Below are 57671 nucleotides of genomic sequence, written 5' to 3' on the forward strand. Positions count from 1 at the left end.
GTCATCGGCTCCTGAAAGATCATCGCGATGTCCGAGCCGCGCAGGCCGCGCATCTCGCGCTCGCTTTTGGCAAGCAGATCCTCGCCGTCGAAACGGATCGCGCCGCTCACCTGCGCGTCGCTCAACAGACGCAGGATCGACAGCGCCGTCACGCTCTTGCCCGAACCCGATTCGCCGACCAGCGCGATGCGCTCACCGCGGCGAATGGTCAGCGTCACGTCGTCGACGGCGACCGTTTCGCCGAAGCTCACATGAAGGTGATCCAGTTCCAGTAGCGGCGCATGGCTCCCCGCTTCGCCGCCGTCGTGCTGCTGCCCGTTTGTTTGCCGTTGCATGCTCACTGGTTTCCTCCGGCGCGCATCGCATCGGAGATGCGGGTGTCGAGCGCGTTGCGCAGCGCGTCGCCCATGAAGGTCAGCAGCAACAGCATCGCGACCAGCACTCCGAAGGTCGACAACGAAATCCACCACGCGTCGAGATTCGCCTTGCCCTGCGCGAGCAGCTCGCCAAGGCTCGGCGTCGGCGAAGGCACGCCAAGGCCAAGAAAGTCGAGACTGGTCAGCGCGAGAATCGAACCGCTCATGCGAAACGGCAGGAACGTAATCACCGGCGTCAGACTGTTGGGCAGCACGTGACGCCACATGATCTGCCAGTTGGATAGCCCCATCGCTTTCGCCGCACGCACGTAGTCCTGCTGACGGTTGCGCAAAAACTCCGCGCGCACATAGTCGGACAGACCGATCCAGCCGAACAACGAAAGCAGCACGATCAGCAGAATGAATCCCGGCTCGAAGATCGACGAGAAAATGATCAGCAGATAAAGCTCCGGCATCGCGCTCCATATTTCGATCAGGCGCTGACCGACGATATCAGTACGTCCTCCGAAATAACCTTGCACGGCGCCCGCCGCGATGCCGAGTATCGTGCCGATGAAAGTCAGCACGAGGCCGAATTCCACCGAGACGCGAAAGCCGTACAGCAGACGGGCGAACAGATCGCGGCCGCGGTCGTCGGTACCGAGCCAGTTTTCACGCGAAGGCGGCGCCGGGTTGGGCGCTTTCGAAAAATAGTTCAGCGTGTCGTAGTAGTAATGGTTCGGCGGATACACGGCGAAATTACCCGGCGCGTCAAAACGCTGCTTGATATAAGGATCGAGATAATCCGCGGGCGCGGGGAAATCGCCGCCGAAGGTCGTTTCCGCGTAGGTGTTGAAAAGCGGGAAATACAGATGGCCGTCGTAGCGCACCACGAGCGGTTTGTCGTTCGACCAAAGCGGCCCCGCGAGACTCGCCGCGAAGGCCACAACGAACACGATCAGGCTCCAGTAACCAAGACGCTGTTGGCGAAAGCGCTGCCATATGCGGCGCGCGGGCGAAGGCGAGACGAACGCGCGCGCGGGTTCGACGCGCGCTGCTGCATCGGCTGAGAGGCGGGCTCGATTCATCAGCGTTCCAGTTGTTCGAATTGGATGCGGGGATCGACCCACACATAGCAAAGATCGGAAATGAGCTTCGTCGCGAGACCGATCAGCGTGAAGAGATAGAGCGTGCCGAGCACGACCGGATAGTCGCGCCGCACGACCGACTCGTACGACAGCAAGCCGAGACCATCGAGCGAAAAGAGCGTCTCGATCAGCAAACTGCCCGTGAAAAAGGCGCCGATAAACGCTGCGGGAAAACCGACGATCAGCGGCAGCATCGCGTTGCGAAACACGTGCTTCCACAGCACGCGTTTCTCCGAGAGACCTTTGGCGCGCGCGGTCAGCACGTATTGCTTGCGAATCTCGTCGAGAAAGGCATTCTTCGTGAGCATCGTGACGACCGCAAAACTGCCCACCACCGAAGCCGTGATCGGCAACGCGATATGCCACAGGTAATCGAGCACCTTGCCTACGACGCTCAATTGCGCCCAGTTATCCGACGTGAGATTGCGCAACGGGAAAAGCTGCAGGAACGTGCCGCCGCCGAACAGCACGAGCAGCAGCACGCCGAGCACGAAGCCCGGGATCGCATAACCGATCAGCACGACGAGACTCGTCGCGATGTCGAAGCGCGAGCCGTTGCGCACCGCTTTCGAAATGCCGAGCGGCACCGAAATCAGATACGTGAGAAAAAACGTCCATAAACCGATGCTGATCGACACCGGCAACTTGGACACGATCAGCGACCACACGCTCTGATGGCGGAAATAGCTCTGTCCGAGGTCGAACGTGGAGAAGCGCTTGAGCATCAGCACATAGCGCTCGAGCGGCGGTTTGTCGAAACCGTAGAGCGCCTTGAGTTGCGCGATCTGCTGCGCGTCCACGCCGCTGTGCGCGCGCAGGCCGAACGGCGCCGCGCCCTCGGCGCCCTTGCGCAGTTCATGCTGCATCTGTTCGACAGGACCGCCCGGCACGAACTGGATCACGACGAAGGTCAGCGTCAGCACGCCGAGCAAAGTCGGGATCATCAGCAGCAGGCGTTTGAGAATGTAGCTCCACATGGCGGGCGTTCCGTTGCGAGGGCGGTGTGTGAATGACGATAGCGTGCACGTTCAATGCGGTCGATTACTGCGGCTTCGCCTGACTCGCCGCTTGCGGCTCTGCGAACCACCACGTCGACGTGATCCAGCCTTCCGCGCCATAGTACAGGGGCAGCGTCGACGGCCAGGCCAGCCCGCGCTTGAACGCCACGCGATGCGTCGCGCTGTACCAGTGCGGCACCACATAATAGCCATGCATCAGCACGCGATCGAGCGCATGCGTCGCATCCAGCAGTTGCTCGCGCGTTTGCGCCTGCACGAGCGCGCGCAGGATTGCATCGACGGCCGGCGACTTCAAGCCGATTACGTTGTCCGAGCCGTGGGTATCCGCTGCCTTGCTGCCGAAGCGCTCGATCTGCTCGGAACCTGGCACCTGCACGTCGGGCATGCGAATCGTCGTGGTGTCGAAGTCGAACGCGTCGAGGCGCTTCTGATACACCGCAAAATCCGCCACGCGAAACGTTGCCGTAATGCCGAGCTTTTTCAGGTTCCGAATGAAGGTCGCGACGATCGGCTCCATTTGCCCAGCCGATCCGGAGTCGTCGAGTATCTCGAACTCGAACGGCTCGCCTTTCGCGTTGCGCAGCGCGCCGTCGCGATAGGTCCATCCGGCCTCTTGCAACAACGCGCGGGCTTGCAGCAGATTCGCGCGCAAAGAGCCCGGCGGATCGGTGTCGGGCTGCTTCGGCGGCGGCCCGAAAACCGCAGGGTCGAGCTTCGCGCGCCACGGCTCGAGCAGCGCCAGTTCACCGGGCGAAGGCAGTCCCTTTGCCTGCAGATCGGTGTTGGCGAAGAAACTGTCGATACGGCTGTACTGATTGAAGAACAACTGCCGGTTCAGCCACTGGAAATCGAGCGCGAGATCGAGTGCCTTGCGCACGCGCACGTCCTGGAACAACGGCCGTCGCGTGTTCAGCATGAAGCCCTGCATGCCGGTGCCGTTGTGCTGCGGGAACACCTTCTTGATCAGTTCGCCGCTATCGAACCGCTTCCCAACATCGCGCCGCACCCAGTTACGCGCGACATACTCGACGAGTGCATCGTATTCGCCCGCCTTGAAGGCTTCGAGCCGCGCGACGCTATCGGAATACAGCTTGTAGACGATGCGATCGAAGTTGTACATGCCCACGCGCACCGGCAGCGCCGCGCCCCAGTAATCGGGGTTGCGTCGATAGGCGATGGTGCGCCCGTTGTCGTAGCGTTCGATCAGATACGGACCACTGCCAATGGGTTTTTCGAACGCGAGCTGATCGAACGGAATATGGCTGCCGTCGGCTTTCATCCCCCACTTGCGCGAGAACACGGGCATGCCGCCCGCGAGCAGCGGCAACTCGCGATTGCGCTGGTGAAATTCGAAGCGCACCGTCTGCGGATCGACGACGACCGCGCGCACGATCTGACCGAAGATCGACATGAACTGCGGCGCGGCTTGCGGACTCTTGAGCGTGTCGAGCGAATACTTGACGTCGTCCGCGGTAACGGGATCGCCGTTCGAAAAGCGCGCGCGCGGGTTGATATGGAAGGTGGCCGACAGACCGTCCGGTGCAACCTTGATGTCGTCGGCGAGCAAGCCGTAGGCGGACGCCACTTCGTCGCTGCTACCGGTCGTCAGGCTTTCGAACAGCAGGTCGACGCCGGGCGCGGTATTGCCGCGCAGCGTGAACGGATTGAATTTATCGAAGCTGGTCAGGCGGCTCGGATTGGCCAGCACGAGCGTGCCGCCCTTCGGCGCATCCGGGTTGACGTAGCCAAAATGCTTGAAGCCGGCCGGATACTTGGGCTCGCCGTACTGCGCGATTGCATACACCGCGTGAGCCTGCGGCGCCGCGAAGAGACCTACCGCAGCGACCACGCCACACCCTATCGCGACGCAGGCTTTGCGCGATGACCGCGATGCAACGGTCGGACCGACACGCGAGCGCCTCGAAGTAACGCGTCGAATAACGTATTGGATAACACATTGAAGCGCACGAGGCGATGGAACCCGTCGCGAGCCAGTTGTCATAAGCGCCTTTGGTCAGTGGGCAATTGCGTGGTGAGGGAATTCTACCGAATAAACTCACGCCAACTGTAGGTTCGCTGGCCACATCGCCGACGCGCGAAGGCATAAAAAAAACCGCCCGTTGGGGCGGTTCGGTTTGTCTCGTCGCTGAAGCTAAAGGCGCTAACGACGCTAAAGATTCGCGGCTGCCGTTCAATGCCAGCCGCGGCCGTGATCGTAGTGATCGCGGCGATAGTCATAGCGGCCCGGCGGATGATGGCGATACCAGTCGTCGCGCGCCCAGTAGCGGCGGCCGTCCCAGTAGCGGTCGCCATGCCAGCCGATCACGACGGCCGGCGCGCCGTAATACACCGGCGCCGGCTGATACACGACGGGCGGCGGGGGCGGCGGAGGCGGCGCATAAACGGGAGCCGGCGCCACGTAGACCGGCGCGGGAATGCCGATATTGACACCGATATTGACGCCGCCGGCCATGGCTGCACCCGACGCGCCCAACGCGATAACCCCGAGAAGAAGCGGAACAAAACGAGCGGACTTCATCGATCACCCTTTGGAAGAATGTGTTGTTGGCGGAAATATAGCGCAACCCCGCAAGCCGCGTATTTCAACTTTGTAATAACTGATGCATAAGATCGCAGCATCGGTCTGACGTTACTTCCGGTTACATCCTAGGCGGTTCCGAGTAGGTGAACGCAGCGAGTGGAAAGCCAGGGCAAAGGCGCGCATGCCTGCTTTTGCGGTCTCTGCAGTCGTCGAAATACATAGGATGGCGAATTATTATGCCGTTTAAGCCGCCTGCGGCCCGGCGGCGGTCCCCTGCCCGCTTGCTGACGCACGCGGGCATGAGCGGGCGCTGCACGGCGGCGACCACGCCGATCGTCAATGAACATTACATGTTCGAAAGAACATTTTAATCGCCCTTTGATAAGAAAGCAGTCGTCGGACTTCATTACGGCCGCACGACCGCGTCACCCATATACTCACGTTAAATCCGGCCATACAGCGCTACAAACAATGGTTTTCCCTAGTATGAAACAGCTTTCTCAGTGATACGATGACTGACACTAAACGCCGATAAATGTTCGAATTCGCGCATTGCCGCGTCAGCGGCCGGCCACCGGACATGCGGGCACGGAGACAGACTTTGAAGACAATCATTGGTTTGCGCTGGTGGATCATCGCTCTCGTATGTCTTGGGACGATCGTCAATTACCTGTCGCGCAACGCGCTCGGCGTGATGGCCCCCGAGTTGATGAAGCTCATGCACATGAGCACGCAGCAGTACTCGTATGTGGTCGGCGCGTTCCAGGTGGGCTACACGGTCATGCAGCCGGTGTGCGGTCTCATCATCGATCTGATCGGTCTGCGCCTGGGCTTCGCCCTCTTTGCGTGCCTCTGGTCGCTCACGGGCGTGCTGCACGGCTTCGCGAGCGGCTGGTTCTCGCTTGCCGCGCTGCGCGGTCTGATGGGCCTCACTGAAGCCGTCGCGATTCCGGCCGGCATGAAAGTGGTCGCCGAATGGTTTCCGAATCGCGAGAAGTCGGTTGCGGTCGGTTACTTCAATGCAGGCACGTCGCTCGGCTCTTTGCTTGCGCCTCCGCTCGTCGTGTTCCTCTCGCTTCGTTACGGATGGCAAAGCGCGTTCGCCGTGACGGGCGCGCTCGGCTTCATCTGGGCCGCGGCGTGGTACACGTTGTACCGTTCGCCGGCCGAGCATGCGCACATCGGCGAGGCCGAACGCCAAACCATCATCAGCGGACAGACGCCGCCGGCCGCGCGGCGCAGCAGCATTCGCGAAGTGCTGCGCACGCGCCGCTTCTGGGCAATCGCGCAAGCGCGCTTTTTCGCCGAGCCCGCATGGCAGACCTTCAGCTTCTGGATTCCGCTTTACCTCGCCACGCAGCGCCATATGGATCTGAAACAGATCGCGCTGTTCGCGTGGCTGCCGTTCCTCGCGGCTGACCTGGGCGGTCTGTTCGGCGGCTATCTGTCACCGTTCCTGATGAAGCATCTGCGCGTGCCGCTGATCTGGTCGCGCATTGCAGGCGTCGCGCTCGGCGCATTGATGATGCTCGGGCCCGCCTGCATCGGTCTCGTTGCTTCGCCATACGAAGCAATCGCACTTTTCTGCGTCGGCGGCTTTGCGCATCAGATGATCTCCGCGCTCGTCAATACGCTCGCCGCCGATGTCTTCGATCCGGGCGAAGTCGGCACCGTCGCGGGTTTCGCGGGCATGTCCGCGTGGATCGGCGGCCTCGGCTTCTCGCTGCTGGTGGGCGCGCTCGCGGACACCATCGGCTATACGCCGCTCTTTGGCGCGCTCGGCGCTTTCGACATCATCGGCGCGACGCTGCTGATCATCCTGATGCGCGGTGTTTCGCGCGATGCACGTCCGCGCGAAGCCGATGCGGCCTCGAATGCAGCGGCGTGATTTCATCGAGAACTCATCATGCGCTCAATCACGAATCTGAAGCATCCGCCGCGCTTCGCGCTGGCGTCTCACGAAGGCAATCGCATCGTTCTCGCTTCCCCCGCGAATTGCCGGATCGAACTCTTCGTTCTTGCCGAAGACATCATCCGCGTGCTGGTGTTGCCGGACGGCGAACTGCATGGCCCGCGCACCTGGGCGATCGCGCCCGGCGCGGAAGACGTTGCGCTCGAAGGCCGCGAGCGCCGCGATATGAGCGGCTTCACGCCGCCGCCCTTTCACGTATCGAACGACGGCGCGCAACTCGTCGTGCAAACGGCGTGCATCCGTCTGCGCGTGGCGCTTAACGGCGGCTTCTGTGCGTGGGACATTCTGCGCGGCGCCAAATGGCATTGCGTGATGAACGACCGCAAGACGCAGGCGTACAACTTCGGCTGGTGGGACGAGCGCGTTTATCACTACGTCGAGCGGCGCAAGGACGAGATTTACGTCGGCCTCGGCGAGCGAGCCGGCTCGCTCGATCGCGCGGAGCAGTCGTACGAGATGCGCAATATCGACGCGATGGGCTACAACGCGCGCACGACCGATCCGCTCTACAAGCACATTCCGTTTTACGTGACGTGGCAGCCGCAAACGTCGACGGGCTTCGGGCTCTTTTACGACACGCTCGCCGATTGCCGCTTCGACATGGGCCGCGAACTCGACAACTATCACGGCCACTATCGCCATTTCGTCGCCGAGCATGGCGACCTCGACTATTACTTCATCGCGTCGGCTGATACGCCGTTGCACGCGGTGCGCCGCTTTACGTGGCTCACCGGACGTCCCGCGTGGATGCCGAAATGGGGACTCGGCTATTCGGGCTCGACGATGAGCTACACCGACGCGCCGGACGCACAGCAACGCATGGGCGAATTCATCGACCGATGCAGCGAACACGACGTGTTGTGCGATTCGTTCCACCTGTCGTCGGGCTATACGTCGATCGGCGCGAAGCGCTACGTCTTCAACTGGAATCACGAGAAGTTTCCGGACATCGACGGCTTCGTCAACGGTTACCTGGAACACGGCGTGCGTCTGTGCGCGAACATCAAGCCGTGCCTGCTGCAAGACCACCCTGCATTCGAAGAAGCCGCGAAGGCCGGCCTGCTGATCGAGTCGCGCGACGGCGAACCCGCGTGGGTGCAGTTCTGGGACGAAGTCGGCGCGTACCTCGACTTCACCAATCCCGACACGATCGACTGGTGGAAGTCGCGGGTGAAAGAAAGCCTGCTGAAACACGGCATCGCTGCAACCTGGAACGACAACAACGAGTTCGAAATCTGGACACGCGACGCCATCGCGCGCGGCTTCGGCAACGCGTATCCGGCGCACCACGCGAAGGTGCTGCAAACGCAGTTGATGATGCGAGCCTCGCGCGACGCGCAACGCGAATTCGCCCCTGAACGCAGGCCTTTTCTCGTTTCGCGTTCGGGCGGCGTGGGCATGCATCGGTATGTTCAGACGTGGTCGGGCGATAACTACACGTCGTGGGAAACGCTGCGTTTCAATCTGAAGATGGGTCTTGGTCTCGCGATGTCCGGCGTGTCGAATAGCGGCCATGACATCGGCGGATTCTCGGGCCCCGCTCCCGGTCCCGAACTGTTCGCGCGCTGGGTCGCGTTCGGCATCTTCCTGCCGCGCTTTAGCATCCATTCGTGGAATGACGACGGCACCGTCAACGAGCCGTGGATGTACCCGGAAGTCACTCCGCAGATCGCCGCGCTCATCAAGCTGCGCTATCGGCTGATTCCGTATCTGTACGAGTTGCTCTGGCAATCGCACAGTGCCTACGAGCCGGTTTTGCGGCCCATGTTCGCCGAGTTTCCGCATGACCCGCGTTGTCTCGTCGATGGCGACGACATGATGCTCGGCTCGTCGATGCTGGTCGCGCCCGTGGTGGATGCCGGTCAAGCGACGCGCGACGTCTATCTGCCCACGGGAACGCGCTGGGTGTCGTACTGGAGCGGCGAATCGTTCGACGGCGGCCAGAGCGTGACACTGCCCGCACCGTTCGAGCAACCGGTCATGTTGTTGCGCGAAGGCAGTGTGATCGCATTGAACATTGCCGAGCAGCACTTCGGTCACTCCGCCGACGAACGCGCGTTCATCGCCGTGCCTTACCTGGGCGCAGGCACAGCAAATGGCGGCGCGATCGAAGACGACGGCGAAAGCGAAGCCTGGCGCTCGGGCGCGCAAGGCCGCTGGAACGTGACGATTGCGAGCGACGCCGCGACGCTGCGCGTTGCCATAGAACGCGAAGGCGCGATGCCGCACACGCAGAACGAAGTCCGTCTGTTCGTGCCTGCACACGAAACGCGACCGGTCACGTGCACACGCGGCACGCTGCTTAACGACGAATCCGCCGACGGCTGGCGATGCCTGACCATTTCCCTCGCGCCCTGAAACGCGCGCTATTCCGTTGCATCACACAACACCGAAAACACCGAAAGACTGGACCGGAGACTTCTCACCATGAATTCATCGAAGCGCGCACGGACCCGCGCGGTCATGTCGTGCCTGCCGCTCGCGGGCGCATTGCTGTCGAGCGGCGCATCGGCACAAAGCAGCGTCACGCTATACGGCGTGGTGGACAACGCGTTCACCTATGTCAGCAATCAGCGCGGCCATGCGAACTTCTATATGAGCCAGGGCAATCTGCAAGCAAGCAAATTCGGCCTGCTCGGCGCGGAAGATCTCGGCGGCGGCACCAAGGCGATTTTCCGGCTTGAAAGCGGCTTCAACTCGCTGACGGGCGCGCAGAGCAGTTCGGGTTTCATCTTCAACCGGCAGGCGTATGTGGGGCTCAGCAATGACCGCTATGGCACCGTGACGCTCGGCCGCCAGTACACGTCCTACTTCCAGATGGTCGGCGCACTAGGACCGACCGGCGTGCTGACCGGCGCAACAGGCGCGCATCCCGGCGACATCGACGCACTCGACACCACGCTACGCCTGAATAATTCGGTAACCTATCTATCGCCGACATTCGCAGGTCTGCAATTCAGCGCGCAATACGGGCTCGGCGGCGTGCCGGGCAGTGTCGCGAACGGTAGCCACTTCAGCGCGGCGTTCCGCTACGACTACAAACCGTTCGCCATCGCGGCGGGCTACGTCAAGCTCAAGGACATTGCGACGAGCGCCGCGCTCGGCACTTACGCGATCAATTCGCCGGTGAATAGCGGCTACGCGACGGCGCGCAGTGCGCAGTTGTTCGCGGCCGCGGCACGCTACACCGCGCAGGATCTGATGGTCGGCATCAACTATTCGAATGTGCAATACGCGCCGGGCCACGGCTCGCTGTTCGCAAGCGAAGGCGTGTTCAATACCTACGGCGTGATTTCGACCTACCGGATCACGCCGGCCGTGATTGTCGGCGCCGGCTACAGCTACACGCGGGCGAGCAAGGCGAACGGCGTCAGCGATCCCGCGCGCTATCACCAGATTTCGCTCGAACAGACGTACAGCCTTTCCCCTCGCACCACGCTCTACGCGCTCGAGGCGTATCAGCTCGCGCGAGGGAAGACGCTCGCCGCGGCGGGCAGCAGCGCGACGAGCATCATCGACGCGGTGGCCGTGGTCGGTGACTCGCAGAACACGACGCCGTCGTCGGGACCTTCGCAGTTCGTCGGCATGGTCGGCTTGAGGCACGCGTTCTAACTTTGCATCCGGGCACGATGCGCTGCCGGCGTTGCAGCGCATCTTCCGCGCTTTCATTCTTCTAACTCCGCGGCGAGAAATACAAAGCAGAAAAACTTGGTTTGATCGCAGACGACGTCTTACTAGACTCACATCGTCTTGTCATAACAAGTTTGAGCGATGTCGAAAACGACTCTCGTACCGCTGGGCGCCGACACTGCTCGCGCCTCCGTCTCCCCGCTTCCGCTGTACGCGCAGATCAAGGACGCGCTGCGCGAGCGCATTCTCGACGGCACGTATGCGCCGCATTCGCAGATGCCGTCCGAACACGAACTGTGCCGCAGATTCGCTGTGAGCCGCATCACCGTGCGCCAGGCGCTCGGCGATTTGCAGAAGGAAGGTCTGCTGTTCAAACTGCATGGCAAGGGCACCTTCGTCTCGAAGCCCAAGGCATTTCAGAACGTCACGTCGTTGCAAGGCTTTGCCGAAGCGATGTCGTCGATGGGCTATGAAATCGTCAACCAGTTGCGCAGTTTCAGAACGGTCGAAGCCAGCCGCCACATTGCGGCGCGCCTGAACATTGCGGAAGGCACACCTGTCACGGAGATTCATCGCGTGCGGCTGCTCAATCGCGAGCCCGTCTCGCTCGAACTGACGTGGGTGCCCGAAGCGCTGGGCAAGCGCCTCGCAAACGCGGACCTCGCGACGCGCGACATCTTCCTGATTGTCGAGAACGACTGCGGCGTGCCGCTCGGTCACGCCGATGTATCCATCGACGCGATTCTTGCCGACGCCGACATCGTCGATGCGTTGCGCGTCGAAGAAGGCAGCCCGGTATTGCGTATCGAGCGTCTCACGCACGACGCGTCGGGACAGCCTGTCGACTTCGAATATCTGTACTTTCGCGGCGACGCCTTCCAATACCGGCTGCGCGTGGACCGCGAGAAAGAACAGCAAAAACAACAGCAAAAACCCCTGCAAAAAAGCCCCAAAAACGCAACGGAGGCACGATGAATACCCATGTACTCGACTACGACGTCGTCGTGGTCGGCGGCGGCACGGCCGGCCCAATGGCCGCCGTCAAGGCGAAAGAACGCGATCCGTCTCTGAAGGTATTGCTGCTGGAAAAGGCCAACGTGAAGCGCAGCGGCGCGATCTCGATGGGCATGGACGGCCTGAACAACGCGGTGATTCCCGGCCACGCGACGCCCGAGCAGTACACACGCGAGATCACGATCGCGAACGACGGCATCGTGGATCAGGAGGCCGTGTACGCGTATGCACGCCATAGCTTCACGACGATCGAGGAACTCGACCGCTGGGGCGTAAAGTTCGAAAAGGACGGCAACGGCGACTACGCGGTCAAGAAAGTGCATCACATGGGTTCGTATGTGCTGCCGATGCCCGAAGGCCACGACATCAAGAAAGTGCTGTACAGGCAGCTCAAACGCGCGCGCGTCGCGATCACGAACCGCATCGTGGCGACGCGCCTGTTGACCGATTCGCAAGGCCGCGTGTGCGGCGTGCTCGGCTTCGATTGCCGCACCGCCGACTTTTACGTGGTGCGCGCGAAGGCCGTCGTGCTGAGTTGCGGCGCGGCCGGAAGACTCGGGTTGCCGGCGTCCGGCTATCTGATGGGCACCTACGAGAACCCGACGAATGCCGGCGACGGCTACGCGATGGCCTATCACGCCGGCGCCGCGCTCGCGAATCTGGAGTGCTTCCAGATCAATCCGCTCATCAAGGACTACAACGGCCCCGCGTGCGCGTATGTCACCGGTCCGCTCGGCGGCTTTACCGCGAATGGCAAGGGCGAGCGCTTTATCGAATGCGATTACTGGAGCGGCCAGATGATGTGGGAGTTTTATCAGGAACTGCAAAGCGGCAACGGCCCTGTGTTCCTGAAGCTCGACCATCTCGCGGAAGAAACCATTCAGACGATCGAACAGATTCTGCATACGAACGAGCGCCCGAGCCGCGGCCGCTTTCATGAGGGACGCGGCACCGATTACCGCAGCCAGATGATCGAGATGCACATTTCGGAGATCGGGTTTTGCAGCGGACACAGCGCGTCGGGCGTGTATGTGAACGCGCGCGCGGAAACCACCGTGCCGGGACTGTATGCTGCCGGCGACATGGCGGCCGTGCCGCACAACTACATGCTCGGCGCGTTCACGTATGGATGGTTCGCGGGGCACAACGCGGCGGACTACGTGGCGGGCCGCGAACATGCGGCCGTCGACGAAGAGCAGATCGACGCCGAGCGCGCGCGCATTTATGCACCGCTAGAGCGCAGCAACGGTCTCGCGCCCGCGCAGGTCGAATACAAGCTGCGCCGGATGGTGAACGACTACCTGCAGCCGCCGAAGGTCACACGCAAAATGGAAATCGGTCTACAGCGCTTTGCTGAAATCAGTTCGGATATCGAATCGATGTCGGCCACCAATCCGCACGAGTTGATGCGCGCTGCCGAAGTGCGCGCGATACGCGATTGCGCGGAAATGGCCGCACGTGCATCGCTTTTTCGCACCGAGAGCCGCTGGGGGCTTTACCACCATCGCGTGGATTACCCGCAGCGCGACGACGTGCAATGGTTCTGCCATACGCATTTGCGCAAGGACGCGAATGGCCGCATGACGAGCGAAAAGCGTGCGGTCGAGCCGTACATCGTCGCGCTCAACGAGAACGAACGCGACGCCTATCGCAACCTGCGGATCGGCGAGCCCGCGCTCGACGCCGCCACAGCCTGACGGAGCATGACGATGTCCTCGACGCCGCTTACATCACCGCCTACCGCCTTTACGCCACACGATATTTTCCAGCGCAGTTCAGCGCCCGTCACGATCGACGAAAGCAAGTGCATCGCCGAAAAAGGCTGCACGGTATGCGTCGACGTGTGCCCGCTGGATCTGCTCGCAATCGACATGACGAAGGGCAAGGCGTATATGCAATTCGACGAATGCTGGTACTGCATGCCTTGCGAGCAGGATTGCCCGACGGGCGCCGTCAAGGTGTCCATTCCGTATCTTCTGCGTTAAGCGATGCGCGGAATGTCTACTCTTCCATCACGTCCATTCATGACCGATTCGACCGATCCGAATGCTTCGCTCGATGCCGTTCCCGCGGAAGCCATCGCGCTGCTGTCTCGTCTCGCGTCCGAAGACGCCGTCGTGCGCCGGGTCGCGTTAATCGATCTCGCCGATCTCGAGGATGCCTGCGTGATCGAACCCATTGTCGATGCGCTACGGCGCGACGCGTCGCCTGAAGTGCGTAGCGAGGCGGCGCTCGTGCTGGCTTCGTGGGAGCGCGACGATGTGGTCGAGGCGCTGTGCGGCGCGTTACTCGACGGCGACGCGTCGGTGCGTGCGAATGCGGCGCAGAGCCTCTCCGAACTGAAGCACGCGTCCTCGGGCGCGATCCTGCTCGAGTGGCTCAAGCGTCCCGATTCGTTCATGCGCGCCGCGCTGTTGCGCGCGTTGCGCGAACTTCGCGTGGCCGATGCGTTCGCGCCTGCATTGCAGGCGCTCGCCGATGCGGACGCGAACGTGCGCGAGCAAGCCGTCGGCGTGTTGGGATGGTTGAAGAATCCGCTCGCGCTTGAACCGTTGGCGTCGCTCGCAACCAGCGACGCCGATGCTTCGATCCGGCGTGCCGCAGCAGCGGCGCTTGGCTTTGCGCCGCCCGCACATCGCGAGACGACCGCGGCGTTGCTCAGTGCGTTGCGCGACGACGCCTGGCAGGTACGCGAAGAGGCCGCGACGACGCTCGGCAAACTGCGCGCCGCCGAATCGCGCGAGGCTTTGGAGAAAGCACTCGACGACGCCTACTGGCAAGTGCGCTTGCGTGCGCTGCGCGCGCTCGGACAGATTGGCGACAGCGCGAGCGCGGCACGCGTCGCTCCCCTGCTGTCGCATTCGATCAGCAACGTGCGCAAGGAAGCCGCGCTCGCGCTAGGCGAGATCGGCAGCAGCGACGATGCGCCCACATTGTCCGCGCTCGAAGCAGCCGAGGCCGACGGCGATCCCGAAGTGCGCAAGGCGGCGCGAATCGCGCTGCGTCAAATCGCCGGGCGTCGGCCGTGAACATTCCAGACCATGTGGCGATCGACGCAAGCAGCGCGAGCCTGTCGATACGCTGGCCCGACGGCTCGGCCGCGCAGTTGCCGTTCGCCGCATTGCGCGCGGCGTGTATGTGCGCGCAGTGCCGCAAGCGCAAGTACGACGGGGAAGCTCCGTTGTCACGACCCGATGTGAAGCTGCTCGATGCGCGGCCGTCGGGCTATGGATTGCAACTCGTGTTCGACGATGGGCACGAGCGCGGGATTTTTCCGTGGGTCTATCTCGAGCGGCTCGCGAAAGGTGAGCGGAACGATGAGGTGTAAGTTGGGCACCACGAGACATATCGAAACGGCCACGGACGACCGGGCGTTACTCCGGCTGCTATGTGAGCGCCACTGTGTCGGGCGATTTCTCCGACCATACGCTGGCGAGTGACGCCCACCTTCACACCTGCAAAGCAGGCGCCCGTGGGTTATTTATTGTGCACCATTGGCGCTGACGTGCACGGACGACGTGGCTCCCTCCTCCGCTCCCCCACCCCCGCACAAAACGAAAATATCTTTTGCCTCATCTAATCTCGCCGACATTCCCAACTAGACTCCCCTACAGGCGAATCAAAATCAGCGGCGTCGAGGCCGGTTGAAAAACCAGGAGCACCTTTGCTCAACACCATTCTCAACGGGCTTCTGCCGGTCGCGTTCGTGATCATGCTGGGCTGGCTATCGGCGCGCATAGGCTTGCTGAAACATGGCGATGCAGACGTGTTCGCGACGCTCGTCATCCGTTTCGCACTACCCTTCGCGCTGTTCGAAGGCGCGGTCAGGACTTCGCCGGACAAGCTCCACAACGTGGGGTTCGCGCTATGCCTGACACTCGGACTGATGGGCACGTACGTGATTGCATTGGGGATCGGCCGATTCGTCTTCAGGCATGATCTGCGCACCGCCACCATGCAGGCGCTGGTGTGTGCATTTCCCGACATGGCCTATTTCGGCGCCCCGATTCTCGCCGCGGTGTTCGGGCCGGAAGGATTTCTGGCCGTGCTGGTCGGCAATCTCATCACGAGCCTGTTCATGCTGCCGCTGACGATAGTCCTGACCGGGCTCGGCAACAACAACGGAACGGCCGCCGAGCGGACGGACGTGCTGCGGGTGTTCCGGCAAAGCATTGCCCGCGCCGTCATCCATCCGATTGTGTGGCTGCCGGTCTCAGGCATGGTGCTGAGCTTTTGCCACGTCACGCTACCCGAACCGGTGCTAACTTCTGTCGGCCTCATTGCAAAGGCTGCCGGCGGCACGTCGCTGTTCGCGCTCGGGCTGATGCTTTACGGCGAGCGCTTCGTGATCAACGCCAACATCCTCGTGAATCTCGGCATCAAGAACTTCGTCCAGCCCGCGTTGATGGCACTCGGCGCCGTACTGTTCGGCGTAGTCGGCGCCCCCGCACATCAGGCCATCATTACGGGGGCCGTGCCGACCGCGACCGCCGCCGCCATGTTCGCGATCAAGAGCAACACCTACACACGCGACGCCACCGCAACGATTCTCGTCAGTACGATTCTCGGCGTGTTCACTGAGGGATTGCTGATCGCCTGCTTCTTTTGACGAGGCCAGCCAGCAATCCCCACACGTGAACGAACAGCCTCGCTCAAGATCGGCCCGCTGCCTAACGCAAGTTGGTGCGCGCCAGTTCGACGATCTCGTCGCCGCGTCCATTGAGGATCGCGCGCATCATGTAAAGGCTGAATCCCTTCGCTTGCGCCAACTCGATTTTGGGCGGCATCGCCAGTTCATGTTTGGCCGTGACGACGTCCACGAGCGCGGGCCCCGGATGATCGAATGCCTGCTTTAACGCAGCCGCCACATCTTCCGATTGCTCGACGCGCACACCGAAGATACCGGCACCCTTTGCGATCGCCGCGAAATCGGTTCTGGCCAGATCGACATTGGTATCGAGGTAGCCGGCCGCCTTCAGTTCCATCGAAACGAAGCCAAGCAGGCTGTTATTGAAGACCACGACCTTGATCGGCAAGTCTAGCTGCCGCGCGGTGAGCAGATCGCCGAGCAGCATCGACAGACCGCCGTCGCCGGACAGGGACACGACTTGCCGCCGCGGATGCGCCCCTTGCGCGCCGAGCGCCTGCGGCATCGCGTTGGCCATCGAGCCGTGATTGAAAGAGCCGTGCAACTGGCGCTTGCCGTTCATCGTCAGATAGCGCGCGGCCCAGACCGTGGGCGTGCCGACGTCGGCGGTAAAGATCGCGTCGTCGCTGGCGGCTTCGTCGATCATCTTCGCCAGATACTGCGGATGGATCGGCCGCCCTGGCCCCGCCGGCGTCGCCAGATCGTCCAGATCCTTGCGGGCCGACGCGTAATGCCTGCGCGCGTTGTCGATGAAACCGCGATCCGTTTTGCGTTGCAGCCTTGGCAGCGTCGCGGCGACGGTCTCTTTCACCGTGCCCACGAGCCCGAGCGCGAGCGGCGCACGGCGGCCGAGCCGTGAGCCTTTCCAGTCCACCTGAATGATTTTCGCGTGAGCGGGATAGAAAGGACGGTAGGGAAAGTCGCAGCCGAGCAGCAACAAGGTGTCGCACGACATCATCGCGTGATAGCCCGAGCTGAAGCCGATCAGCCCGGTCATGCCGACGTCGTAAGGGTTGTCGTATTCGATGAACTGCTTGCCGCGCAACGCGTGAACGATCGGCGCACCGAGCGTATCGGCAAGCGCCACGACCTCGTCGTGCGCGCCTTGCGTGCCGCTGCCGCACATGATCGTCACGGCGTCGGACGCATTCAGGAGCGCCGCGAGACGATCCAGGTCTTCTTCCGCGGGCAGGATTCGCGGCGCGGCGCTTTCCGTCCACGACACTGGCTCGGCCGGGCCTTCGCTCAGCGCGACGTCGCCGGGCAGCACGATCACCGCGACGCCGCGCTCCTCGATCGCCGTGCGCATCGCGCGGGCGAGCACGCGCGGAAACTGCGCGGCCGACGACACCACTTCCACATAGTGACTGCACTCCTTGAACAACTCCTGCGGGTGCGTTTCCTGAAAGTAACCGAGGCCGATTTCACTCGAAGGAATGTGCGCCGCAATGGCCAGCACGGGCTGATGATTGCGGTGGCAATCGAACAGACCGTTGATCAGATGCAGATTGCCCGGACCGCAACTGCCCGCGCACACCGCGAGGCGCCCGCTCGAAGCCGCGTCGGCGCCGGCCGCGAAAGCGGCGGCTTCCTCGTGACGCGTATGCATCCAGCGTATCGAGCCGACTTCATCGAGGCTGTAGGCGAGCCCGTTCAGACTGTCGCCGGTCACACCCCAGATTCGCTCGACGCCCGCTGCGGCAAGCGTTCTCGCGAGGTATCCGGCAATCGTGTTACTGGCCATGCTTGACTCCTTTTCAGTGAATGAAGACTGGCGGCAAGCAATGACGGGACCGCGGCATTGCCATGCCGAATTCATAACCTACGAGACCGTCGCAAACAAGTCCTGAATCACGCCTGAAAACAACTGAAGCCGGTGCGTGAATCGTCACGGCGCGGTGGTCGGTTGCAGCGGCGCCATCAACTCTAGCGCCGATTCGAGAATCATGGCGTGCGCGTTGACGGGTTCCGGGTTCGACCGCCAGGGATGATAAATACGATCGCCGCGACGAATCCGTTGTCCGGTCAGGACACACACGCCTGAAACCTTGGCGCCGGCCACTCGCCATATCTGCGCGCCGTAGAAGCAGCTCGTGGAATCGCGCCACTGAATCGTGACGGCGGAGGGCGAGGTTCGCTCGATCAGACTCACGACAGGTCGGGCAGCACAGTTCACGTTCGAGTACGCGTCTGAACGACACGGCGTCATACGCTCGTGCGCGGAAGTTCTTCGCCCAGCGCACTCCTCGCATCGCGATCCGGATAAAAGCAGATGTATCGTCTGCGCCCACGGGTCCACTCGCTTGGTCATGATCAAGTGCGCTCTCCAGTAGAAGACACGTCGGGTGAAGGGAACATTGCACGCAGACCATGCCCCGACGTCCCATTTCGCCTTCCATGAAAATAGCGCTTTTGCTCACCTGGAAAACCGATGCAGCACGAACAACACTTGATCCCCGGTATCAACAATGGCCTTAAGGCGCAGCCCCCGCGGACGGCAGCGTGAAGTGAAAACGCGCCCCGCCGTGCACGGACAGATTGTCGGCCTCGATGCGTCCGTCATGCGCGTCGATGATCGAGCGGCATATCGGCAAGCCCATTCCCATCCCGCCTTCCTTCGTCGTGAAGAAACTTTGGAACACGCGATCCATATGTTCGGGCGCGATGCCAGGACCACTGTCCTCGATAGCGCAATGCAGCGTGCCCGCGTCCGGTGCATTGGTGCGAATTGTGATCCTCCGCTCGGGGCTGCCGGTCTGCTCCATCTGCTGCATCGCATTGACCACGAGGTTGACGATCACCTGCTGCAATTGCACGCGATCGGCGCGCACTCGCCTCACGCCCGGCGCAAGTTCGAGCGAAACCTGGACGTCGCGCGTCTGGATCTCACGGCGCAAGAAAACCAGCGCCTCGTCGATGAGCAGCGCAAGCGGTTCGAGCGTGTATTTAGGCCCGCGCCGCAGCGCCATCCCGCGAATCCGGCCGATGATGTCGACGGCCCGCTGCGCATCGGCGGCGATGCGCTGGTTCGTGTCCCGCACCTCGTCCAGTTCGGGCACCGGCCGGTTCAACCAGCGCTCGCTGACCTGGCAATTTATCGCGATCGCAGCGAGCGGCTGGTTGAGTTCATGCGCGATCGACGCCGTCAATTCACCCAGCATCGAAATGCGCGCCGCATGCGCGAAATCCGCTTGTAGCCGCTGCAGCATGTCCTGGGCACGAACGCGCTCGGTCAGGTCGACGAGGCTAATCAGCGCGATCCCCAGGTCGTCGACGGTGCGCGGGCGCGCGACAGTCAGCAGAACGTCGATGACGCGCCCGTCGAGCGTCGGCAGCCGGGTCGTTTCCTGGAACAGCATGTCCCCGCGATAACGGCTCTCGAGCGCGCGCCGCAGCGTATCGGGACTCTCCTTCCAGACCCACGGCAGCGGACCAAGCAGCGCGCGCCGTTCGGTCGCGCCGAACATCTGAAGCGCATGGTCGTTTGTCTCTTCGACGACAAGCGTGTTCTTCGCGCGCTCGAGCCAGTCTGCGTGGTCGCTGATATATGCCGACAGATCGTCGACACCTTGCCCGCGCAGTTCGGTCAGCATCGCGGTCAACGGCTGCGCCTCGATCTGCCACAGCCCGACCGGTATATCGCGAAAGAGGCTGCGATAGCGTTGCTCGCTGCGCGCAAGCGCGGCGTGCGCCTGCTTGCGTGTCGTGATGTCCATCAGCGCGCCGACCAGCCGCCTTTGACCGGGCCCATCGGCCACCACGTGCGCCACGACCTGCAAGTGACCATGCGAGCCGTCCGGCATCGACAGCCGATGCTCGATGTCGAACGCCTGGCCGTCGCGCGCGGCGCGATCGAACGCCGAGCGCACGAAGGCAAGATCGTCGGGATGGACGCGATCGAGCATCAACTGCAACGTCGGCGTGATGCTTGCGTCGTAGCCAAAGATACGGAAACTCTCTTTCGACCAGAACATCGCATCGCCCGTCACATCCCAATCGAAGCTCCCCGTGTGACTCAACTCCTGGGCGGCCGTCAACAGCGCTTCCGCGTGTTGAAGATCGGCGTATAGCCGCAACGTTTCGAGCGACAGCGCCGCCTGCGATGCCAATAGCCGCAACACGGCTGTTTGCGCCGGCGAGAATACGTCCACCGTCAGCGTGTTTTCGAGGTACAGCACGCCGATCAGCCTGGTCAGTTTGACGAGCGGAAGACACAGGATCGAGCGGCAGTCATGCGCGCGAATGTACTCGTCCTGTGAATAGGGGTTGGGCGCAGTCACGTCGTCGAGCATGAGTATGTCCCGGGTCCGCGCGACATAGCGAAGGATGGACATAGGCAGATCGGCGGCGCTCGGGCGCGATTTCGGCAAACGCACTGCCACGGTATTACCGACTGTCTCGGCTTCCGCTTCGATGCGCAGTTCGTCGCCGCGCGCGAGAATCAGCAGCCCGCGGTTTGCACCGGCGTGTTCGAGCGCGAGCAGCATCAGCTTGCGAATCAGCTCGTTCAGATCCATGCCGCTAAAAATGGACTCCGATACCTTGACGACAGTCGCGAGGTCCAGTTGTTCTACCGATGTCGCAACCGACCCTTCTTCGTCGACCAGTTCGGCTCTTAACTGCGGGTAGATACTTTCCAGTTGACGCACCTTGCCTTGTGCGCCCCAGCGTTCGTAGCAGGAGCGCGCATCGGCCAGATAATGATCGGCAAGCGTCGCGCGAGCTCGCGAGGCGTGAAATCGCGCGGCCAACTCATTGGCCATCGCCTGATTCTGAATGAAGCCGTGCACGCGGGCGAGCCGCAGCGCGTCTTCGTAATGGCGCATGGCGTCGACGTCGCGACCGTCGATGCGCGCCAGTTCCGCCAGAACCAGCGAATAACGGTTTCCGTAATTCGCGGGGCAATGTCGCGCCCACATTTCAAATTTCTCAAGCTTCTCGGTGATGACCTGCCGATACGCCTGCTGCTGGCCGGCAGACGCGTCGGCATAAAGCGCGCTCAGTGTGAGCACATGAAAAAAGTGAAACGTGGGCTCGATCGCCAGCGCCATCACGGAACTGAGGACCGCTTCGGCCATTGCCGCAGCGTTCAGTGCGTCGGCATAGCGGCCATCGAGATACGCGAGCATCAGCTTGATGATGTGATAAACGCCGATGCCGCAGCCGAAATTGGATTTGACGATGGCCTCGCAACAGGCGGCTTCGTCGAAGTGGTCGTCGTTGAGCGTGAGCATTCCGCTCGACAGACCTCGCAAGCTCGCGACGAACTGCTGCTCGATACGAATCGTTTCATGAACCGCGTCGTTATGACTCTCGAGCATGAGCGTCGCGTATCGCGCCGAATGCGCGTGCATGTCCTTGAGCGCGTCGCCTTTTTCGATCGACTGCCATACAGCATTGAACGCGAGATTGCCGGCGAACACCAGGTCGCCCACTTCCATGCAGGCAACGGCCGCCTGTTCAAACACCGGGAGGTTCTCGTCGATGTGACATCGCCAGAAATTCACATGACTGCAATACAGATGAAGCAGCTTTCCGTACAGGCGGCGATTGCCGAACTTTTCGTTCAGACGCAACGACATTTCGGAGAACTGCACGGCAGCCGGGATATCGCCGATGCGGGAAACCAGCATCAACGCAAAATTGCCGTACGCGAAACTCGAGTTGTCGGTATTGCCATGACGCAGCGAGAGATTGACCGCCTTCAGCGTGAACAGCGGATAAAAGACCGGACGCGCGGCGAACGCGCACGGCATGGCCTCGACAAGCAGATTGATGACCGCGCGGCTCGCCGGGTCTTCGGCCACGGGCGCGTCGACCAGTTCTTCAGTCGGACGGCCCGCCTGGTTGATGGGCACCTCCAGCAACGCGTCGTCGACGGCCGCGCGGAGCTCATCGTCAGCCTCCGGAAAAACGATACCGAAGTCACGCAGCGCCGCTAGCGCGGCGGCGAAGCTCTCGTTGTACTTTCCGGCGAGCTGATATAACTCCATCCGCAGACTGAATACTTTGGCCCGATCGAGATTGTCATGCGCCCTTTCGAGTACTAGATCGGCTACGGCGTCCGCCCTGGCGAAATCGCCAACCAGGTACTCGCATTCCAGATACGCGAGATAGAGTTCCAGCGTGCTGTCGTAACGCTCGTCCCACGCGGCGTCCGAGAGCAGCGCGACGCCCTGGGCGAGATAGCTTCGGGCCGACGAGTACGCCGTCGAACTCATCGCGCGCTTGCCTGCAATCAGGTTGAGTGCCGCGGCTTGCTCGCGCTCCGTCTTGCTCTGTATTAAAGCCGCACCGCGATTGAGGTGATTGACGATGTCGAAAATCGCCTCGTGAAGCGCCTCGGGCGGAGTATGCGAGGCGAGCGCTCGGCCGATTCGCAAATGCGCCGCGGGCCGCTCGCCGGCGGGAATCAACTCATACGCGGCTTCCTGCACGCGGTCGTGAGCGAACACATAGTTCGAGCCCACGCGAAACACCAGTCCGCTGCGTATGGCTTCCCACATGCGGGCGTTGGTGACCTCCTCCGCTTTGTCTTCCGCTTTGTCCTGCACCCATGTCAGCGCGGTGACATCGGCCACATTGCCGAGGCACGCGAGTTGTCCCAGCACGTCACGTGTTTCGGCGGACAAGCGGCCGAGCTTCGCAGCCATCAGGTCGGCGACGTTGTCGGTATAGCCCTTTGCGCGGATGCCCGGCAAATCCCACGTCCATACCGCGGCGCGATGATCGAAGCGGATCAAGCCTTCATCGTGCAGCGCGGTCAGAAACTGGATCGTGAAAAACGGATTGCCGCCTGTCTTCTCATGCACCAGTTGCGCAAGCGCCTCGACCGGTGCGCCGTCGCAGTGCAACGCATCGGCAGCAAGCTGCGCGATGCTTCGCGCGTTCAGCGGCTCGAGCACGATCTGCTGCACGTTGCCGGCCGCGCTACGAATCGAATCGAGCGTGCGCGCAAGCGGGTGCGACGCATCGACTTCGTTGTCGCGGTATGCACCGATCAGTAAAACATGGCGCACCTCGGGATGCGTGACGAGATGCTCCAGCAGTTCGAGTGTTGCGGTATCGAGCCATTGCAGATCGTCAATGAATAGCGCGAGCGGATGCTCGGCCCGCGCGAACACACCCAGGAAGCGACGGAACACCCAATGAAACAGGTTTTGCGCATCTTGCGGCGGCAGATTCGGAACGGGCGGCTGCTCGCCGATGATGAGCGCAAGCTCGGGAATCAGATTGACCATCACCTGCCCATTCGGCGCGAGCGCCTCCATCAACTGTTCGCGCCAGGGCTCGATCTCCGTGTCGCTTTTGCTGAGCAGATCGCGCAAGAGCCACTGGAATGCCTGCGCAAAGGTGGCGTACGGAACATCTCGCTTGTACTGATCGAACTTGCCGGCAGCAAACAGCCCGCGCGGCGGCACCAGCACTTTGTGCAGCTCGTTGACGACCGACGATTTGCCGATGCCGGCATAGCCCGCAATCAACACGAGTTCGGTCGCGCCGCCCGCGACGATTCTCTCGAACGCGTCGACGAGGTTCCCGATCTGCGCCTCGCGCCCATAAAGTTTTTCGGGAATCAGCAGACGGTCCGATGCATCGTGCAAGCCGAGCGCAAACGGCGCAATCGAATGATTCGTGCCCCACGACGCAAGGCACGCACGAAGATCCGCTTCGACGCCCGCCGCGGTTTGATAGCGGTCTTCCGCGGCCTTGGCCAGCAGTTTCAGCACGATGCGCTCGACAGGCTCGGGAATGCCCCTCGCCCGCTCGCCTGGCGGCGGCGGCCTGCGCGCGATATGACAATGGATCCATTCCATCGGGTCGGATGCCGTGAACGGCAGCGAACCCGTAAGCATTTCGTACAAAACGACGCCGAGCGAATAGAGATCGCTGCGGGTGTCGATCGAGCGATTCATTCGCCCCGTCTGCTCAGGCGCCATGTATGCAAAGGTGCCCGCCACGACTTCCGGCGGTATGGGCGGCTGATGCTCCTGCGGCAATTGCGAAGCGATGCCAAAGCCGGTAAGACGCACGCGATCGTTGCTATCGACCAGCACATGCGCCGGCTTGATGTCTTTATGTATGAGACCGCATTGATGAACGCGGCCGATGACCTTTGCGAGGTTGACGGCGATACGCAACACACGCGCCAGTTCGAGAGGACGGCGCAAGATGCGCCGCAAAGGCTCGCCGCCGTCGTCGTCGAGAACCAGCATGGGCGGCTCGCGGCGCGGGTCGAGCGCGAGCGGATGCGCCGCCCAGCTTGCATCGAGGAACGGCGCCAGACGGTACTCGTGCACGAGGCGCGCGACACTGCGCGAAGTCGGCCGCGCGGCGACCAGCGCAAGCATCGTCACGGCATGACTGGCTTTCCTCGCCCGATACAGCGAGAAATCGCCGTCGTCGTGTAATGGCTCGAGTTCGTACCCGCTGAGGATCACGCCGCCTCCTGTCGTCGAGTGCGCCGAACGGACAGGAACGGAGCCAGCGCGGGACCTTGCGCGCCCGATCAGCCAACAACATCACGCTCGCGATCATTGAGCGACCATTCTTGTACGAATAGACAACAAACGCAAAGCAAAACTTACGGTTGCACGCGCAACGGCGACGCCCCACCAACCGCGCTCCGCGTCGCCGCATTCGAATCTTTCAGCCTGTAATGCACCGATTCAACGCAGTTTCGCGACGGTGCCTTCGTCATAGCACGATGGTGTGGCAAGCCATACCATCGTGTGATGGACTGGCCTTCCGACTCGCGGTTTCATCTACTCATCGCAGCGGTCTGAGCGGTGCACAACGACCAACCCGGCAGAACTGCTAACGATCGATGCAGCCCGCGTTGCTGCACACAAAATGCTCGCTCATATCGATTCATAACGATTACTTCGATCTCGTCGGCGTCGCCTCCAGGAGTCGCATCATGGACCATCTTGAAACCATCCGTATCTTCGTGAAAGTTGCCGATACATCGAGCTTCAGCCGCACCGCGGAGCACTTCGCCGTGACCACAGCCGTCGTGACGCGACGCGTCGTCGCGTTGGAGAAACGTCTCGACGCCCGGCTCTTCCGGCGCACGACTCGACACGTCGCATTGACCGATGCCGGCGCGACGTTTCTGGAAAGCGCGCGCCGTATTCTCGACGACATCGACGAGGCCGAAATGGCCGTTGCCGGTCAGGAGCGCCGCGCCTGCGGCGTGCTTAGGATCGCGTCTCCCGTTGCGTTCGGGCTGCGGCACCTGAGTCCAATCCTGAAGTCGTTCCGCGACGCCTATCCGCTCGTCATGCCGCATGTGGCGCTGTGCGACGACACGATCAACCTGGTCGAAAGGCGGGTCGATGTCGTGATCGTTCCCGAAGTGGAAGCCAGCGGCAATTCGCTCGTCACCAGACGGTTCGCGTCCAGTCCGATGCAGCTCGTTGCATCGCCAATGTATCTGCAGCGGCACGGCGTACCGGCCACAGTGGCCGCGCTGAACGATCATGTGGTCTTGCAGCATTCAGGCAAGCAGTTCTCCGAATGCCTGCGCCGGCTCGAGCGGCTGGGCGATGGCCGCTGTCATCCGGACAGCCTGATCATGTCGAACAGTCTCGCGATGCTGCACAAGATGTCCGTGGACGGTCACGGCATCGCCGTGCTGCCGGCTTATCTGGCCGAGCCGGATATCGACAGCGGTCTGCTCGTCAATGTGCTGCCAGGCATCGACATGCCGCGTCTCGACCTGTCGGTCGCGTTCGAAACGCGCCATAACATGCCCGCAAGAATTCGCGCGTTCATCGACTTCATCGTGAATCACTTCAACATCGACGACATCGCGACAGCGCCGCACGTCGCTCCCGTCACGGTGCGAAAAGCAGCCACGCCGCCTTGCATGGCGCGCGCCATCCATCATTCGTTCGACGCGGTCGGCTCGCCGGTCTATGACTGAATACGACTGAGCGCGGCTATTCACCCGCCAGCCGCGAGAAACCGGTGTATCTGCCCCACGACAGCCGCGCCCTCGCCCACCGCCGAGGCGACGCGCTTGGTCGAACCCGAGCGAACGTCGCCGATCGCGAACACGCCCTCGATGTTCGTCTGCAACGGCATCGTCGACGCGCCGGCTTCTTCCAGGTCGGCGCCGGTCAATATGAAGCCGCTGCTGTCGAGCGACACCGCGCATTGATCCAGCCAGCCCGTATTGGGTTCAGCGCCGATGAAAACGAACAGGTGATGCGCCGTCATGCTTCCTTCGATGCCGCCGGCACCACGGTAGTGCACGCGCTCGAGACGCGCATTGCCGTCGAGCGCGGTCAGTTCCATCCGCGTATGAAGCGTGAGGTTCGCGAGCGACGCGACACGATCGGCGAGATAGTGCGACATGCTGCGAGCGAGGGTCGCGCCCCGAATGAACATGTGCACATGTTCCGCGTGCCCGGCGAGGAACACGGCAGCCTGTCCCGCGGAATTGCCGCCGCCCATCAGCACGACGGACTCCTTGCGGCACAGCCTCGCCTCGATCGGCGTCGCCCAGTAATAGACGCCGGAGCGTTCAAAGCGCGAGAGGTTCTCGACGGAAGGCCGGCGATATTCAGCGCCGCTCGCGATCACCACCGTGCGCGTGGTAATGCGGCGGCCGCCGATCAGTTCGACGACAAGCGGTTGCCTGTCGCAATGCAGTGCGCTGACCTCGCACGGGATTCCGATATGCGCGCCGAACTTCTGCGCCTGGACCAACGCGCGGCCCGCGAGTGCCTGCCCGGAGATGCCTGTAGGAAAGCCCAGATAGTTCTCGATGCGCGCGCTTGTGCCGGCCTGCCCACCGGGCGCGCGGCAGTCGAGCGCCGCCACCGACAATCCTTCGGACGCCGCATAGACTGCTGCTGCCAGGCCCGCCGGACCCGCGCCGACGATCGTCACATCGTAGACATGCGTCGGATCGAATTCCGGAATGAGGCCGAGGCACGATGCCAGTTGCCCTTCATCGGGGTTTCGCAACACCGTGCCGTCCGGACAAAAGATCAGCGGGAAGTCGTCGGGCTGCGGCGTCAGTCGCTCTAGCAACGCGATGGCTTCCGCGTCCTGCTCGCTATCGAGCGTCATGTTGGGAAACGCGTTGCGCCGCAAGAAATTCTGCAAGGCGGCCAACTGCGGATGGCGCGACGAGCCGACGAGAACGACACCCTGTCCCCGTTCGATGACGAGCACCCGCCGCAAGATCAGCGCGCGCATGATCTTTTCGCCGAGGTCGGCTTCGCTCACCATCATCGCGCTAAGCTCGGCGGGCCGCACGAGCACGGCTTCGACATCTTCGAGGACATGCGCGTCGACCACGGCCAGCTTGCTCGATAGCTGCGTGACGTCAGAGGTAAATTCGCCGCGCTTCGTGTAGGTGTGAATCACGCGTTCGTGGCCGAGGCCGTCGCGGCCGACTATCCGGACCTTGCCTGACAGCACGACGAACATTCCTGGGCAACGGCTTCCGGCACGGTAAAGCAAGTCGCCCTTGACGTAGCGCGACACGCTGCCAAACCGCCGTATGCTGTCGATCTCCGCAGCGGAGAGGACCGGAAACATCTGGTTGTAGCGAGGATGGTCGCGCACCGCAGGGTCGTCGGCGAGCGCCTCGTCATCAACGCGGCTCGTGTTCTCCGTCACTTCGCGGGCGGGCGCCTTGCCTGGCGACTCTGGCTCGTTGCTCATTGCCGAACCTCCTTGACCGGCCGGCTGGCGCCCGCGTGGCGAGGCTGCGCGCCGTCGCGGCAGGCAGGCGGCAGCGCGGGCAAATCACGCCCTGCACCCGCTAGGCCCGCAGGAGCTTGATCAGTTCTCTGGCAGCCGGGCCAGACGAAGCCGGATTCTGGCCTGTGATCAGCCGCCCGTCTACGATCGTATATACCGACCAGTCCGGGCCTTTTTCAAACAGGCCGCCCAGACGCTTCAGCTCGTCCTCGACCAGGAACGGTACGACCGCGGTAAGCTGCACAGCCTCTTCTTCGCTATTGGTAAAGCCCGTGACACGTTTTCCTTTGACGATGGGCTGCCCCTGATACGTGACGTTGTTCAATACGGCCGGCGCGTGACAGACGGCGGCGACCGGCTTGCCGGCGTTATAGAACGCCTCGATCAAGGCGATCGAGTTTCTGTCTTCCACCAGGTCCCACAGCGGGCCGTGCCCGCCCGGATAGAAGACCGAATCGTAGCCGTCGGAGCTTACTTCGGACAGCTTGACGGTGTTGGCGAGAATTGCCTGGGTGGCAGCGTCTTTCTTGAAGCGCTCCATGGAATCTGTCTGGTTGCCGGGCTCGTCGCTTTTGGGGTCGATCGGCGGCTGGCCGCCTTTGACGGAAGCCACGGTGACCTCCACGTCGGCATCGACGAACGCATAGTACGGAGCCGTGAACTCTTCGAGCCAGAAACCGGTCGGCTTGCCGGTGTTTCCAAGCACGTTGTGCGAAGTCAAAACCATCAAAACCTTCATTGTCAGTCTCCGGTTGATTGCGAGGACATGCCTGTGCGACGGCTGGGCGGACACCGGTAACGCTACGCCCAATCGCGGCGGCACACCATACGCACAACGCATGTCGGGCGACCGCCGTTCGATTGTTCAATCAATACCTACGTATGGCGTTCCCGGTCTGTGCGGTTGCACAGGACCAGTACTTCGTCTTCAGCGCCCGACTGAAGTGGCTCAAGTGCCAATATGCAAAACCGTCTACAAAAATCTGGCGATAAGCGGGACGGTTGCTTACTATACGAACGTATCCGCGTCGGCTTAATGCAACCAGTTCTGGATGAGCAAGCGATGAAACATGACAATGCGATGGGTGCAAGGGAATCATTGTCGGACTCGCTTGTTTATGTGGTCGACGACGATGAATCTATTCGGGGCGCACTGACTTCTCTGCTCACTTCCGTCGGCATCAAGGTACTGGCGTTCGAATCGGCGGACGACTTTCTGGCCGCGGAAATGCCCGACGTTCCCAGTTGCCTCATTCTCGACGTTCGGCTGCGAGGCACGAGCGGCCTCACGCTGCAACAGCATCCATTCCGGGAGAGCGTCCCGTTTCCGGTTATTTTTCTGACCGGGCACGGCGACATCGCAATGTCCGTGAAGGCGATGAAGGCAGGCGCTTTTGACTTCATGACAAAGCCGTTCAAGGATCAGGACCTGATCGATACGATCGCCGCAGCGCTGAAGCGCGATGGAGAACTAAAGCGTCAGGCGAAGATCGTTGCGGGCATCCGTCAAACGTACGAATCGCTGACTGCGCGCGAGCGGCAAGTCATCAAACTGGTCGCCGATGGACTGCTGAACAAGCAGATCGCGGGCCAGCTTTCTCTGAGCGAAGTGACAGTCAAGATCCATCGCGCGCAAGCGATGCACAAGCTGAATGCACGCTCAGTGCCTGACGTCGTGAGGAAGCTACAGCAAGTGGCGCCTCTGCACTAGGAGCGGCTCGACAAACCGGCCGGGCCTATCGCACTGCCCTTACCTCTTCCTCAATCACGACGAATGCGCTCAGGCTAATACACACTGTCATCCGGATCATTCGAACGTCTTATTGCTGCTTCGCCCGTTGGCCTGTAAGTTGCAAGAAGAATCAGCTTGTTCGAATCCGTGTCCGTGCTCTGTGGATTCCTGATGAAATCAAAGCGCTCTCCTGCAACTATTGCAGTGGTGGACGACGACGAATCCATCCGGATGGCGATATCCAATCTGCTTCGTTCGGCGAACTGGCACGCTATTGTTTACGAGTCCGCCAACCATCTTCTGGTCGATGCGTCGCGGTCGCAGCCGAATCTGGTTATCGCCGATATTCACATGCCCGGCATGGACGGCTTTGCGCTTCTTGAGTCGATCAAACTATGGCAACGTCCAAGCCCCGTCATTTTTATTACGGCTTACGCGACTCAACAGTTATTCGAAAAAGCGCAAGCGAGCCGAGCCGCCGGTTTCTTCTCAAAGCCAGTGGACGGCGTGCGGCTACTCGCGCTGATTGGTGAAATACTACAGACGTAACCTTGCTTTTATCGCCGCCATCATCACGTCAGCCCTTTGTCCCGTGTTTCGATCAGTACGGGACAAGGCGACCGGTCGATCACTTCTCCGCTGATCGACGGATTAGCCCAGCGGCGCAGCCGTGACAGATGGTGGTGCCCCATCACGATGACCTCGGCCGCCAGCAGCCCGGCTTGTTCGATGATGACGCCGGCCGGAGGATTTCCCGCGCGAAGGTGCTGCTCCACGATCAGATTGTGGCCGGCAAGCTGCCCCGCTGCTGTGGCGAGGACGGATCGCGCAAACGATGTCTGCGCGCTTGCGGGCGGATAGGTCAGGCCGTCGGGCGCGATACCGCTTTCGCTGCCGGGAGGCAGTGCATAAGAAGGATCGATAACGCAGAGAAGATGTACGGTCGCGCGACCCGGCGACGCGACGCGCCGCACCAGGTCGATGACATTCGCACTTTGAAGCGTGCCGTCCAGCGGCACCAGAAGGATATTGAACATGGTGAGCCTACCCATCGAAGATCAGATTCACACGCGGGCTCCGTCGCCACACGAAGTCAATTTCCGGGCTCGTAGACCGTGAGCCGGTTGTCCACGCGATGAACGCCTCCTACGTTTTCCGCTGCTGTTCCGGCCGACTCGATTTGCGCCTCATCGGGCGCAGTTCCCGCAAGCGTGATGACGCCGCCGTGCGCCAGCACGTTAATGTGCGAGGAGTCCAGCCCTTTCACTTTCGTGAGCGACTTGCGCACGGCATGGCTCAAAGCGCGATTGTCGGCTCGAAGCTGCTTCTTGCTCGGAGCGTCTGTGCTGACGGACGACGAATCCGCAGCCGAAGTACTCGGTATACCGCCAGGCAAAGCCATCGTAAAAGCGGCCACGGCCGTCATGGTGAAGATCAGTACTCGGGTTTGCATGTCAGGCTCCTGCCGGTAAGCAAATCATGGACGATCGATAGTCAGTCGCGGGCAATCCTGATTACATGACGTCACCCGCATTGCGCTTCTACTCGCCGTATCTGTGCGGTCAACGCAGAGACCGAAAGCTCACGCGCAGCTCTTCCGAGAAAGCTTGCGGTTGTTCCCACGCCGCAAAGTGCCCGCCTTTGGGAAGGCGGTTGTAGTGGATCAACTGTGGATATGCTTTCGCTGTCCAGCTTTGCGGCGCGGCGTAGATCTCATCGGGAAAGACGCTCACGGCAACCGGAATAGCAACGTGCTTCGGCGCAAAGAAGTTCAGCTTGTTTTCCTCATACAGGCGCGCCGATGAAATTGCCGTGCCCGTGAACCAATAGAGCGTCACGTTATCGAGCACGTCGTTGCGTGTGATTCCTTCGGACTTACCGTCAAATACTCGCGCGATCAGTGCCTGGCTGGCGGCGTCGTGGTCGATCATCCACGCGGCGAGGCCGAGCGGCGAATCTTCGATGCCATACAGCGTCTGCGGGCGGTTTGCCATTTCCAATGCGTAGCCGAGGCCGTGCTTGTAGAAATAGTCGAGCTGATCGAACGCGTGCTTCTCGTCGGCTGACAGAGACGCGGGCGCCGGCTCTCCGAACTTGAGCGCCCGCGCGATGTCGTCGGGCACCGTCGCCGGCATGTTGGTGTGAATGCCGAGCAGTTCCGGCGGTGTCAGCAAAGCCATTTGCTCCGTCACCGCATTGCCCCAATCGCCGCCTTGCGCGACGTACCGCGTGTAGCCGAGCCGCTGCATCAGTACGACCCATGCGCGTGCGATGCGAACGGGGTCCCAGCCCTCCTCGGTCGGCTTCCCCGAGAAGCCGTAGCCAGGGAGCGACGGAATCACGACATCGAATGCATCGGACGCAGTGCCGCCGTACGCCGTTGGGTTCGTCAGCGGGCCAATAATCTTCAATTGCTCGATGATCGAGCCAGGCCACCCGTGCGTGATGATGACCGGTAATGCATTGGCGTCCTTCGAGCGAACGTGGATGAAGTGAATGTCGACGCCGTCAATCTCGGTGACGAATTGCGGCAGCGAGTTCAGTCTCGCCTCGACGTCGCGCCAGTTGTAGTCCGTCACCCAGCAACGGGCGAGCTTTTGCATGGTTGCGAGTTGCACGCCTTGAGACGCATCCTTCGCGGTTTCGCGCTCAGGCCAGCGGGTCGCCTTTATCCGCCTCTTTAGATCGATAACTTTTGATTCCGGCGCGTGCACACGGAGTGGCCGAATAGCCGATTTGTCGGCACTGCCCGATGGCGATGCGTCAATGATCGATCGATTCGGTTCTGCGAACGCCAGTCGGCTTAGTGAACCAGCAACAGCGGCCGACGCCGCCACGCCGATAAAGCGACGGCGCGATGCGGTCTCGGGAAAGATATCGTCGGCCATACAGACTCCTGTTGGCAATAAGTGCGACGCCGCACGTCGCAGTGGTGGTAGCGATTGTGGGTAAACAAACCTCGCGGGTAAACGGCCGGGTTAGAACAACAGTTGTGTCGGCCGCGAATAGATCTTTTCCGCTGCAATCAGCGTGGCCGCAGCGATACATACGATGCGCGTAAAGCACCGTGTGAGATGTCATGCGACGGCAACGCAGCCGGATACGCCAGCCGTTTTTTCGCGTCGCTCAATACGGTATCAAGACTATTGATCGAGCGATGGCGTCACGCTCATTGGTCTTGCACAAGGCCGCGACTAGACTACCTGGGTGGACCGGATGCGCCGCACGCTTTTTGTCCCGCGAATCTTCTCAGGACCAAAAGGAAGCAAACATGAACCCGACTCAATTTGTGGTGGCATTGATCGCAAGCCCACTGTTTTTCAATAGCAGCGCGATCGCACAAGAGAATCAAAGCGGCGCTGCCGCGAAGCAGGCGGTGCAACTGGAAGCGGGCGCAAAGCCGGAGTTCGGCATCAAACGCGTAACGCCGCAATACTGGCGTGTCACGATCGATCATCCGCCGTTCAATATCTTCGGCCCCGAATCCATACCTCAGTTGAACAGCGTCATCACGCAGATAGAAAACGATCCCGAACTAAAGGTCGTAGTGTTCGACAGCGCCGTACCTGGTTTTTTTCTGACTCACTATGATTTCGTGCCCCCGCTCGAAGCGACTACGAGCATGCCGCCCGGACCCACCGGTATGCCGCCATTGCCCGATATGTTGAGTCGCCTGAGCCGCTCTTCTGTCGTGTCGATCGTATCGATCCGGGGCCGGGCTACCGGCGTTGGCAGTGAGTTGTCGCTTGCATCCGACATGCGCTTTGCCAGCCGCGAAAAAGCCGTGCTTTCGCAATTCGAGGTGGGCGCCGGGTTCGATCCGGGTGGCGGACCGATGTCGCGTCTTCCCCGCCTGATGGGACGGGGCCGTGCGCTTGAAATCCTGCTGAGCGGCAGCGACATCAACGGCGAACTTGCGGAGCGATATGGCTATGTCAACCGCTCGCTGCCAGATGCCGAGCTGGATAAGTTTGTCGACACACTGGCCCGGCGCATCGCCTCGTTCGACAAGCAAACCATTGGGGAAATCAAGCATTTCGTCAACATTGCCACTCTCCCGCCCGATAGCGAACTCGGCCCACAATGGGACGCCTTCATTACTTCTGTGCAGCGTCCGCAGGCACAGCACGATATCGGGAAGCTGATGGAACTCGGGCTGCAGAAAAAGCCCGACGTGGAGATTCATCTGGATCGATATACGGGCGAAGTAAGTCGGGGTGGCAAGTAGGCATAATGGCGCAATGCGACCGGTTCATTAATAACGGAGAAGTCACAGTGGAAGGCAAACCCCTAACCCGCGGAATAGACCATATCGGTCTGACGGTTCGAGACCTCAAGCTCACGGTGGAGTTCTTCACCGAATGCCTCGGCTGGACTCTCGTTGGCGAGCGCCCGAGCTACCCTGCGGCGTTCGTGTCCGATGGACACGTCACGCTGACGCTTTGGCAAGTACTCGACGCGGACCGGCGCGTCGAGTTCGACCGCAAGACCAACGTCGGCCTGCACCATCTCGCATTGAAGGTGGGTAGTGAAGAAGCATTAAACGAGATATTTGCGCGCGTTTCGGAATGGGCAGGCGTGGTGGCCGAATTCGCGCCTGAAGACCTCGGTCAAGGACCAAAGCGGCATGCGATGGTTTATGAACCCGGCGGCATCAGGCTCGAATTCGATTTCGACCCGCGCGTTTAAGAAACGAATTGCGACGAGCTCGCGCTCGAGGGCGGTAGCCGCGAACACCGCGCGGTGCCATCGTCCGATACGGTGTGGCGCATCGTGCGCTCGTGTGTTCATGTAATACGTTCGGATGGACTCGTATCCGGGGAAAGCGGAACCCATGACCCCGGCCAACGCATCAAAGCTGCGATCGCGGAATAAACCCAGGATTGCCGGTCTTCACGACTTCATTGAAGCGCTGCCTTGTCTGAATGTCATTGATCGCGTCGAAAGCGTCATCGGGCAGCGGCGCAATGTCGAAGTTTTCACGCGCACGCGCGTCAGTCTTGGGTGTCGTCAATACAGCGGTGCCGCGCTGCACTGCCCATGCGATCAGCACTTGCGCAGGCGTCTTTCCAACTCGCTCGGCAATCCGCAAGACAACCGGATCTTCGAGTGGTCCGGGCCTTATGCCATGCCCCAATGGCGCAAACGCCAGAAAGACGATGTCGTTCTTTTGGCAGAACTCCAGAAGTTCTCTTTCCGGAAGATAAGGATGAGCCTCGACCTGAACGACCGCCGGCTTGATTCGCGCAGCTTCATACAGCGGCTCGAGCTCATTCAGACCAATGTCGGAAAGGCCGATCGCGCGGCATCTTTTACGGTCGACGAGATCTTCCAAGGCCCGCCACGTGTCGAGTAAAGTCACACCGCGATCATAGAGAATGGCTCCATGCTCATCTCGCGGGTCCTGCTCGTCGCCAGGTTGAAACGCGAACGGCGTATGAATCAGGTAAAGGTCCAGATAATCGAGTCCTAGTCTGTCAAGACTCGCATTGAACGCAGGTTCGACGCGCTCGGGCCGGTGATTGGAATTCCACAGTTTCGTCGTGACGAAGAGGTCTTCTCGCGAAAGCTCTCGTGCCGACAGCGCGGCCTGTAAAGCCGCGCCCACCTCGCGCTCATTGCGGTATCGCTCGGCACAATCAAGGTGCCGATATCCAACTTTTAGCGCAGCGGTCGTGGCGCTTGTCGTGACGGCGGCATCGGCAATCAACGTGCCAAATCCGACTGCGGGCACGCGGCCGCCGCCGTGACTAAGCGCTATTCTTTTGAGCTGGAAATCGGAAGGCTCATTCATGACGACACCTCCAGGAGTTTGTGCAAATGTCTTCCGGCGGCTGCCGGACTTTCAGCATAGGATGATTTGCGCGGCATGCCTGACTATTTCGACGAAGCTCTACGCGGGCGCGATGCTGACAAGTTGTCACTCATCTGCGTGGCAAACGCGAGGATCACTTCTTCATTGCGCGACAGGAAAGTCCACTGCCCTGCCCGCGTCGCAACAAGAAGCCGGGCCGCGACGAGTGTTGCGATGTGGGCCGAGACGGTCGACTGCGATAGACCGCTTTGCGCATGAATCAGATTCGGCGGTACGCCATGACTGAAATCGAAATGGCCCTGTTCGAATACTTTGGCAGGCGTCTTCAACCATTCGAGAATGTCCCGCCGAAAGGGATTCGCAAGGGCTTTATAAATCCGGTCGATGTCGATCATGGCGATAGAAGAAGGCATGGTCAGAACATGTCCGCAGCGTTCAAACGCACTGCGCCCTGATGTCCAGCTTCCGGCGTGCGACGCGAAGGGATGAAAGGCCCCGTGATCATCTCCGAGTAGCTTTGGCCTGGCCCTACCATCGGGAACACATCGGCGTTCTCATCGATCATCACTTCGAGAAAGGCGGGTCCTTCGAACTTCACGAATGACTTCAGTTTGTCTTCGAGTTCGCTTATCGCTTCGACGCGGCAGGCAAACTTGAATCCGTCGGCGCGCGCCGCCATCACAAAGTCCTTCTGATGAAGCGACTTGTCGCTGACAAACGTCCGCCCCTCGTAAAAGAGACGCTGCCACTGTCGGATCATGCCGTCACCGCGATTGTTGAGCAGCAACACCTTGACGGGGACGCCATACGTGCTCGCTGTTTCCAGTTCGCCCGCATTCATCCGGATACTGCCGTCACCGTCGATGTCGATTACCAGCGCATCCGGCCGCGCCAGTTGTGCGCCAATAGCCGCGGGCAATCCGAAGCCCATGGTTCCCATGCTGCCTGACGTCAGAAAGCTGCGAGGCTCGATGAACTCGAAGAATTGCGCCGTCCACATTTGATGCTGGCCGACGCCCGTACTGATAATGGCTCTCCCCTGAGTAATTTCGCTGAGTTTCTCGACGACGAATTGCGGCTGAATCAGCGGACTGCGCCTGTCGTAGTTCATGCCGTGGCGCTGCTTGAGTTCCACCACTCGTTCGAGCCATCCGGCAGGCGATTGCACACCTGCACCGTGCTCCATCAACGAACGCAACGCCTGCTTCGCATCGCCCACGTGGCTCCAGTGCGTGCGCTTCACTTTGTTGATCTCAGCCTCGTCGATGTCGATATGCGCGACGTAACGTGCGCCGGCGGCAAATGCATCCGGGCGGCCACCGGCGACGCGATCGTCGAATCGGGAACCCACGGCAATCAGAAAGTCGCAATCTTCGACCGCATAATTCGCGCACGCGGAGCCGTGCATGCCGAGCATGCCAAGCGACAACGCGTGCTTTGCCGGTATGGCGCCGAGACCCATTAGCGTCGTCACTACCGGGATCCTGTAACGCTCCGAGAACGCGCGCAATTCGGCCGTTGCGCCCGCTGCGATGACACCGCCGCCGACGTACAGCAGCGGTCGTTCGCTCTGCCGCAGAAGATCGAAGAAACGCGCGCGTTTGTCCTCGCCGAGATCGCTGCCTTTCGCGACCATGCGCAGGCGATCGGAATAGCCGCGAAACTGCAACGTGCCTTTGCCCTGATAAACGCCCATCCAGTTCTGAATGTCCTTTGGCACGTCGACGACAACGGGACCGGGACGTCCGGTGCGCGCAATCTCGAATGCGCTTCGCAGGGTCTGCTCGAGTTTCGTTGCGTCGGTCACCAGGAACACCTGTTTGGCGCAGGCCGACATGATGTTGAAGACCGGCGCTTCCTGAAAAGCATCGCTGCCGATCGCGGCGCGCGGCACTTGCCCGCATATCAGTACAACAGGAATCGAATCGCCATTGCAGTCCGCAATGGGTGTCACGGCGTTCGTCGCGCCAGGTCCGGACGTCACCATGAATACGCCCACTTTTCCGCTCGCTCGCGCGTAGCCGGCGGCCATGAAGCCGGCCGCCTGTTCATTGGCCGGCACGATGAATCTGATTTGGCGCTCGGGATGCGACGCGCACGCTTCATTGAATCGAAACACCGCGTCGTAAGTCGGCAGGATCGCGCCGCCGCTATAGCCGAATAGCGTGTCGACGCCCTGTTCCGCGAGTACACGCAGAATGATGTCGGCGCCCGACATCAGTTCGCCTTCATGTGTCGGGTCTGGACAAACTTGCGAAGCTATTTGTGGATTCTGGGTCACGGCTGACTCGTATGGAAACCGGCGCTGAGGGCATCAGCGGCCGCGATTGGGGAATATCCCGTTCAATTCGAGAACAGCGTATGTTCGGCGCCAGTTCATGGACCATTACTGCGGCGGGATCTCCATACCGGTGCAGTCCATTTAGCACTTGCTTGGTGTGCATCTGGAAGAATTGCGAGGATGAATTGATTCTGCCAACTATCGGGACCCGCTGCGCGGCGATGCATTGGACTCACAGGCCAAAAGAGTTCGCTTTCGGGCCACGCGGTCTTTGACGCGGTCTTCGTCGAACGTGTGAACCAGCAATGTCTCCGCAATGCAATGCGCCACATCTGCGCCCAGATCTTCTTCGACCAGAGCCATCGCGAGGCCAACACCGGCGCTCACGCCGTCAGAAGAATAGAGATTGCTGTCTTTCAGCCAACCCGCATCTGGCACGACGTGCACCAATGGAAAGTCCCTCGCGAGACGATGTGCGTCGCACTCGCGAATAGTCAATGAGCGATGATCGGCGATACCGGCACGCGCCAGCAGAAACGCACCGTTGGATATGCACGCGATCTTTGTCGCCGTACGATCCACGCCGCCGAGCCAGCTCACCAGTTCCCGATGCTCACGCGCCGAGCCAACCGCCGGAGAGCCGGGCACGATGACGATATCAAACGATGTCCGTAAATCGCACAGCGATTCGGTCGTCCGTACCGCGGTCCCGTTCGAGCACATGACCGGCCCGAGCGTCGGACCAATGACATGCTGTACATAGAACCGTTCACCGCATACGCGGTTTGCTTCCTCGAATACATCCATCGGCCCGCTCACCTCGAGCAGTTGAAAGCCTGCATACAGCATCATTGCGACACGCATGCGCCATTTCTCCGCGAGTGTACCCAGCCCAGAACGAACGATTCTTCAAACGAAGTCTAATCAATGCGGCCCATGTGCGACTGCGTAGATCGCGCGATGTCAGGCCATTCGATGCGGGATTTGCGCCAGCCTGCAAAAAGAGGCATTCCGACGCGCAGGCGAGGCGCTTCTCTCTTTACGCCAGCGCAAAAGTCATTTACCACTTGTGACGGGCGGGCCACGCCATCATTGGGGTAAGCTAGGCGCTCGCTCGTTGCCGCGGCTTATCGCAATGCATGGAATTCCCACGAAAACACGTCGGTCTGCACCGTCAAGGCGAGCGTGCTCTTACTCGATGAAGGTCACGGCATGAAAGTCGCCATTGTCATATTCGAAGGTGCGCAAGCACTGGATGTAGCAGGCCCACTCGATGTATTCGCTGAAGCGAATGCAAACCTTCCCGAGCATCAGCGATATGAAGTGTCGCTCGTCGGTAGCACAGCCGGCACGGTCACGTGTTCAAACGGCATGCAGCTTGCCGTTCCTTATGGCTATGCGGACTCCGTCACTCAGTTCGACCTCGTACTGGTGGCAGGCGGGCCCCGCTTGCCTGACTGCAATCCACCGAACGAATTGCTGACCTGGCTGCAAAACCAGGCACGCGGAGCGGCGCGCTTCGGCTCCGTTTGCAACGGTGCATTCGTGCTTGGACATGCTGGCTTGATCGACGGCAAGCAGGTAACGACCCATTGGGCCGATGCAAGGCGCCTCGCGGACAACTTCCCTCTTGCTCGAGTACAGCCCGACAGGATCTTCATTCGTGACGGTCGTCTTTTCACCTCTGCCGGTGTGACGGCGGGCATCGACCTGTGTTTGTCGTTAGTGGCGGAAGACTGGGGACACGAGATGGCGGTACGCGTTGCCAAACGTCTGGTTGTCTATATCCAGCGAGAAGGCGGCCAGTCGCAGTACAGCCCCTACATTGGTGCAGGCAAGGAGGAAAACCCGATCATCGGCAAGGTGCACCGCTATGTCACCGAACATATCACCGACGCATTGTCGATCGAACAACTGGCAGGCGCTGTTTCGGTAAGCCGGCGCACCTTCTCGCGGCTCTTTGCCAAGTATGCAAAGGTGACACCGTCGGCGTTCGTCGAGCAGGTTCGCGTGGACACTGCGAGGAAACTGCTTGAAGACTCGGACGCTCCGTTGAAAACCGTCGCGTTTCAATGCGGCTTTCACAGCGCCACGCAAATGCGGACCACGTTCACCCGAAGACTGAACGTTACGCCGAAACAATACCGCCAAAGATTTCGCGGCACAGTAAGCGCACCGCCGCGGACCTATAGCGGCGCCGATCAGCACGCCGCATCTCAGCTTTCGCCGCAGTTGTGATTCCTGAAGAGTTGGCCCCTTCTCTTCCGGATGTTCTCGAGCCGGGTTTGTCGCTGGTCTTTTGCGGTATCAATCCTGGCGTGCGTGCCGCTGTAACCGGCCATCATTTCGAGGGCAGAAACAACCGGTTCTGGCGTGCCGTTCATCTCGCGGGTTTTTCTCCGCAACAGATTCGGCCTGAAGACGACCGCAGCTTCGTTCAGTATGGATGCGGTCTCACGACAGCAGTGTCGCGGCCAACCGCACGCGCCGACCAGCTATCGCGAGCGGAAATCGAAGCAGCCGCGTCTGCATTCGAGCAAAAGATCAAACGCTATGCGCCACGCTACATTGCCTTTCTCGGGAAGATGGCGCTATCCGCTATGTCCGGCAAACGCGATATTCAATGGGGACTTCAGCAAGAACCTTTCGGTGGTGCGCGTGCGTGGGTGCTGCCAAATCCGAGTGGCCTGAATCGTGCCTATAGCCTCGAATTACTCGTGCGTGCTTACCGCGAACTTTACGTCGCCGTTGCGTCTTCGGATTGAAGATGCGGATTGCTGCGCAGGCTCTCGGTCACGAAGTCGACAAAAGCGCGGACCTTCCCGCTCGCGCCTCGCCGTTCGATATGCAAGAGACTCACTGGCGTGGGCTCCGGTTCGAATGCCGTGAGAATAGGCTTGAGTTTGCCGTCCTGTACCTCTTGGGCCGCCTGATAGGACAACAATTGCGTTAGTCCCACGCAATCGAGTGCCGCCAGAACGGCAGCCGCAGTCAGGTCGACGATCATTCGCGGCTGGATTCGAACCGGCATTCTCGTACCGTTGCCATCGAACACCCACTCCAGCGGATGAGAGACGCCCGTGAACGACACACATTGATGATCGGCGAGATCTTTTGGATGACGCGGCTCGCCATGCGCCGCGAGATACGCAGGCGCGGCGTAGGTCCGACGCCGCACAAACCCCAACGGAATAGCGAATATCGACGAATCTCCAAGATGGCCGATGCGAACGGCGATATCCACGCCTTCTTCCAGTAGCCGCGTGGTGCGGTCGACATAGATGGCGTTGACGGTGACTTCCGGATAGCGCAGCGCAAACGCATTGATGAGCGGCGCGATAAAGCGCTGACCAAACATCACCGGCGCGGAAACAGTCAGTGTGCCAACGGGATTCAGATGATCGGCGGCAACATTGGCGTCGGCCTCGGTGATCGCGTCCAGCACTTTGCGGCAAGCGTCGAGATAGCCGAGACCTGCGTCGGTCGGCCGTATTGTCCGCGTGGTTCGCGCGAGCAGTTGCGTGCCGAGACGGGCTTCGAGTGAATTGAGCGCGCGAGAAACCGCGGGCGTCGACATGCCGAGTTTCTCCGACGCGCTCGTGAAGCTCCCACGATCCACGATGGCAACAAAGACTTCCATCTCGCGCAATTTGTCCATTCCGGCTTCCCATGCGGTAACGCTCACGTCTACACCGCGATTGTAGGCGCCGTAATAGCCCGAATCCTGCATTGGCCTGAATTCGATTGAAAATGGCCCGCTTCTCACTCTTCCGGGTGACTGCAAAGCGAGTTTTCATGATGCTCGTCGCGAATCAAAGGCACTCTTTTGCGCATCCGGAAAAACACTTGTTCGCCGCATGAAAACGGTGATGACGCTTTTCGCCGCGCTGGCAAATTTCGCCACGTTATTGGCCCGATACGCGATCCATTCCGGCTTCTGCAATTCCCACGCGTCGCGGACAATCAACTCGCCACTCATCGTATCGACAAGCAAAGGAAGAGTCCGTTATGTTTTCTGCAATGCTCGAAGTCAATCCGCTACCTGAACAGTTCGACCTTTATCTCGGCATGGCAAAGATGCTGCGCCCCGAACTCGAGAAGATCGTCGGCTTTATCGACAACGCCCGCTACGCCAGCCTGACGCGCGAGGGATGGCTTCTTTCCCTATCGAGCTGGCGCGACGAGAAGTCGCTGGTTCGCTGGCGCACCACGACGAAGCATCATCAGATACAACAGGCGGCGCGCGATCGTGTGTTTGCCGACTATCGGCTGCGCATCGGCCAGACGGTTGCCGATACACGCGTGCCCGAAGGAGAAGTTCTGCTCGAGCAACGGCTCGATGTCACCGAGGCGGGCGCGGGTACTGCGGTGACACTGCTCGATGCGCAGCGCGCGCCCGAGTGGGCCAAAGAGGCCGGCGCAGAAGCCGTGGCAAGGTCGCTCGGATTTGATGCAACAACAGCGACAGCGGCAGCGGGCCTCGTGGCGTGGGACATATTCGACGCGCTAATGGCGCCCGGCGATGTGATCACTTTACTGACCTGGCGCGATCACGCCGCCGCCGAATCTTTCGAACGCAAGGCTGCATTGCCGGAAGACGTGCGTCTGCGGCATATCCGCGTGGTGCGCGAGTACGGCATGTTCGATCGTCGCGAAGCGCCTCAGTACTTTGCGGACGTGCAACCTTCCGCATAGACAGTAAAGCAGCGTCCGGGAAACAAAAGACTATTGCGATGGACGCACATTGTCATTGTGCCAGGCCGAGCCGTGGCCTGATTTGCGAACGAAATGGCCAACTGCGCCAGCTCTGTTGTCTTCGAAGAGCAAGGCGATCTCCTAGAATGAATCAACGTCCGATTCATAGCCTTATTCAACCTTACTCGATTCGCGCACTCATATGACCATCGCTACGCCATGGAACGCGGGAACGGCAACATCGGACGTAGCAGATGCGTCGTCACCGAGTGTCGTCCGCGAGACAGAGAGCCCGCTTCCTCCTAAGTCCGCGGCAGCGGAGTTGTCGCCTCGTCTTGCGACGGGTCTCGTCGGGATGCTTCTCGCGTCTTTGTTGGCAATACTTAACGAGCAGGTCACCGCAGTGGCGATGACCGACATTCGCGGTGCGCTTTCAATCGGACACGATGACGGAAGCTGGCTGACCGCCCTCTTCGAGGCCGCGAATGTCGCCACGATGGTCTTCGCGCCGTGGTTCGCGATAACGCTCACGCTGAAGCGGTTCACGCTTGGCGCCGTAATAGCCGCGATGCTTATCGGTGTTCTTTGCCCGTTTGCACCGAACCTCCCGGCGCTTTATGCGCTGCGTGTGCTGCAGGGAATAGCCGGCGGATGCCTGCCTCCCATGTTGATCATCGCGGCGTTGCGCTACCTTCCGCCGAAGATCAAGTTATACGGCCTTGCCGGCTACGCGCTGACCGCAACCTTTGGACCATCGCTGGCAACGCCGCTCGCGGCTCTGTGGACCGAGTACGTCGACTGGCGAATGGCATTCTGGCAAATCGTACCGCTCGGCCTGATTAGCTGCGTAGCGATCCAGCAAGGGCTGCCCGACGAATCCTCGAAATTGGAACGTTTTAAGTCATTCAACTGGACCGGCTTCGTCACCGGCTTTCCCGCTATCGCCATGCTCGTGATTGGTCTATTGCAAGGCGACCGCCTCGACTGGCTGAATTCCGGCTTTATCCGCGTCATGCTCGGTGGAGGAACGCTGTTGCTGGCCGCGTTTCTCATCAACGAGTGGTTTCATCCCTCGCCGTTCTTCGGCCTTCAACTACTACGCCGCAGAAACTTCACGCACGGTCTGATTACACTCGCGGGCGCGGTGATCCTGCTGACCGGCGTCGCGGTCATCCCCGCGCAATACCTTGCGAAAGTACACGGATACAGGCCGCTGCAAACCGCACCGCTCGCGCTGCTGGTCGCGATTCCGCTATTGATTGCGCTGCCTCTGACTGCCGCGCTGCTGAACATGCAGCGCGTGGATCGCAGATGGGTCATCGCGATCGGACTTTCACTCATGGCTACCACATGCTTCCTGGGAAGCTACATGACTTCCGAGTGGATTCGCGACAACTTTTATTGGCTGCAGTCGTTGCAGATTGCCGCGCAACCAATGGTGATCCTCTCGATCCTGATGGGCGTAACCGGGGGCTTGCCGCCGACAGAAGGCCCGCTTGCTTCCGCGATGTTCAACACGCTGAAAGTTTTCGCCGGCGTGGCGGCCACCGGTCTCATTGAAGGGCTCGGTACTGCGCGCCAGCACTTTCACTCGAGCATGCTCGTGGACCGGCTTGGCAATAACGCGTTGATCACGACTCAAAGCGCCGACGCAAATCACGGTTTCGGCGCACTCGCGCAACGCATTCATGAGCAGGCGATCGTGCTGACATCCGCTGATCTGTATCGCGTGATGGCGTGCATTGCCGTCGCCCTGCTTTTTCTTGTTCCGGTGTTACCCACGCGCATTTATCCGCCCTGGAGCACCACGCCGCCATCTTCACGCTAAACGACAATAGATATGTCAGTTCTCACCCGCCCTTCCAACAAAACGCTTCGCCTCATAGCGTATGTGTCAGTAGCTTGCGCCATTGGTGTCGCCTGCATATGGCTGCTCGCGACGCCCAATAGCGAGTCGACCAACGACGCCTATGTCACGGCCGATTTCACGCTACTCGCAGCGCGTATCCCCGGCCAGCTTTCCGAAGTACCTGTCGCGGACAATCAGCAGGTGAAGACGGGGCAACTGATCGCACGCATCGACGACCGCGATTTCCGCGCCGCACTGATGAGCGCCGAAGCGGACGTCGCTGCAGCGAAAGCATCGGTCGTTAACTACGACGCCGAAATCGCGCGTCACCCCGCGCTCGTCGCGCAGGCGCGAGCCACGCTTCGCTCCGACGAAGCCGAGATCCAGTTTGCGCGAGCAAACGCCGCGCGTTACAGCAATCTTTCGGAAGCCGGCGCCGGAACGACGCAAGAGCAGCAGCGTTCTTCCAGCGCATTAGCCGAGCAACTGGCGCAGCAATCGCGCAATCAGGCAGTACTTGTCGCGACCGAGCAGAACCTCGACGTTTTGCGTGCACAGCGCGACAAGGCGGCCGGCGCGTTAGCGCATAGCGAAGCCACGCTCCAGCAGGCAAAGCTCAACCTGTCGTATACGGAGATTCGCGCACCGGTCGACGGCAAGATCGGCAGACGTTCCGCACGTGTGGGCGCATTTGTTACGCCGGGCGCCCCGCTTGTCGCCATCGTTCCGCTATCGGACGCATACGTCGTGGCTAACTTCCAGGAAAACCAGCTCGCGAGAATGCGGCCCGGCGCACGCGTGCGTATTAAGGTGGACAGCTTTCCAGGCGTCGTGATCCGAGGCCACGTCGACAGTCTTGCGCCTGCTACCGGCGTGAGCTTCGCGCCCATTGCGCCGGAGAATGCTACGGGCAACTTCACGAAGGTCGTTCAGCGTGTGCCTGTCAAAATCAGCATCGACCCGGGGCAACAGGCTGCATCTGCATTGAGCGTGGGCCTCTCTGTCGAAACGGAAGTCGATGTCGGCAAGCCCGCCGAAGTGTCGATCAGCGGAGCAGACCCAAAATGAACGCGAATCTGTGTTCAATCCGTACACCGGTGCTCGCGACGCTGCTTGGCATGTTGCTCAGTGCATGTATGGTGGGCCCCAATTTCGAACGCCCGCAGACCGCTGTGCCCGATGTATTCAGTCGCACGCAATCCGCACAGGCGCCAAGCCGCGCGATCGAAGCCGGCTTTGATTCGGACTGGTGGAAGCTGCTCAACGATCCCACGCTGGACTCGCTGGAGCAACGCCTCACCGATGCGAATCTCGACGTCGCAGCCGCGTCGGCGCGCTTGCGCCAAAGCCGTGCGCAGCAACGCATTGTCGGCGCCGACGAGTACCCGACCGTGAGCGGCGCCGCATCGTATAACCGCGAGCGAGGCAGCATAAACGGCATTCTGTCTTTGCTCGGCGTGACGCCGACAGGAAGCCAAAGCCAATCGGCCTCGGGCGCGTCGCCTACCGGCGTGGCCCCATTGCCAGGCGACAAAGGCTCGCCCGCTTATGACCTCTATCAGTTCGGCTTCGATGCATCGTGGGAACTCGATTTCTGGGGACGCGTACGACGCGGTGTCGAAGCCGCGACGGCGGTGAGTAACGCATCATATGAGGACCGCAACTTTGTGCTCCTGTCCGCGCGGGCCGAATTGGCTCGCGACTATGTGCAGTTGCGCGACACTCAGGCTCTGCTTGAAATAGCCCAGCAGAACCTTGAAATAGCACGCGATGCCACGAAGCTCACGGAAACGCGCGTGCGTGAAGGCGTCACGACGAATCTGGACGTCGCGAATGCGGCCGCCCAGGCGGCGTCGATTGAAAGCCTGATTCCGACTCTTGAAGCCAACTGCGAGACGACCATCAACTCAATTGGCTTATTGCTCGGAATGCAGCCTGGCGAACTACAGCAAACCTTGAGCGCGCGAGGCGCTGTTCCGAAGCTTCCGAACAATGTGCCTATCGGCTTCGCATCGGAAGTCGTGCAACGCCGGCCCGATATCAGAAGAGCCGAGGCGCAGTTGCACGCCGCCACCGCTGCGATTGGAATGGCGAAAGCGGATTTCTATCCACGCATATCGCTGAACGGCAGCGCGGGATTTCAGAGCCTTCAGCTTTCGAATCTCGCGGACTGGGCATCGGGGCAATTTGTTATCGGACCGTCGATCACGCTTCCCATCTTCGAAGGCGGCCGCCTGAAAGGAACACTTCATTTGCGCGAGGCGCAACAGCAGGAAGCCGCAATCGTCTACAAGCGCACGGTGCTGGCCGCGTGGCGCGAAGTCGACGATGCGCTGGTTCTCTACGACGCCGAACAGCGGCGCAACGAGCGCCTGCAACAGGTCGTACGTCTGAATCAGAGTGCGCTTTCGATTGCGCGGCAACGATATAAAGCGGGCGCCGTCGATTTTCTCGACGTGCTCAATGTGCAGAAGCAGTTGCTCGACGCGCAAAGCAATCTGGAGCGCAGCACGGCGAACGCGGCTACGAATCTCATCACGTTATGCAAGGCACTCGGCGGCGGTTGGGAGTCGACGTATGCGCAACAGGATGCCAGGCAGTAACTTCCTGCCTGCCAATGCTCTCCTTCTAACAATCGACACGCAATAGCGAATTGCGGCACTGATGTGGCACTAACGGGGAACCAATGGGGCACTTGAAATCAGCAGTTCAATCTGCGCGATTCTATTGGTCATCGTGATCGACTAATCAGAACCGTTTTTTTAATCGAGGTGGAAAATGAAAGTCTCTCTTGCTTCAGTACTCGTCGCAACGGCGCTCTTTGCCGGATCGGGCGTTGCATTTTCGCAGCCGGCCGGCAATACCAGTCAGGGGGCGAACTCAACGCTGTCTCAGCCGCCGATGGCGCAGTCGTCCGGCTCCATGAGCGGCAACGACTCCCGCGGACCGCAGTACAGCGGATCGACCGCAAGCGGACGCGCGAGGAATGGCGGCGCTTGTGTCGTGGGCTTGTCTTGCGACATCTATCAGGGCAGTTAGCCGGGCCGGGCTGGGACGCGTGCCGCCGATGAACGACAGGCAGTTCCTCGGCTCAGCAACGGATCGAAATCTGTATGAGGGCCGCCCGGCTGTCATAGCGGGCCCCGGCAAGCTTCTGCACTGGCGCCCCCTCATCAAGACAAAGAAAATAGCGTTATCTTCATTCCGCCACAGGAATCCAGGCAGCACTCGCCGCATCGCTAGACCTGAACGCCGGAAACCTGGCCCCCAGCTCCGTGACAGTCTTGATGTCGTTCTTCACGAGATCGTCACGCGTAATAAGCGTAGGCTTGACCACGATATGATGCGCAAGCCCCTCACCCGCCACTGCCAAAGCCGCGGCCCGCACAGAAACAGCGCCAACCACCGCGGGATTAGTCGCAGCGGTCGCTACCCACGCACTATTAGGCGCGCGAATCGCCTCTATGTCCGCAGTCGAGATATCGGCACTGTAAATGCGAACCTTTGATCCTAGTTTCGCTTCATCCGCTGCCAGCTTCGCGCCGCGTGCAAATTCATCGTAAGGCGCAAAGACCACACGAATGTCAGGATGCGCACGGTACGCCGCCGCGGCCTGGTTCGCGACCGATTGCGCAATCGGATTGTTCACGGTCCCAAAGCGCGCCTTCTCCTGCACCTGTGGATGCGCACTCTTGAACTCGCGCCACACGGCATCGCGCCGGTCCAGCGGCGCAAAGCCCGCCACATAGACATAGCCGGCGGAGAACGCGTCGCCGTTATCCTTGACGGCCTGATTCAACAGCAGCGTCGCAAGGTCATGATCGCTCTGCTCGATCTGCGGCACCTTCGGGTTGTTCAGGTCGACGTCGAATGCAATCACCTTGATGCCTTTATCCAACGCTCGCTGCACCACGTCCTTAAGCGATTCCGGCAAGCCATGATTTACGATGATCGCCGAGACGCCAAGGCTGATCGCCTGCTGAATCTGCTCGCGTTGTTCGGCAGCATCCTGCCGCCCCTCGTAAATGCGCAGATCGATCCCTAGCGCCTTGGCCTGCTTCTGCGCGCCGGCCTCATAGGCCTGGAAGAAATCGCCCTCCGAAAGATAGTTGACCAACGCAATCTTCACGCCGCCCTTGTCGAACGGTGCAGGTGCGCCCTTGAGCGGCGCGGCGTGCGTCGGCTGACCAACGCCCAGCATCGCCGCCGCGGAGAACAACGTCAATGCAACAGCCATGCGTCGCGCGCGCAACGTGTGACTAAAAATCGATTTCATCGGAGGTCTCCTGCAAACCGGTTAACGTAGTGATGGGTGAATGCAAACTATTCGGCGTGCGCCGTATGTCGAGCCCGGTAGCGCGCGCCAGGATGCGGTTGCGCAAGACGCGCCCCCTTGCCATGCAATTTTTCGCGCAGCGAACCGTTCGAATACTCGGTCTTGTACACGCCGCGGCGCTGCAATTCCGGCACGACGAGATCGACGAAATCGCTAAACGTTTCGTGCGTCAGTGCATAGGCGAGATTGAAACCGTCGACGTCGGTCTCTTCGACCCACGACTGCAACTCGTCGGCAATCTCCTGCGGATCACCCACCGACAACGGTCCAAGTCCGCCAATACCGCCCCACTTCGCAATCTCGCGTACGGTCCATACGCGCGTGGGATCGGCGCTCGATAGAGCCTCCACCGCGGATTGCACCGCGTTGCTCTCGACGTGACGCAGCGGCTCGTCCAGTTCGTACTTCGACAGGTCGATGCCTGTCCAGCCCGACATCAACGCGAGCGCTCCCTCGTCGCTTGCATAGCGCCGATAATCCGCATGTTTTGCATGGGCCTCGGCGGAGGTCTTTCCGGTAATCACCGTATGCAGATTGAAAATCAGCACGTCATGCGGATCGCGGCCGAATGACTTCACGCGAGCGCGAATATCCGCGACGAACTGCTTGAGAATGGTGCGCGACGGCGCCGCGATGAAAATGCACTCGGCGTGCTGCGCAGCGAAGTCCTTCCCTCGCTTCGATGCGCCCGCCTGGTACAGCACCGGCGTACGCTGCACAGAAGGCTCGCAAAGGTGGATGCCCGGCACGTCGAAGTACTTGCCGTGATGCTCGATGGGATGCACCTTCGACGGCTCGGTAAAGACCTGTCGTTCGCCATCGCGCACAACGGCGTCGTCTTCCCATGACGACTCCCATAGCTTGTAGCAAACGTCCAGATATTCTTCGGCGAGCGCATAGCGTTCGTCGTGATCCGCCTGGCTCGGCAAACCGACATTGCGCGCCGCGCTATCCAGATACGACGTCACGATGTTCCAGCCCACGCGCCCGTTGGTCAGATGATCGAGCGTCGACATGCGCCGCGCAAACGGATACGGGTGCTCGTACGAAAGCGAGCACGTCACGCCAAAGCCGAGATGCTGGGTGACATTCGCCATCGCCGAAACGAGCAGGATCGGATCGTTGACAGGCACCTGCGCCGCCTGGCGGATCGCCGCTTCGCCGTTGCCCTTGAAGACATCGTAAATGCCGAGCACATCCGCGATGAACAGGCCATCGAACTTGCCGCGCTCGAGCAGTTTCGCAAGATCGGTCCAGTAATCGAGGTGCTTGTATCGCCACGATGTGTCGCGCGGATGCGCCCACAAGCCCGGCGACTGATGCCCAACGCAATTCATGTCGAACGCGTTTAGACGGATCTGTCTGGCCATAATCGGATCCAGTTGGTTGATGCAAAAAGGAAGCGGCGAGCGCCCTAAATGGCGCCGTGACGCGGTGGCAGCACGTCGTTCAGAAAGTAGTTGCCGACGGCGATGTATTTCCAGCGCACCGGATCATGCAGCGTATGCGTGCGGGCATTGCGCCAGTGGCGGTCGAGGTTGTGCTCGCTCAACGTGGACTGCGTGCCCGCCAGTTCGATTAGACGCGTCGAGGCCTGCAACGCTATTTCCGTTGTGGCCGCACGCGCCTGCGCCACTGCAATCGATGCGGCAGCAACGGTCTGCTCATTCGACTCCTGAGCCGCGAGGTCCACCTTGCGTCCTGCGCGCTCAACCAGCGCGTCCGCGGCATTGAGTTGCAACGCGAGCTTGCCGAACAATTCGATGGTCAGCGGATCGTCGCTTGCGCGTTCCACGCCGCTGTCGATCCACGGACGCGACCGCTCGCGAACGAAGCGCCGTGCATCGGCGAACGCGGCGCGGGCAATGCCGAGATCCACCGCCGCATGAATCAATTGACCGACCGGCCCTACCGTCGTGGGCCTCGCATTGAACGCCGCGCTATACGGCACGACGGCGGCGGCTTCCACATAAACGTTATCGAGCGTGGTCGTGCCGCTACCCGTGGTCCGCTGACCAAAGCCCGACCAGTCATCCACCACGGACAAGCCCGGCGTCTGTGCGCTCGCAAACGCCACATGCAGCGTATTGTCGGAAGCCTTCGCGACAATGGGAATCCACTGCGCAAACAGCGCACCCGTCGAATAGAACTTCGTCCCGTTGATGCGAAAGCCGTTGCCGTCCGGTGTCAACGTGGTGCGGTAATCGGCGACGGTCCTCGTGCCCCGCTCAGACAGCGCATTGCCGAATCGTTCGCCCGCAAGCGCCCGTTCGAAGTAAAACGCCTGCTGTTCGCGCGTGCCGTTAACCCGCAACACGTCCAGCATATAGAAATGATTTTGCGGAATCTGGCCTATTGCAGGATCGGCTTCGGAGATGATTGCGGTTACCTCGGCCAGCGTCGCAAACGACACCTGGGGTCCACCAAACTCGCGCGGCACAGCAATGCCCCAAAGACCGCTCGACGAGTACGCTTCGATTTCCGCATGCGGCAAGCGGCGCTCACGGTCACGCTGCGACGCTTCGCGGGCGAAGTCCCGCGCTAACTGGCGCGCGACGTGCAGCGCTTCTTCGTCGTTGGCAATCCGCCTTGCTTCGCTACGCGCCGCCGGTTCTGTCAAAGCATTCATAGCATCAGTTCCACGCATGCCGGGCCGGTTTGACGCCGTTCAGATAGTAGTTGCCGACAAGGTGATATTTCCAGCGCACCGGATCGTGCAAGGTATGCGTGCGCGCATTGCGCCAGTGGCGATCCAGATTGTGTTCGCTCAATGTGGACTGCGTGCCTGCGAGCTCGAACAGCTTTTCGCTCGCCAGTAGTGCGATTTCCGTGGTCAGGACTTTGGCCTCGCCGACTGCGACGGAAGCTAGCGCCACATCGTCCTCGCTGGTGTCGCCCTTGGCGGCGATCGCGTCGAGTGTCCGTGCGGCGCGTTCCAGCAGCGCCTCGGCGGCGTGCAACTGAATATGCAGGTGGCCGATTTCGCGCACCGTCAGCGGATCGTCGCCGGCGCGCTCGACATTGCTATCGATCCACGGCCGCGAGCGCGTGCGCACGAACGTCAGCGTGTCGTTCACCGCGGCCTGTGCGATACCTGCGTCGATCGCCGCCTGAATGATCTGCGAAACGGGTCCGTTCAAGGTGGGGAAATCGGACACGCGATGCGCAGGGAACACATGCGACGCAGGCACGCGCACGCCCTCGAGCACGACCGTACCGCTCGCCGTGGTGCGTTGCCCAAAGCCCGACCAGTCGTCGATCACATTCAGACCCGGCGTGCCCTTCGGTATATACGCGAGCCAGCCTTTACGCTCGTCATCGAGGCCCAGCACCGGCACGAAGTGCGCAAACAACGCCCCCGTCGAGTAGAACTTGGTGCCGTCGACCACGTAGTCGTCACCGTCACGCCGCACGCGCGTCTTCAGATCCAGTACGTGTTTTGTGCCCTTTTCCGAAAAGCCGTTACCGAAGCGCTTGCCGCTCACTATCTGCGCAAAGAAATAGCGCTTCTGTTCTTCCGTCCCTGTCAGCGAAATGACATCCACCAGACCGAAGTGGTTTTGCGGCAACTGTCCGAGCGACGGATCTGCTGCTGCGACGATCTTGATCACTTCCGTCAGCGTCACGAAGGACACGCCCGCGCCGCCATACGCCTTCGGCACGGTGATCGCCCACAAGCCCGATTGCGAAAACCATTCAATTTCTTCGTGCGGCAAGCGGCGTTCGCGGTCACGCTGAGCGGCGTCCCTGGCGAGTCGCACAGCCAGTTCATGTGCGACGGCAATCGCCTCGGCGTCATCCGCAATGACACGCGCGGCATGTTGATGCACACCGTTTACCTGCGACGCGTTCGCTTCGTTCGCTTCATGTACCTCGGCCATACGAATCTCCGCTTGAGTGACTGATTACACAATCTATCAGCGGGTACGACGCGCGCAAACTGAACGTTTATGAAATGAATATTCCTTCGGATGGCAAACGAATTTTTCCGCCTTCGCAGATAAGCACTTCGCAGCCGACCTGATAAAGATAGTCCGATTCGATAGTTTCATGCGCGATGCGTTGTTGATTAGAGTCATCGCAGGATGGACCTTCTTGCCTCTTCAAACCGGACACCATGAAACGCCCTCTGCCCACTCTGCACACTCTGTTCTCGCTGCTCGCCGCAACCGCTTTCACACTCGCCGGAGGCCTCTTCTCTCTAGCGCACGCGCAAGGCGAAACGCCCGCGGCAGCGTCCACGGGCGATAACGCCGCGCCGGTGCCCTCGCTCAAGGGCAAGCGCATCGGCATCACGGTCGCAGGCACGGATCATTACTGGGATCTGAAAGCCTACCAGGGCGCCGTGGATGAAGTAAAACGCCTCGGCGGCACACCGATCGCGCTCGACGCGGGCCGCAACGACAACCGCCAGATTGCGCAGATCCAGACGCTGATCGCGCAGAAGCCCGATGCGATCATCGAACAATTGGGCACTGCAACAGTACTGGAGCCGTGGTTGCAGAAAATACGCCAGGCCAACATCCCGCTGTTCACAATCGACACAGCATCTCCGTCGAGCATCAACGACACCACTTCGGATAACTTCTTCATCGGCGAACAGCTTGCGCTGAAGCTCGTCAACGACATTCACGGCGAGGGCAACATCCTCGTATTCAATGGTTTTTACGGCGTGCCGGTTTGCGCAATCCGCTACGACCAGTTGAAAGCCGTGCTGAAGTACTACCCGAAAGTGCACATCATCCAGCCCGAGTTGCGCGATGTAATCCCGAACACGGTGCAAAGCGCGTATGCGCAAGTGAGCCAGTTGCTCGCGAAGTATCCGAAGGGGCAGATTGCCGCGATCTGGTCGGCATGGGACGTGCCGCAGGTCGGCGCCACCCAGGCCGTGGATGCCGCGCATCGAAATGAAATCAGAACCTACGCCGTGGATGGCAGCCCGGACGTCGTGGCGCTCGTCAAGGACCCGAAGTCGAGCGCAGGCGCCGTGGTCGCACAGCAACCGGCGTTGATCGGCAAGACGGCCGTGGACAACGTCGCGCGCTACCTCGCGGGCGACCGCACCTTGCCGCCCTACACTTACGTGCCGTCGATTCTCGTCACCAAGGACAACGCCGGCAACGTCCAGCAAACCCTGGGACAACTCGGCTCGAAATGAATCCAAAGGCGCATCCTTCCGCGCTCGAGCTGCGCGGCGTCGTCAAACATTTCGACGGCGTGCCCGCGCTGCGCGGCGCGTCGCTCAACGTGGCGCGCGGCAGCGTACACGGTCTGATCGGCCAGAACGGCGCGGGCAAATCGACGCTGATCAAGATTCTCGCCGGCATTCACGCAGCGGATTCGGGCACGATCAGCGTCGACGGCATCGAACAACCGCTCGATGCGTCCGCTCACACGCATGGGTCCGGCATTGGCTTCATCCATCAGGAACGCATGCTGCCGCCCACCTTCACGGTCGCGGAAGCGCTCTGGCTGGGCGACGAACGCAGCTTCGGTCCACGCGCGGCGGGGCCGTTTCGTCTACTGGATGTGCGCCGCATGCAGCGCGATGCGCGTGACGCGTTGCAGAAACACTTCGGTGTCGACTTGCCGCCCAACCGGCTGATAGCCGATCTCAGCGTCGCTGAACAGCAGATCGTGCAGATCACGCGCGAACTGATTCGCGAGCCGCGCATCCTCGTCTTCGACGAACCGACCGCGGCGCTGGTGAGCCGCGAAGTGGACCGCTTGCTGCAGACCATCGATCGTCTGCGGCAGCGCGGCCTGACCATCCTTTACGTGTCGCATTACCTCAACGAAATCGCGGCTGTCTGCGATCGCGTGACCGTGCTGCGCGACGGCGCGGACGTCGCTCATGTCGATGCACGCACCACCTCTACGGAGTCGCTCGTCACGGCAATGATCGGCGCGCAGCCGCAAACGCGTATGCCCCAGTCGGCGCGCACACCTGGCGAAACCGTGTTGAGCGTACGCAATCTGAGCGCGCAAAACCGCTTCGAAGACGTCTCGTTCGATGTGCGGCGCGGCGAGATTATCGGCGTGACCGGTTTGCTCGGCTCCGGCGGCAAGCAGGTGATCCGCAGTCTGTTCGGGCTTGAACGCGGCGTCGAGGGCGTGATCGAAATCGACAGCAAGCCGGTGCGTTTGCGACGTCCGCAGGACGCCGTGCGCCGACGCATTGCCTTCGTTCCGGAAGACCGGCGCGCGCATGGCGTTGCGCCCGCGCTTTCCGTGCGCGAGAACACGACGCTTGCCAGTCTCGCGCGCTTCAGTCGCTTCGGGCTGCTGAAGCAACGCAGCGAGACTCTCGCCGTGCAAGGTCTGATCGAGGATCTGGCCGTGCGCACGCCGGGCACGGAAGCGCCGGTGCGGCATCTGTCCGGAGGTAACCAGCAGAAAGTCGCGCTCGCGAAGTGGCTGAGCCGCGCGTCGTCGGTGTATCTGCTCGATGAGCCTACAGTCGGCGTCGACATCGGCGCGAAGACGGAGATCTATCGTCTGCTGGACCGGCTTGCGCGGGACGGTGCCGCCGTACTGCTGTTCTCCAGCGATCTGATCGAACTGCTCGGCATGACCGACCGCGTGCTGGTGATGGCGCGTGGCCGGATCGTACGCGAACTCGTCTCACGCGAAGCCGATAGCCAGGACGTGCTCGCATGGGCAACCGGTGCACGCGGCGCGTCGTCGCAACAGGAGGTTGCCGCATGAGCAAGGTTCTCGAAAACGCGCCACGTAGCGGCAAATTCGAATTGCCCGAACGCTTCTTCGGCGCGCAATGGTGGCCGCGCAGCGGTGCGGCGCTCGCCTTTGCCGCAGTGTTCGTCGGCTTTGCCATCAGTTCGCCGCTCTTTTTCAGCCTCGCCAATCTGGCCAACGTCGTGCAGCAATCCGCAGTCGTTGGAATACTCGGCTTTGGGTTGACGATTGTGCTGATAGGCGGCGGTGCGGACCCGATCAGGGGCGGCCTTGATCTGTCCGTCGCGGCCAATCTCGGGCTGAGTGCAGCGGTGTACGCCGTGACGCTGCGCGAGGGCTTTTCGCCTTTGAGCGCTTTCGCGCTGACGCTGGCAGCGGGCGCCGGAGTGGGTGCGCTCAACGCGTTCGCCGTGATCGTACTGCGCATCTTCCCGTTGCTTGCCACCCTGACGACGATGAATCTCTGCGCGGGGTTCGAACTGGTGCTCACGCAGAATACGTCGGTGCCTGCAAGCGGAGCATTGCCCGGCTTCCTGCTCGACAATGGCGCGCTTGGCGTGCCCCATCTTGCGTATGCGTTGCTGCTCGTTGCCGCGCTCTTCACCGCGCTGATTCACTACACGCCGTTCGGATTGCGCTTGCGCGCGGTCGGCGCTCATCGCGACGCCGCGCAGGCAGCGGGCGTTCGAACTCACCGCTACATTGCGGCCAGTTACGTGTTGAGCGGCGTGGCGGCTGCGTTGGCGGCACTGGCTTCCACCGCGCTACTCAGCGGCAGTTCACCGGGCGCGGGAGAAAATCTGCTGGCGACCGTCGCGGCGGCATTGCTCGGCGTGGTGTTTTCGCGGCGCCTCGTGCCGACCATTCCGGGCACGCTGCTCGCCGTGCTTTTTATCGGCGTGATCAGCAACGGCTTTCAACTCGACAATGTATCGAGCTATTGGGTCAACGGAGTGGAAGGCGTGTTGATTCTGTTTGTGGTCGCCACCACTGCTCTTGTGCGCCGCCGTCATGCGGGGAGTCATGCCCATGATTGAAACCATCGGACGCTTTCAACGCTTCGCGCTAGTCGGCGCATTGATCGCCGTGATCGCTTTCTTTGCGGTTTTTGCGCCCGGTTTTGCGCGGGCCGGCAATCTCGCCGACGTTCTTCTCAACAACTTCGCATTGCTCGCTATCGCCTCGCTTGGCATGACGCTCGCATTGTCCCTGGGTGCGATCGATCTGTCGCTCGGCACGTCCATCGACGTCGCCAGTCTCGCGTTCGTTCTGTTGAACGCACATCATGTGGGCGTGTTGCCGGCGGCATTGGGCGGTCTCGCCGCCGCATTCGCAATTGGCGCGTTCAACGGCGTGCTGATCGGCAGACTCGGCATCGCACCGTTTCTCGCGACGCTCGGCACGTTGTTCATCGGACAAACCGTGCAACAACTCGCGACCGATGGCGGACAGCCCGTGTATCTGTTGAATATGGCGTTGCCGCCGCTATTTAGTGCGCTCGCGCATGGCGCCGTAGCCGGGCTGCCGGTGCCGTTATGGATCGTCGCTGCATTAGCGCTGGTCGTACACGTCACGCTTTCGCGCTCCGCGTTCGGCAGGGCGATCACGGCGCTTGGCGCGCAACCTGGCGTCGCGCGCTATTCGGGGCTGCCGGTGGCGACGATCACGGCAGTGACTTTTATCGCCAGCGCGTTGATTTATGGCGTCGTGGGACTGCTGCTTTCGTCCACCGTCAAAGCGTACGTTCCGCAGGCCGGCAACGGTTATCTGCTCAATGCGATCGGTGCGACGTTTATCGGCACCACGTTGTCGCCGACGCGCCGTCCTGGCGTCGTCGGCACCTTGCTTGGCGTGCTGCTGCTCAGTCTGGTCGCAAACGGACTCTTGCTGATCGGCTGGAATTTCTACTGGCAACAAGTGGCGACCGGCGCATTGATCTTCGCCGTGCTGGCCGTCAGCTTCGCTCAACGCCGAACCCGTTATGCGTGAGATTCCGCGCCACGTCCCACGCTAAACGTAAATGCCAACGCGCCGACCAGCAGCACACCCTTGATGAAATCCTGCATGTAGTACGGCGCGTTGAGCATCGTCAAGCCGTTCAACAACACACCGACGAACACCGCGCCGACGACCGTGCCGAACACGTTCGGCCGCTTGGCGCCCCACACCGCGTATCCGACCAGCGATGCCGCGACGGCATCGAGCAGCATCGAATGG

49 protein-coding genes (2 of these 49 cut by a window edge) are annotated in these 57671 nt (G+C 61.1%); 25 read left to right on the plus strand and 24 right to left on the minus strand.

Annotation, left to right across the window (positions count from 1 at the left end; translation table 11 throughout):
- The 5 genes from P0D87_RS07010 to P0D87_RS07030 form a co-directional block, all read right to left on the minus strand.
- Positions 1–335, minus strand: partial view of an ABC transporter ATP-binding protein gene (locus tag P0D87_RS07010; protein ID WP_053858283.1) — the 5' portion only. 1312 nt of this gene lie to the left of the window's left edge; 335 of the gene's 1647 nt are visible here — the first part of the coding sequence; it begins with the start codon at positions 333–335; its stop codon lies beyond the left edge, outside the window.
- A 2-nt stretch (positions 336–337) separates the two neighbouring features.
- Positions 338–1444, minus strand: coding sequence for an ABC transporter permease (locus P0D87_RS07015; protein ID WP_006053091.1), 1107 nt, complete (start codon positions 1442–1444; stop codon positions 338–340).
- The gene (locus P0D87_RS07020; protein ID WP_053858284.1) at positions 1444–2481 is read right to left on the minus strand and encodes a microcin C ABC transporter permease YejB; all 1038 of its coding nucleotides are present in this window, start codon (positions 2479–2481) and stop codon (positions 1444–1446) included. Before P0D87_RS07020 ends, P0D87_RS07015 begins: the two co-directional genes overlap by 1 nt.
- Positions 2482–2545: 64 nt before the next feature.
- Entirely contained in the window at positions 2546–4372 is a 1827-nt protein-coding gene (locus tag P0D87_RS07025; protein ID WP_408636769.1) for an extracellular solute-binding protein, read from the minus strand.
- A 342-nt stretch (positions 4373–4714) separates the two neighbouring features.
- A complete protein-coding gene (locus P0D87_RS07030; protein ID WP_006053088.1) occupies positions 4715–5062 on the minus strand; it encodes a hypothetical protein in 348 nt (115 codons plus the stop codon).
- A gap of 604 nt (positions 5063–5666) precedes the next feature.
- Here P0D87_RS07030 and P0D87_RS07035 point away from each other — a divergent pair.
- The 9 genes from P0D87_RS07035 (at position 5667) to P0D87_RS07075 (ending at position 16290) form a co-directional block, all read left to right on the plus strand.
- Positions 5667–6953, plus strand: a complete 1287-nt coding sequence (locus P0D87_RS07035; RefSeq protein WP_006053087.1) for an MFS transporter — start codon at positions 5667–5669, stop codon at positions 6951–6953.
- Between the two features lie 18 nt (positions 6954–6971).
- The gene (locus P0D87_RS07040; protein WP_053858285.1) at positions 6972–9395 is read left to right on the plus strand and encodes a glycoside hydrolase family 31 protein; all 2424 of its coding nucleotides are present in this window, start codon (positions 6972–6974) and stop codon (positions 9393–9395) included.
- 69 nt (positions 9396–9464) lie between these two features.
- Positions 9465–10649: a porin gene (locus P0D87_RS07045; RefSeq protein WP_053858286.1), complete on the plus strand. Its 1185-nt coding sequence runs from the start codon at positions 9465–9467 to the stop codon at positions 10647–10649.
- Between the two features lie 159 nt (positions 10650–10808).
- Entirely contained in the window at positions 10809–11642 is an 834-nt protein-coding gene (locus P0D87_RS07050; protein WP_053858287.1) for a GntR family transcriptional regulator, read from the plus strand.
- Positions 11639–13378 (plus strand): fumarate reductase/succinate dehydrogenase flavoprotein subunit, encoded by a 1740-nt coding sequence (locus tag P0D87_RS07055; RefSeq protein WP_053858288.1) that lies wholly within the window; start codon positions 11639–11641, stop codon positions 13376–13378. The genes P0D87_RS07050 and P0D87_RS07055 overlap by 4 nt, the downstream gene beginning before the upstream one ends.
- 12 nt (positions 13379–13390) lie before the next feature.
- Positions 13391–13666 carry a 4Fe-4S dicluster domain-containing protein gene (locus tag P0D87_RS07060; RefSeq protein WP_053858289.1) on the plus strand — a complete coding sequence of 92 codons (276 nt, stop codon included), beginning with the start codon at positions 13391–13393 and terminating at the stop codon, positions 13664–13666.
- A 39-nt stretch (positions 13667–13705) separates the two neighbouring features.
- Positions 13706–14710, plus strand: a complete 1005-nt coding sequence (locus tag P0D87_RS07065) for a HEAT repeat domain-containing protein (RefSeq protein WP_053858290.1) — start codon at positions 13706–13708, stop codon at positions 14708–14710.
- Entirely contained in the window at positions 14707–15009 is a 303-nt protein-coding gene (locus tag P0D87_RS07070) for a gamma-butyrobetaine hydroxylase-like domain-containing protein (protein WP_053858291.1), read from the plus strand. The genes P0D87_RS07065 and P0D87_RS07070 overlap by 4 nt, the downstream gene beginning before the upstream one ends.
- 336 nt (positions 15010–15345) lie before the next feature.
- On the plus strand, positions 15346–16290 hold the full coding sequence (locus tag P0D87_RS07075) for an AEC family transporter (RefSeq protein WP_053858292.1): 945 nt from the start codon (positions 15346–15348) through the stop codon (positions 16288–16290).
- Positions 16291–16351: 61 nt separating this feature from the next.
- On the opposite strand, the gene poxB is transcribed toward P0D87_RS07075, so the two are convergent.
- The 3 genes from poxB to P0D87_RS07090 form a co-directional block, all read right to left on the minus strand.
- The gene (gene poxB, locus P0D87_RS07080; RefSeq protein WP_029970807.1) at positions 16352–18073 is read right to left on the minus strand and encodes a ubiquinone-dependent pyruvate dehydrogenase; all 1722 of its coding nucleotides are present in this window, start codon (positions 18071–18073) and stop codon (positions 16352–16354) included.
- A gap of 144 nt (positions 18074–18217) precedes the next feature.
- Positions 18218–18640 carry a DUF3331 domain-containing protein gene (locus P0D87_RS07085; RefSeq protein ID WP_082367060.1) on the minus strand — a complete coding sequence of 141 codons (423 nt, stop codon included), beginning with the start codon at positions 18638–18640 and terminating at the stop codon, positions 18218–18220.
- A 163-nt stretch (positions 18641–18803) separates the two neighbouring features.
- On the minus strand, positions 18804–24770 hold the full coding sequence (locus P0D87_RS07090) for an ATP-binding sensor histidine kinase (RefSeq protein ID WP_053858294.1): 5967 nt from the start codon (positions 24768–24770) through the stop codon (positions 18804–18806).
- A gap of 479 nt (positions 24771–25249) precedes the next feature.
- On the opposite strand from P0D87_RS07090, the gene P0D87_RS07095 reads away from it, so the two are divergent.
- Positions 25250–26257, plus strand: coding sequence for a LysR family transcriptional regulator (locus P0D87_RS07095; protein ID WP_035570432.1), 1008 nt, complete (start codon positions 25250–25252; stop codon positions 26255–26257).
- A gap of 20 nt (positions 26258–26277) precedes the next feature.
- On the opposite strand, the gene P0D87_RS07100 is transcribed toward P0D87_RS07095, so the two are convergent.
- Together P0D87_RS07100 and P0D87_RS07105 are read right to left on the minus strand one after the other, a co-directional pair.
- The gene (locus P0D87_RS07100) at positions 26278–28011 is read right to left on the minus strand and encodes an FAD-dependent oxidoreductase (protein ID WP_053858296.1); all 1734 of its coding nucleotides are present in this window, start codon (positions 28009–28011) and stop codon (positions 26278–26280) included.
- A gap of 100 nt (positions 28012–28111) precedes the next feature.
- Positions 28112–28789: a type 1 glutamine amidotransferase domain-containing protein gene (locus P0D87_RS07105; RefSeq protein ID WP_006052667.1), complete on the minus strand. Its 678-nt coding sequence runs from the start codon at positions 28787–28789 to the stop codon at positions 28112–28114.
- A gap of 324 nt (positions 28790–29113) precedes the next feature.
- On the opposite strand from P0D87_RS07105, the gene P0D87_RS07110 reads away from it, so the two are divergent.
- Positions 29114–29761: a response regulator transcription factor gene (locus P0D87_RS07110; protein ID WP_053858297.1), complete on the plus strand. Its 648-nt coding sequence runs from the start codon at positions 29114–29116 to the stop codon at positions 29759–29761.
- Between the two features lie 156 nt (positions 29762–29917).
- Positions 29918–30331 carry a response regulator gene (locus tag P0D87_RS07115; RefSeq protein ID WP_149029180.1) on the plus strand — a complete coding sequence of 138 codons (414 nt, stop codon included), beginning with the start codon at positions 29918–29920 and terminating at the stop codon, positions 30329–30331.
- Positions 30332–30354: 23 nt separating this feature from the next.
- Here P0D87_RS07115 and P0D87_RS07120 read toward each other — a convergent pair whose 3' ends face one another.
- The 3 genes from P0D87_RS07120 to P0D87_RS07130 all read right to left on the minus strand — a co-directional run bounded on the left by P0D87_RS07120 (position 30355) and on the right by P0D87_RS07130 (position 32670).
- Positions 30355–30819, minus strand: coding sequence for a universal stress protein (locus P0D87_RS07120; protein WP_053859051.1), 465 nt, complete (start codon positions 30817–30819; stop codon positions 30355–30357).
- Positions 30820–30875: 56 nt separating this feature from the next.
- Positions 30876–31235 carry a BON domain-containing protein gene (locus tag P0D87_RS07125; RefSeq protein WP_029970799.1) on the minus strand — a complete coding sequence of 120 codons (360 nt, stop codon included), beginning with the start codon at positions 31233–31235 and terminating at the stop codon, positions 30876–30878.
- Between the two features lie 109 nt (positions 31236–31344).
- A complete protein-coding gene (locus P0D87_RS07130; RefSeq protein WP_053858298.1) occupies positions 31345–32670 on the minus strand; it encodes an epoxide hydrolase family protein in 1326 nt (441 codons plus the stop codon).
- Between the two features lie 383 nt (positions 32671–33053).
- Here P0D87_RS07130 and P0D87_RS07135 point away from each other — a divergent pair, with 383 nt between their 5' ends.
- Positions 33054–34010 (plus strand): enoyl-CoA hydratase/isomerase family protein, encoded by a 957-nt coding sequence (locus tag P0D87_RS07135; RefSeq protein ID WP_006052661.1) that lies wholly within the window; start codon positions 33054–33056, stop codon positions 34008–34010.
- Positions 34011–34015: 5 nt separating this feature from the next.
- Positions 34016–34471 carry a VOC family protein gene (locus P0D87_RS07140; protein ID WP_053858299.1) on the plus strand — a complete coding sequence of 152 codons (456 nt, stop codon included), beginning with the start codon at positions 34016–34018 and terminating at the stop codon, positions 34469–34471.
- A 163-nt stretch (positions 34472–34634) separates the two neighbouring features.
- On the opposite strand, the gene P0D87_RS07145 is transcribed toward P0D87_RS07140, so the two are convergent.
- The 4 genes from P0D87_RS07145 to P0D87_RS07160 all read right to left on the minus strand — a co-directional run bounded on the left by P0D87_RS07145 (position 34635) and on the right by P0D87_RS07160 (position 38742).
- Positions 34635–35576 carry an aldo/keto reductase gene (locus P0D87_RS07145; protein ID WP_053858300.1) on the minus strand — a complete coding sequence of 314 codons (942 nt, stop codon included), beginning with the start codon at positions 35574–35576 and terminating at the stop codon, positions 34635–34637.
- A gap of 83 nt (positions 35577–35659) precedes the next feature.
- Positions 35660–35992, minus strand: a complete 333-nt coding sequence (locus P0D87_RS07150; RefSeq protein WP_408636778.1) for an ArsR/SmtB family transcription factor — start codon at positions 35990–35992, stop codon at positions 35660–35662.
- A 20-nt stretch (positions 35993–36012) separates the two neighbouring features.
- A complete protein-coding gene (gene ilvB / locus P0D87_RS07155) occupies positions 36013–37878 on the minus strand; it encodes a biosynthetic-type acetolactate synthase large subunit (RefSeq protein ID WP_408636770.1) in 1866 nt (621 codons plus the stop codon).
- Positions 37879–38076: 198 nt separating this feature from the next.
- Positions 38077–38742, minus strand: coding sequence for a DJ-1/PfpI family protein (locus P0D87_RS07160; protein ID WP_053858303.1), 666 nt, complete (start codon positions 38740–38742; stop codon positions 38077–38079).
- 348 nt (positions 38743–39090) lie between these two features.
- On the opposite strand from P0D87_RS07160, the gene P0D87_RS07165 reads away from it, so the two are divergent.
- Positions 39091–40116 (plus strand): GlxA family transcriptional regulator, encoded by a 1026-nt coding sequence (locus P0D87_RS07165; RefSeq protein ID WP_053858304.1) that lies wholly within the window; start codon positions 39091–39093, stop codon positions 40114–40116.
- Complete coding sequence (mug, locus tag P0D87_RS07170; protein WP_408636771.1) at positions 40113–40643, plus strand: G/U mismatch-specific DNA glycosylase; 531 nt, start codon at positions 40113–40115, stop codon at positions 40641–40643. The genes P0D87_RS07165 and mug overlap by 4 nt, the downstream gene beginning before the upstream one ends.
- Here mug and P0D87_RS07175 read toward each other — a convergent pair.
- Entirely contained in the window at positions 40616–41536 is a 921-nt protein-coding gene (locus P0D87_RS07175) for a LysR family transcriptional regulator (protein ID WP_044021990.1), read from the minus strand. The two genes, mug and P0D87_RS07175, sit on opposite strands and share 28 nt — an antisense overlap.
- A 135-nt stretch (positions 41537–41671) precedes the next feature.
- The gene (locus tag P0D87_RS07180; RefSeq protein ID WP_029970788.1) at positions 41672–41872 is read right to left on the minus strand and encodes a hypothetical protein; all 201 of its coding nucleotides are present in this window, start codon (positions 41870–41872) and stop codon (positions 41672–41674) included.
- 14 nt (positions 41873–41886) lie between these two features.
- Here P0D87_RS07180 and P0D87_RS07185 point away from each other — a divergent pair, with 14 nt between their 5' ends.
- The 5 genes from P0D87_RS07185 (at position 41887) to P0D87_RS07205 (ending at position 47461) form a co-directional block, all read left to right on the plus strand.
- Positions 41887–42573: an antibiotic biosynthesis monooxygenase family protein gene (locus P0D87_RS07185; RefSeq protein ID WP_053858305.1), complete on the plus strand. Its 687-nt coding sequence runs from the start codon at positions 41887–41889 to the stop codon at positions 42571–42573.
- Positions 42574–42928: 355 nt separating this feature from the next.
- A complete protein-coding gene (locus tag P0D87_RS07190) occupies positions 42929–44401 on the plus strand; it encodes an MFS transporter (RefSeq protein WP_029970787.1) in 1473 nt (490 codons plus the stop codon).
- A gap of 12 nt (positions 44402–44413) precedes the next feature.
- Positions 44414–45490, plus strand: coding sequence for an HlyD family secretion protein (locus tag P0D87_RS07195; RefSeq protein WP_053858306.1), 1077 nt, complete (start codon positions 44414–44416; stop codon positions 45488–45490).
- Positions 45487–47025 (plus strand): efflux transporter outer membrane subunit, encoded by a 1539-nt coding sequence (locus tag P0D87_RS07200; RefSeq protein WP_029970785.1) that lies wholly within the window; start codon positions 45487–45489, stop codon positions 47023–47025. Before P0D87_RS07195 ends, P0D87_RS07200 begins: the two co-directional genes overlap by 4 nt.
- A 175-nt stretch (positions 47026–47200) precedes the next feature.
- Entirely contained in the window at positions 47201–47461 is a 261-nt protein-coding gene (locus P0D87_RS07205; RefSeq protein ID WP_006052649.1) for a hypothetical protein, read from the plus strand.
- Positions 47462–47621: 160 nt separating this feature from the next.
- Here P0D87_RS07205 and P0D87_RS07210 read toward each other — a convergent pair whose 3' ends face one another.
- Genes P0D87_RS07210 through P0D87_RS07225 form a run of 4 tightly spaced genes read right to left on the minus strand, consistent with a single transcriptional unit; the run spans position 47622 to position 52639 of the window.
- Complete coding sequence (locus P0D87_RS07210) at positions 47622–48698, minus strand: substrate-binding domain-containing protein (protein WP_082366995.1); 1077 nt, start codon at positions 48696–48698, stop codon at positions 47622–47624.
- Between the two features lie 47 nt (positions 48699–48745).
- Positions 48746–50128: an LLM class flavin-dependent oxidoreductase gene (locus P0D87_RS07215; protein WP_053858307.1), complete on the minus strand. Its 1383-nt coding sequence runs from the start codon at positions 50126–50128 to the stop codon at positions 48746–48748.
- A gap of 44 nt (positions 50129–50172) precedes the next feature.
- Entirely contained in the window at positions 50173–51387 is a 1215-nt protein-coding gene (locus P0D87_RS07220; protein ID WP_053858308.1) for an SfnB family sulfur acquisition oxidoreductase, read from the minus strand.
- Between the two features lie 4 nt (positions 51388–51391).
- Positions 51392–52639: an SfnB family sulfur acquisition oxidoreductase gene (locus P0D87_RS07225; RefSeq protein ID WP_216649018.1), complete on the minus strand. Its 1248-nt coding sequence runs from the start codon at positions 52637–52639 to the stop codon at positions 51392–51394.
- 236 nt (positions 52640–52875) lie between these two features.
- Between P0D87_RS07225 and P0D87_RS07230 the strand changes: the two genes are divergently transcribed.
- From P0D87_RS07230 to P0D87_RS07245, 4 genes are read left to right on the plus strand one after another with little or no spacing between them, the layout of a single operon-like run.
- Positions 52876–53916 (plus strand): sugar ABC transporter substrate-binding protein, encoded by a 1041-nt coding sequence (locus tag P0D87_RS07230; RefSeq protein ID WP_053858309.1) that lies wholly within the window; start codon positions 52876–52878, stop codon positions 53914–53916.
- Complete coding sequence (locus tag P0D87_RS07235) at positions 53913–55466, plus strand: sugar ABC transporter ATP-binding protein (protein WP_053858310.1); 1554 nt, start codon at positions 53913–53915, stop codon at positions 55464–55466. Before P0D87_RS07230 ends, P0D87_RS07235 begins: the two co-directional genes overlap by 4 nt.
- Positions 55463–56491, plus strand: a complete 1029-nt coding sequence (locus P0D87_RS07240) for an ABC transporter permease (RefSeq protein WP_408636774.1) — start codon at positions 55463–55465, stop codon at positions 56489–56491. The genes P0D87_RS07235 and P0D87_RS07240 overlap by 4 nt, the downstream gene beginning before the upstream one ends.
- Complete coding sequence (locus tag P0D87_RS07245; RefSeq protein WP_053858312.1) at positions 56484–57443, plus strand: ABC transporter permease; 960 nt, start codon at positions 56484–56486, stop codon at positions 57441–57443. Before P0D87_RS07240 ends, P0D87_RS07245 begins: the two co-directional genes overlap by 8 nt.
- On the opposite strand, the gene P0D87_RS07250 is transcribed toward P0D87_RS07245, so the two are convergent.
- On the minus strand, positions 57434–57671 hold the 3' portion of the coding sequence (locus tag P0D87_RS07250; protein WP_053858313.1) for an ABC transporter permease. It continues 842 nt past the right edge of the window; the window shows 238 of its 1080 coding nt (coding positions 843–1080); its start codon lies beyond the right edge, outside the window; its stop codon occupies positions 57434–57436. The two genes, P0D87_RS07245 and P0D87_RS07250, sit on opposite strands and share 10 nt — an antisense overlap.

It is taken from the genome of Paraburkholderia sp. RL17-368-BIF-A, assembly GCF_046054045.1.
Lineage (GTDB): Bacteria > Pseudomonadota > Gammaproteobacteria > Burkholderiales > Burkholderiaceae > Paraburkholderia > Paraburkholderia graminis.

What these genes read in the sequence shown, in the direction of transcription:
- P0D87_RS07145 (WP_053858300.1), bottom strand. Translation starts at nt 35,576, where the DNA reads ATGAATGAGCCTTCCGATTTCCAGCTCAAAAGAATAGCGCTTAGTCAC.
- P0D87_RS07150 (WP_408636778.1), bottom strand. Translation starts at nt 35,992, where the DNA reads ATGATCGACATCGACCGGATTTATAAAGCCCTTGCGAATCCCTTTCGG.
- P0D87_RS07125 (WP_029970799.1), bottom strand. Translation starts at nt 31,235, where the DNA reads ATGCAAACCCGAGTACTGATCTTCACCATGACGGCCGTGGCCGCTTTT.
- P0D87_RS07240 (WP_408636774.1), top strand. Translation starts at nt 55,463, where the DNA reads ATGAGCAAGGTTCTCGAAAACGCGCCACGTAGCGGCAAATTCGAATTG.
- P0D87_RS07110 (WP_053858297.1), top strand. Translation starts at nt 29,114, where the DNA reads ATGAAACATGACAATGCGATGGGTGCAAGGGAATCATTGTCGGACTCG.
- P0D87_RS07140 (WP_053858299.1), top strand. Translation starts at nt 34,016, where the DNA reads ATGGCGCAATGCGACCGGTTCATTAATAACGGAGAAGTCACAGTGGAA.
- P0D87_RS07185 (WP_053858305.1), top strand. Translation starts at nt 41,887, where the DNA reads ATGTTTTCTGCAATGCTCGAAGTCAATCCGCTACCTGAACAGTTCGAC.
- P0D87_RS07190 (WP_029970787.1), top strand. Translation starts at nt 42,929, where the DNA reads ATGCTTCTCGCGTCTTTGTTGGCAATACTTAACGAGCAGGTCACCGCA.
- P0D87_RS07230 (WP_053858309.1), top strand. Translation starts at nt 52,876, where the DNA reads ATGAAACGCCCTCTGCCCACTCTGCACACTCTGTTCTCGCTGCTCGCC.
- P0D87_RS07045 (WP_053858286.1), top strand. Translation starts at nt 9,465, where the DNA reads ATGAATTCATCGAAGCGCGCACGGACCCGCGCGGTCATGTCGTGCCTG.
- P0D87_RS07100 (WP_053858296.1), bottom strand. Translation starts at nt 28,011, where the DNA reads ATGAGCAACGAGCCAGAGTCGCCAGGCAAGGCGCCCGCCCGCGAAGTG.
- P0D87_RS07175 (WP_044021990.1), bottom strand. Translation starts at nt 41,536, where the DNA reads ATGGACAAATTGCGCGAGATGGAAGTCTTTGTTGCCATCGTGGATCGT.
- P0D87_RS07200 (WP_029970785.1), top strand. Translation starts at nt 45,487, where the DNA reads ATGAACGCGAATCTGTGTTCAATCCGTACACCGGTGCTCGCGACGCTG.
- P0D87_RS07050 (WP_053858287.1), top strand. Translation starts at nt 10,809, where the DNA reads ATGTCGAAAACGACTCTCGTACCGCTGGGCGCCGACACTGCTCGCGCC.
- poxB (WP_029970807.1), bottom strand. Translation starts at nt 18,073, where the DNA reads ATGGCCAGTAACACGATTGCCGGATACCTCGCGAGAACGCTTGCCGCA.
- P0D87_RS07195 (WP_053858306.1), top strand. Translation starts at nt 44,414, where the DNA reads ATGTCAGTTCTCACCCGCCCTTCCAACAAAACGCTTCGCCTCATAGCG.
- P0D87_RS07135 (WP_006052661.1), top strand. Translation starts at nt 33,054, where the DNA reads ATGAACCCGACTCAATTTGTGGTGGCATTGATCGCAAGCCCACTGTTT.
- P0D87_RS07235 (WP_053858310.1), top strand. Translation starts at nt 53,913, where the DNA reads ATGAATCCAAAGGCGCATCCTTCCGCGCTCGAGCTGCGCGGCGTCGTC.
- P0D87_RS07165 (WP_053858304.1), top strand. Translation starts at nt 39,091, where the DNA reads ATGAAAGTCGCCATTGTCATATTCGAAGGTGCGCAAGCACTGGATGTA.
- P0D87_RS07225 (WP_216649018.1), bottom strand. Translation starts at nt 52,639, where the DNA reads ATGGCCGAGGTACATGAAGCGAACGAAGCGAACGCGTCGCAGGTAAAC.
- P0D87_RS07220 (WP_053858308.1), bottom strand. Translation starts at nt 51,387, where the DNA reads ATGAATGCTTTGACAGAACCGGCGGCGCGTAGCGAAGCAAGGCGGATT.
- P0D87_RS07055 (WP_053858288.1), top strand. Translation starts at nt 11,639, where the DNA reads ATGAATACCCATGTACTCGACTACGACGTCGTCGTGGTCGGCGGCGGC.
- P0D87_RS07120 (WP_053859051.1), bottom strand. Translation starts at nt 30,819, where the DNA reads ATGTTCAATATCCTTCTGGTGCCGCTGGACGGCACGCTTCAAAGTGCG.
- P0D87_RS07245 (WP_053858312.1), top strand. Translation starts at nt 56,484, where the DNA reads ATGATTGAAACCATCGGACGCTTTCAACGCTTCGCGCTAGTCGGCGCA.
- P0D87_RS07160 (WP_053858303.1), bottom strand. Translation starts at nt 38,742, where the DNA reads ATGCGTGTCGCAATGATGCTGTATGCAGGCTTTCAACTGCTCGAGGTG.
- P0D87_RS07015 (WP_006053091.1), bottom strand. Translation starts at nt 1,444, where the DNA reads ATGAATCGAGCCCGCCTCTCAGCCGATGCAGCAGCGCGCGTCGAACCC.
- P0D87_RS07040 (WP_053858285.1), top strand. Translation starts at nt 6,972, where the DNA reads ATGCGCTCAATCACGAATCTGAAGCATCCGCCGCGCTTCGCGCTGGCG.
- P0D87_RS07020 (WP_053858284.1), bottom strand. Translation starts at nt 2,481, where the DNA reads ATGTGGAGCTACATTCTCAAACGCCTGCTGCTGATGATCCCGACTTTG.
- P0D87_RS07210 (WP_082366995.1), bottom strand. Translation starts at nt 48,698, where the DNA reads ATGAAATCGATTTTTAGTCACACGTTGCGCGCGCGACGCATGGCTGTT.
- P0D87_RS07205 (WP_006052649.1), top strand. Translation starts at nt 47,201, where the DNA reads ATGAAAGTCTCTCTTGCTTCAGTACTCGTCGCAACGGCGCTCTTTGCC.
- P0D87_RS07060 (WP_053858289.1), top strand. Translation starts at nt 13,391, where the DNA reads ATGTCCTCGACGCCGCTTACATCACCGCCTACCGCCTTTACGCCACAC.
- P0D87_RS07030 (WP_006053088.1), bottom strand. Translation starts at nt 5,062, where the DNA reads ATGAAGTCCGCTCGTTTTGTTCCGCTTCTTCTCGGGGTTATCGCGTTG.
- P0D87_RS07065 (WP_053858290.1), top strand. Translation starts at nt 13,706, where the DNA reads ATGACCGATTCGACCGATCCGAATGCTTCGCTCGATGCCGTTCCCGCG.
- P0D87_RS07085 (WP_082367060.1), bottom strand. Translation starts at nt 18,640, where the DNA reads ATGACCAAGCGAGTGGACCCGTGGGCGCAGACGATACATCTGCTTTTA.
- P0D87_RS07130 (WP_053858298.1), bottom strand. Translation starts at nt 32,670, where the DNA reads ATGGCCGACGATATCTTTCCCGAGACCGCATCGCGCCGTCGCTTTATC.
- P0D87_RS07105 (WP_006052667.1), bottom strand. Translation starts at nt 28,789, where the DNA reads ATGAAGGTTTTGATGGTTTTGACTTCGCACAACGTGCTTGGAAACACC.
- P0D87_RS07095 (WP_035570432.1), top strand. Translation starts at nt 25,250, where the DNA reads ATGGACCATCTTGAAACCATCCGTATCTTCGTGAAAGTTGCCGATACA.
- P0D87_RS07215 (WP_053858307.1), bottom strand. Translation starts at nt 50,128, where the DNA reads ATGGCCAGACAGATCCGTCTAAACGCGTTCGACATGAATTGCGTTGGG.